Origin of the sequence: Streptomyces sp. 11-1-2, assembly GCF_003595545.1 — a bacterium.
Classification (GTDB): Bacteria; Actinomycetota; Actinomycetes; order Streptomycetales; family Streptomycetaceae; genus Streptomyces; species Streptomyces hygroscopicus_B.
In genome coordinates this window covers 1,726,130-1,783,800 of sequence record NZ_CP022545.1, presented here as the reverse complement: position 1 = coordinate 1,783,800, position 57,671 = coordinate 1,726,130, and the positions used below count along the sequence as shown (strand labels likewise).

Genomic DNA, 57,671 nt, shown 5'->3' with positions numbered 1-57,671 from the left:
CGGCCGGGTGCTGCTCAGCGTGTATGTCGTGGCCGGGCTGATCTGCGGTCTCGCCGCGTGGTTCCTCATCGGACGGATCGGCTCGGTCAGCCCGCAGGCCGGCGAGAACCTCAACCTCCAGTCCATCACCGCCGTCGTCATCGGCGGCACCAGCCTCTTCGGCGGCCGTGGCCACGTCCTCGGCACCCTCCTCGGGTCCCTCATCGTGGGCGTGTTCAGCAGTGGGCTCGCCCTGTCCGGAGTGGACGCCCTGTGGCAGGTCTTCACCGTCGGTGTCCTGGTGATCGTGGCCGTCGCCGCCGACCAGTGGATCCGGAAGGTGGCGGCATGAAGCCCGGGAACACCAGCACCGATGTGCTCGCCCTGGAGGCGCGCGGCCTGGTCAAGCGCTACGGACACGTCACCGCCCTCGGCGGGGCCGATGTCGAGCTGCGCGCCGGCGAGGTCCTCGCCGTCATCGGCGACAACGGCGCCGGCAAGTCGACGCTCATCAAGTGCCTCTCCGGGGCGGAGGTCCCCGATGCCGGAGAGATCCGCCTCTTCGGGGAGCGGGCGCGGTTCCGCAACCCGCTGGACGCGCGGGATCATGGACTGGAGACCGTCTACCAGAATCTGGCCGTGGCTCCCTCCCGGGACATCCCCGCCAACCTCTTCCTGGGTCGTGAGCGCCGCAGGTCCGGCCCGCTCGGCAGCGTCTTCCGCCTGCTGGACAAGAAGGGGATGCGGGAGGAGACCCGGAAACTGCTCACCTCCCTCGGGCTGCTGACCATCCAGAATTTCTCCCAGCCGGTGGAAACGCTCTCCGGCGGGCAGCGCCAGGGCGTCGCGGTCGCACGCGCCGCCTGCTTCGGCAGCCGGGTGATCATCATGGACGAGCCGACGGCGGCGCTCGGAGTGCGGGAGTCGCAGCGGGTGCTCGACCTCATCCGCGAAATCCGCGACCGGGGTGTGCCGGTCATCCTGATCAGCCACGACATGCCCCATGTCTTCGACGTCGCCGACCGCATCCATGTTCAGCGGCTGGGCCGGCGTGTCGCCCTGGTGCGCACCTCCGACATCTCGATGCCCGACGCCGTCGCGCTGATGACCGGAGCGCTGGACCCGGCGGAGCTCGACGGCAGATCCCCCGCGGGCAACCCATGACCGCGCACAGCGACCACACCCTTACGTATCGGGAGCACGCATGAACGTCATCCGGCCCGCCGTGCGCCGTGTCTCCGGCACCCCCCTCACCGGCACCTTCGCCGCCCCCGAGGAGGCCGGGCCCGACGAGGTGACGCTGTGGTGGCTCGGCCAGGCCGGATTCGCCCTGCGCCACCACGGCAGGCTGATCCTGATCGACCCGTACCTCTCGGACACCCTCGCCGAGAAGCACCGCGGCACGCTCTTCCCGCACCGCCGGATGCACCCCGTCCCGGTGGCGCCGGAGGCCATCCGCGGGGTCGACGCGGTGCTGTGCACCCACGGACACACGGACCACATGGACCCGGGCACCATCCGCGCCCTGCTCCCGCACAACGATCCGCGCTTCGTCGTCCCGCGCGCCGAGCGGGAACGGGCCCTGGAGCGTGGCGTTCCGGCGAGCCGCCTGACCGGCACCACCGCGGGCGAGCGCGTGGAACTGGGGGACGGCATCACCGTCGAACCGGTCCCCGCCGCCCATGAACGGCTCGAACAGGACGAGAGGGGAGACCACCGCTTCCTCGGATACGTGCTCACGGTCGGCGCTGTCCGCGTCTACCACTCCGGCGACTGCGTCCCCTACGACGGACAGGCCGAACTGCTCCGCACACTCCGCGCCGATGTGGCGCTGCTGCCCGTCAACGGGCGCGACCGCCACCGCACCGACAACGGCGTCCCCGGCAACTTCACCGTCCGGGAAGCGGCCGAGCTGTGCGAGGCGGCCGGGATCCCGCAGCTGCTCTGCCACCACTTCGGTCTGTTCGACTTCAACACCGTCGACCCCGAGGACGCCCGCGACGAACTGCGGCGCCGTGTCACGCGCCACGCCACGCCACTGTCCTGGACCGTGCCGCGGGTGGGCGACGCCTACGTTCTCACCCCGGGCGACACCACCGCGAAAGAGGACCGATGAACCCCAGCGAACTCCTCGGCGAACTGCGCCGCGTCCGGGTCGTCCCGGTCGTCACCCTGCCCCACGTACGCCACGCCGACCCGCTCGGCGAGACACTGCTCGGAGCGGGGCTGCCGGTCGCCGAGATCACCTTCCGCAGCCCGGCCGCCCGGGACGGGATCGCCACGCTGCGCGCCCGCCACCCCGGGCTGCTGGTCGGCGCCGGTACGGTCCTGGACCGCGCGACCGCGGACCACGCCATCGACGCGGGAGCCCAGTTCGTGGTCGCGCCCGGCTTCAGCCCGGACGTCGTGGACCACTGCCTGGAGCGGGAGATCCCCGTCGTCCCCGGCATCAACAGCCCCACCGGCATCGAGGCAGCCCTGGCCAGGGGACTGCCCCTGGTGAAGTACTTCCCGGCCGAGGCGTCGGGCGGACTGCGGCTGCTGGACGCCATGGCGGCTCCGTACGACGGGATGGCGTTCATGCCCACGGGCGGCCTGACACCGGACAACCTCCCCGACTATCTGAGCCGACCGCACGTGGCCGCCTGCGGCGGCACCTGGATCGCCAGTACGGCGCTGCTGGCCGAGGGCGACTACGAGGCCATCGGGCGCAACGCCCGCCGCGCGGTCGAGATCGCGGCCGAGGCCACCCCTTAAAGCCACACTCCGCCGCGCCCCCTCGAAGCGCGCGGAATGGAACACCCACCCACCACACCCCAAAGGGACAGCATGACCACCACCTATGAACCCGCTCCCGGCACGGCGCTTGAGGGCAAGGTCGCCATCATCACCGGTGGCGCCTCCGGCATCGGCGAGGCCGTCGGCCGGATCTTCGCGGCCAACCGGGCCAAGGTCCTCCTGGTCGACACCGACGGCAAACGACTCCAGCAGGTCGTCACCTCCATCCAGTCCCAGGGCGGCAGCTGCGTGGGCGTCGAAGCCGACGTCACCGAGGAAGACCAGGTCCAGAGCTTCTTCCGGACCGCCGTGGACGAGTGGGGGCAGGTCGATCTGCTCGTCAACAGCGCGGGCCGCGACTCTCTTTCACCCCCGGTGACCGAGGTGACGCTGGAGGAGTGGAACAAGACCATCGGCCCCAATCTGACCGCGGTCTTCCTGTGCTGCCGCGAGGCGTTCCGCATCATGGAGCAGCAGCCCACCGGCGGGCGCATCATCAATATGGGGTCGTCCTCGGCCCGGTTGGCCTCCGGCCCCGGCCACAGCCCCTACCGCGCCTCCAAGCACGGGATGATGGGATTCAGCAAGAACATTCTCCTTGAGGGCAAGGAGAAGAACATCGGTGTGACGGTGATCAACCCGTCCCACGTCAAGACCCCGATGACCGAGATCATCGACAAGGGCCTGTACGACGGCGACATCCCCGCCTACCTCGACGGCTGGCTGGACGACAAGGAACTCGCCGAGGGCATCCACGCCAGCTGCATCGACGTCGACAACGTCGCCGAGGTCTCCCTCTACGTGGCCACGCGCACGCCCGACGTCACCATCCCCCAGATCGCGCTCTACCCGACGCACAAGGCACACCGCTACGGCATGGAAGTCTGAGGCGGACGAGCGATGAAAGCAGCAGTACTGCAATCGAAGGGCGTCCTCACCCTCACCGACGTCCCTGCCCCCGCTCCCGTGGGCGACCGTTCCGTCCTCGTCCGCGTCGGCGGTGTCGGCGTGTGCGGCTCGGACGTGCTGAGATACGGCCGCGAGAAGGCGTATCACTATCCGCTCGTCCTGGGCCACGAGTTCTCCGCCGTGGTCGAGGAGGCGCCGGAGGGAAGCCGCTTCCGTCCCGGGGACCGCGCCGCGGTCTTCCCCCTTCTGCCCGACCCGGCCGACCCGATGACCCAGATCGGCGAGTACGCCGTAAGCACCGGCTACGACTACTACGGGTCGCGGCGCGATGGTGCGATGGCGGAGTTCCTCCAGGTGCCCGAGGCCAATCTGGTGCCGGTGGCGCGGGATGTGCCGCTGGTCCACGCCGCCATGGTGGAGCCCGCCGCGGTCGCCCTGCACGCCATGCTGAAGTTCCAGCTGCCCGCCCATGCCACCGCGCTGGTGATCGGCGCCGGACCCATCGGCGCGCTGGCCGCCCAATGGCTTCGCATCCTGGGCGCCAGCGAGGTGTACGTGGCCGATGTCGACGAGCGCAAGCGCGCGGTCATGGCCGGTCTCGGCTTCCCGGTCATCGACGCGTCCGCGGGTGACACGGTGGACGCGGTCCGTGAGCTGACCGGCGGCCGGGGCGTGGACTGCGCGGTGGAGGCGAGCGGTCTGTCCGCCACCCTCATCCAGGCCATCACCGCGGCGGCCCCGCTCGGCCAGGTCATGCTGCTCGGCGACCTGTCCGGCGATCTGACCCTGCCCCGCGCCCTGGTCTCCTCCATCCTCCGCCGTGAGCTGCGTGTCTACGGCACCTGGAACTCCAGGATCACCCCGGCCGGACGCAGCGAATGGGACATGGTGGTCCACCATCTGGGCCGCGATCTGAAGGTGGCGCCACTCATCAGCCACACCCCGAGCCTGGAGGAGGCACCGGCGATGTTCGCCGACATGCTGGAGCGCCGCACCTGGTACAACAAGGTCGTCTTCGCGGTCGCCGACCAGGCCCAGGCCGAGCTCATCCGGCCCGGTGTCGTGGGAGGTGTCGCATGAAGGCCGCCGTTCTGCGCCGACCCGGGGAGCTGGCGGTCGAGGACGTGCCCGAGCCCACCGTCGTCGGCGACGACCTGTTGGTGCGGGTCCGGGCGGCCTCCATCTGCGGCACCGACCTGCGCATCTTCAAGCACGGCCACTTCAAGATCCCGGACGGGCAGCGCCGGGTGCTGGGCCACGAGGTGGCGGGGGACGTGGTGGCGGCCGGGCCGCGGGTGTCCGCGTTCCACCCGGGCATGCGGGTCACCGTCACCCCGAACGTGGGCTGTGGCCGCTGCGACATGTGCCGCCACGGCTACAACAACATGTGCCCTGACTACGAGGCGTTCGGCATCAGCATCGACGGCGGCTTCCAGGAGCTGCTTCGGGTGCCCGGCTTCGCCGTCCAGCGCGGCAACGTCTTCGAGATCCCCGATGGTGTCTCGTACGCGGAGGCGGCCCTGGTGGAACCGTTCTCCTGCTGCTACAGCGGGCAGCGCGGGCTCCGGGTGGGCCCCGAGGACGTCGTGGTCATCACCGGCGCGGGTCCCATCGGCGCGTTCCATGTGCTGCTCGGCAAGCTCGCCGGGGCCCGCAAGGTGATCATCTCCAACCGCAGCCGCCCCCGGCTGGACCTCGCCGCCCGGCTCGGCGCCGATGTGTGCGTCGGGGTCCGCGAACAGGACCTGGCCGAGGTCGTCCGCGAGCACACCGACGGCCGGGGCGCGGACGTGGTCATCACGGCCGTGTCCGATCCCCAGGTGCAGGCGCAGGCGGCGGAGTTGCTCGCCCCGCACGGCCGGCTCAACTACTTCGCCGGCCTCGGCGCCGCGCGGACCATCCCGCTCGACACCAACGCCGTGCACTACAAGGGCCTCACCCTGACCGGGACGACCGGCTCGACCAACGGCGACTACGGCCGTTGTCTGCGGCTGGTCGGCGAGCGCCGCGTCGATCTGTCACCGCTGATCAGTGAGGTGTTCCCCCTGGAGAAGATCCACGACGCCTTCGGCTACGCGGCCTCCGGGGCCGGAATGAAGGCCATGGTCGCGTTCGACGGCGACCCCCACGCCACCACGACACGCCCCGTGGCTCCGGGGGAAGGCAGGTGACTCCATGACCCACCGCTACGTCATGGCCCTCGACGCCGGTACCACCAGCATCCGGGCCATCCTCTTCGACAAGGCGGGCGACATCGCCGCGGTCGCCAGCCAGGAGTTCCCCCAGATCTATCCGCAGCCCGGCTGGGTCGAGCACAACCCGCTCGACATCTGGAACACCCAGGTCACCGTCGCCAAGCAGGTGCTGGCCCAGGCCGAATGCGGCGCCGAGGACATCGCCGCGATCGGCGTCACCAACCAGCGCGAGACGGTGGTGATCTGGGACCGTGCCACCGGAGAGCCCATCCACCACGCGATCGTGTGGCAGGACCGCCGCACCGCCGCGCTGTGCGAGGAGCTCAAGGCCCGCGGCCTGGAGGAGCACGTCAAGCGGACCACCGGGCTGATCATCGACGCCTACTTCTCCGGCACCAAGGTGAAGTGGATCCTCGACAACGTCCCCGGCGCACGGCAGCGCGCCGACCGCGGCGAGCTCGCCTTCGGCACCGTCGACAGCTGGCTGATCTGGAACCTCACCGGCGGCGCCGCGCACGTCACCGACTACACCAACGCCTCGCGCACCATGCTGTTCGACATCACCCGTCTCGACTGGGACCAGCGGCTGCTCGACGAGCTCGACATCCCCCGCGCGATCCTGCCCGAGGTGCGCCCCACCAGCGAGGTCTACGGCCACACCGATGAGTCGGTGCTGCTCGGCGCCCGGATCCCGGTCGCCTCGGCCGTCGGCGACCAGCAGGGCGCGCTGTTCGGCCAGGCGTGCTTCGAGGTGGGCACGGTGAAGGCCACGTACGGCACCGGGGCCTCACTGGTCCTCAACACCGGCGAGGGCCCCGTCTTCAGCGACAGCGGCATGCTGACCACCATCGCCTGGGGCGTCGACGGCGGTGTGGAGTACGCACTGGAAGGTCTGATCTTCGTGGCCGCCGCCTCCATCCAGTGGCTGCGCGACGAGCTGCAGATCGTCTACGACGCCGAGGACACCGAGTACGCCGCCCGGGACGTTCCCGACACCAACGGCGTCTATGTCGTACCGGCCTTCGTCGGGCTCGCCGCCCCGTACTGGGACCAGTACGCCCGCGGCGCCATCCTCGGCCTGACCCGCGGCGCCAGCCGCAAGCACGTCATCCGCGCCACGCTGGAGTCCATCGCCTACCAGATCCGCGACGTCATCACCTGCATGGAGGCCGACTCGGGCATCTCCACCCGGGAGATCAAGGTCGATGGCGGAGCCACCGCCAACAACTTCCTCATGCAGTTCCAGGCCGACATCCTCGACGTCCCCGTACTGCGCCCCACCGTCATCGAGTCCTCGGCCCGCGGCGCGGCCTTTCTCGCCGGCCTGGCCACCGGGTTCTGGACGGACCGGGCCGAGCTGACCGACACCTTCCGGCTCGAGCGCCGCTTCGACTGCGCGATGGACCGCGCCCGGGCCGACCGGCTCTACGCGGGCTGGCAGAAGGCGGTGGGCTGCGCCCGGGACTGGGAGGAGCACTGACCCGGCCGCCCATCCGGCCCGTACCACCGCACGGCTCCGCAGAAGGAGAAACCCACATGCCGCGGACGTATCCCGCCGCCCGCCCGACGATGTACTTCATCGGCGTCACCACCACCAAGTCGTCCATCATGAAGGTCTTTCCGGCCTGGGCGCGCGAGCTGAACCTCGACGCCGTCATCGAGGGCATCGACCTTCCGCTGGACGACACCCCCGGCCACTACCGGGAGGTCGTCGACTTCATCAAGCACGACCCGCACTCGCTGGGCGCGCTGGTCACCACCCACAAGCTCAACCTCTACAAGGCCGCCCACGGCCTGTTCGACGGCGTCGGCCACGAAACCGAGCTGCTGGACGAGGTCAGCAGCATCTCCAAGCGCGGTGACCAGCTGTGGGGCCATGCCATGGACCCCCTCACCAGCGGCCTTGCCCTGGAGGCCATCGTGCCCGACGGCTACTGGTCCCGCACCGGGGGCGAACTGCTGCTGCTCGGGGCGGGCGGCTCCGCCCTCGCCCTCACCCTGTACCTGCACAACCGCGCGGCCGCCGGTGGCGACGTCCCCTCCCGCATCGTGGTCACGGGCCGCCGCGAGGCCCGGCTGCGCGAGATGCGCACCGTCCACGAACGCCTCGGCTTCACCATCCCCATCGACTACCAGCTCGCCCCCGAGCCGCGCGACAACGACGCCCAGCTGCGGACACTCGCTCCCGGCTCCGTCGTGGTCAACGCGACCGGACTCGGCAAGGACCGGCCCGGATCCCCGCTCACCGACGCCGCCCAGTTCCCCCAGGACGGTATCGCCTGGGACTTCAACTACCGCGGCGACCTGGTCTTCCTGGACCAGGCACGGGCCCAGCAGGGCGCCCGCGAGCTGAACGTGGTCGACGGCTGGCTGTACTTCATCCACGGCTGGACCCGCGTCATGGCCGAGGTCTTCCACCTCGACATCCCCACCCACGGCCCCACCTTCGAGCGGCTGTCCCGCATCGCCCGCGACGTCACCAAGGAGAACGCATGAGCGCCACCGCCCCCCGCCCGGCCGTCGTCACCGACTTCAGCCTCGTCACCGGACTCTCCCAGAGCAAGAAGCCGCTCCAGCGCCGCATCTCCGCCATGGCCGGGATGTACGCCGACCAGGAGGCCGCGCGGCGCCTGGCCGAAGAGGACGTCCTGGTCTACGAGTTCTTCGACATGGGCGTCCCCCAGAGCCCGGGCGAGGTGGCCTACGGCACCAGCATCACCTACCCGGGCAAGGTCGGCGACGAGTACTTCATGACCAAGGGCCACTTCCACTCCGTGCTCGACACCGCCGAGATCTACTACTGCCTGCGCGGCCGGGGCCTGATGATGATGGAGAACCCCGAGGGCGATGTGCAGTGGGAGGAGTTCACCCCCGGCAAGGGCGTCTACGTCCCCGGCCGGTATGCCCACCGCTCCATCAACACCTCGCCCGACGAGCCGCTGATCACCTTCTTCGCCTTCCCCGGCCACGCCGGACACGACTACGGCACCATCGAGTCCAAGGGCTTCCGCAAGATCGTGGTGGAGCGCGACGGCGCCCCGGCGGTCGTGGACAACCCGAAGTGGGCCCAGTGACGGCCCGGATCGCCGTGACGCCCCGCTCGCTGTCCCAGGGCGGTCACCCCGCGCTGGCCGCCCTGGAGGCGGCGGGCTACGACGTGGTCTTCCCCACCCCCGGGCGCCAGCCCACCCGGGAGGAACAGCTGCGGTTCCTGCCCGCGTGCGTCGGCTATCTCGCCGGGGTCGAGCCCATCACCCGCGAGGTGCTGGCCGCGGCCCCCGTACTCAAGGTCATCAGCCGCAACGGGGTCGGAGTCGACTCCGTCGACCTGACCGCCGCCGCCGAGCAGGGGGTGGCCGTCGAGACCGCCGCCGGAGCCAACGCCCAGGGCGTCGCCGAACTCGCCATCGCCCTCCTGCTCGCCGGGCTGCGCCGCATCCCACCGCAGGACGCGGCCCTCAAGGCCGGGAGATGGCAGCGGATCGAGGGCCGGGAAGTGGTGGGACGCACCCTCGGCGTCGTGGGGTGCGGGCAGATCGGCCGCCGGGTCGTCCGGCTCGGACTCGGGCTCGGCATGTCCGTACGCGCCTTCGACGCGTTCCCCGACCCGGAGTTCACCCCCGCCGGGGACTTCTCGTACACCACGCTGGAGGACCTGCTCGCCCGCTCGGACGCGGTGACCCTGCACTGTCCGCCCGCGGAGCGGCCACTGATCGACAAGGGCGCCATCGCGGCCATGCGGCCCGGTGCCCATCTGGTCAACACCGCCCGCTCGAGCCTGGTCGACGACGGCGCGGTCCTCGAGGCCCTCGCCGGGGGCAGGCTCATCGGGTACGCCACCGATGTGTACGACCAGGAGCCGCCCGCGCCCCAGGAGCTGCTGCGTCATCCGCAGGTGATCACCACACCCCATATCGGGGGGTACACCGGGGAGAGTGTGGAGCGCGCCACCCGCGCGGCCGTGGAGAATCTGCTACGGGTACTTAACCCCCCTTCCTGAGACCACGGAGCGAGTCATGGCTGTCCCGGCGGATGAGGCCGGCAATGTGCTGCACCTCATCACCAGCAAGCTGCCCTACCTACCGGGCGCGCTGCGCCAGATCGGCGAGTATCTGCTGGCCCACCCCCAGCAGGCGCAGTCGATGACCATTTCGCAGCTCGCCTCGGCCTGTGGAGTGGCCGAGTCGACGGTCTCCCGGTTCGTCCGCGAGCTGCGCATGGACAGCTATCACTCGCTCCGCCTCAGCCTCGCCGAGGCCACCTTCGCCACCCGGCGGGCCGGCGCGGGCCGGGACGAGGAGTTCGTCTACGAGGGCATCCTCCGCGGCGACGAGCCCCCTGCCATCGTGGGCAAGATCGAGCGCAGCAGCCGCCAGACGCTGGCACAGACCGCCAAGCAGGTCAGCGGCGACGCCATCAGCCGCGCCGTCGACCTGCTGCACGACGCGGACGCGGTGGTGTTCTGCTGCATGGGCTCCTCCAGCATCGCCGCGGAGGAGGGGGTCATGCGGTTCACCCGGGCGGGCAAGAAGTGTCTGCTCTACCGCGACCAGAGCGTGCAGGTCATGCTGGCCACCATCCTGACGCCGCGGGATGTGCTGATCGGCATCAGCGACTCCGGCAAGTCCACCGCGATCGTGGACGCCATGCGGCTCGCCCGGCAGACCGGAGCCACCTCGATCGGCATCACCTCGGCCCAGGACAGCCCGCTGGCGGAGCTCAGCGACGTACCGCTGTTCACCTCGAACGTCACGGGGGAGGGGCTGTACGGGGAGTCCGTCACCTCCAAATGGGGCCAGCTCCTGCTGATCGACATCCTCTACGCCACCTACGCGGCGCGCCACTTCGACGACACGCTCCAGCACCTCAAGGAGACCTACGAGGCGGGCATCCGCCACTCCCGTTCCCCCGGAAGCCCGCCGACGGAGAACTGACCCCCGGGGCCGGTCACCTGGACACGATGTGCAGGATCGCCGTGCCGTCCTCGCCGGCCGCCATCTGGATCACCACGGCGCCGGGCTGAGCGGCCGGCCGCATGGTGTCCACCCTGCCGCACGAGTTGCTGCGGCCGTGGTCGCGCAGCACGGTGATGCACCCCTGGCCCGGACCGCTCGCCCCGCCCTGGGACCGGCCATTGCCCGACTTCACCGTGTACTCGACCTTGTTCGGCCCGATCTCGGTCACCGTCAGCGTCGCCGGACCGGCCGGGCTCGTGAACCGGACCGTCACCGGACCGGACACCGCGATCTCGCAGTTGCCGTCCGCACAGGCGGCGACATCACGCCCGTCCGCCGCCGACACGGAGGGTTTCGCCGAGGCGCTGCGACCGCCGGACGGGCTTTTCGAGGGCGGCGCGGAACGGGACGCCGACGGCTGGTCATCGCGCGAGGGCGCCCCGTCGGTCTCGTCCGAGCCACCGCAGCCGGCCACGGCCACAGCGGTCAGTACCGCCAGCCCAAGACCCACTCCCGGCCGACGCGCTCGTAGCCTTCGCGCCCTGCGTACCGATGTCGTCGCGGCCATGATGTCCCCCGTGTTCCCGTCGATGCGTGCCAAGGTACCCGCCGCTCGCGCGATCGCTCCCGCAGGACGCCGATCCGGGTCGCGCGCCGCCTCGTCTGCCGTAGCCCACGGACCTGTCCGCCGGTCGCTCAGGTGGCCCGCAGCGTCGCGGTGGCGATTTCCAGGAAGTCGCGCAGCACCTTCTCCCGCCGGTCCGCGAGGACGGCCAGGCAGGTCTCGACCGACGGGGCGTCCGTGACGGGGAGGTGGACGAGGTCGGGGCGGGAGTAGGACCGCGCGACGCTCAGCGGGACGAGCGCGATGCCCTGCCCGGAGGCGATGAGCTCGAACTTCTCTTCGAGCGACGACGTCCGTCGCGTCGGCGCGTCGAGCATCCGCTCACCGTCGAGGTCGGCGTAGGTGAGCTCCTGACGGAAGGCCAGCGGATGCGTCGCGGGCATACAGGCCACCCTGGTCTCGTGACCGATGGGGATGATGCGCAAGTCCGAGTGGTCGAACGGCCGCCGCAGGTAGGCGACTTGGGCCCGGCCGTCCCGGAGCGGCGCGTCCTGCTCCCACCAGCGCACCGGGACGACGTCGGTCTCGACGTCCGGGTGGCGCGATGAGAACGCCCGGATCGCCTCCGACACATGCAGCCCGGAGCAGAAGGCCACCACGAGCCGCTGGACGCCCCGATCCACGTCGTGCACGCTCCGCACCGCCGACGCGACGGTCGCGAGGATCCGCTGTGCCTCCTCGTAGAGCCGCTTCCCGGCATCGGTCAGCTCCACGCTGCGGGTGGTCCGGACGAGCAGAGTGCACTCCATTTCCTGCTCGAAGGCCCTGATCTGGCGGCTGAGGACCGGCTGGGCTATGTAGAGCTGTTCCGCCGCCCGGCCGAAGTGCCGGTGCTCGGCCACCGCGACGAAGTAGCGGAGCTTGCGCAGATCGAGATCCATGCCCTGAAGGTATCAATCGCCGGGAAGGGTATTGGACGCCCGCAGGTGGCCGCCCCGAGACTCAAAGCATGATCGTCATCACCGCTCCCACCGGCCAGATCGGCGGCCGGCTCCTGGACATCCTGCTCAACGAGGCCCCCGATCGCGGCGAAGAGCTGCGGGTCATCGTGCGCGACCCCGCGAGGCTCCCCGACGCGGTCCGTGCCCGCGTCGACGTCGTCATCGGCTCGCACGGCGACGCCGAGGTCGTCGACCGGGCCTTCGCCGGCGCGGACGCCGTCTTCTGGCTGGTCCCGCCGGACCCGCGGGCACCGAGCCTGGACGCCGCGTACTCCGGGTTCACCCACGCCGCCGCGAAGGCGTTCACGGCCCGCGGAGTCGGACACGTCGTCGGCGTCTCGGCGCTGGGCCGCGGCACCCCCGTCGCCGGCCGCGCCGGCCATGTGACGGCGTCGCTGGCCATGGACGACCTCATCGCGGGCACCGGCGTGGCCTACCGGGCGCTCGCCTGCCCGTCCTTCATGGACAACCTGCTGCGGCAGCTCGCTTCGATCCGCGACGCCGGTGTGTACACCGACACCGCCGCCCCCGACCGCACAGCGCCGACGGCCGCCACCCGGGACATCGCCGCGGTCGCCGCCGGCCTGCTGCTCGACCGCTCGTGGACGGGGACGGGCGAGGTCCCGGTGCTGGGCCCCGAGGACCTTTCGGCGAACGACATGGCGCGCATCATGTCCGACGTGCTCGGCCGCCCGGTCCGCTACGAGCCCCAGTCGCTCGAGGACTTCCACGCCGGACTCGCCGGACGCGGTCTCGGGGACGCGCTCGTGGAGGGCTACGTCAACATGGCGTACTCCAAGAACAACGGCCTCGACGACGGCGTGCCGCGCACCCCTCGGATCACCAGCCCCACGACCTTCCGCGAGTGGTGCGAGCAGGTCCTCAAGCCGGAGGTTCAGGCATGAGCGCCAAGACCGCTCTCATCGTCGGGGCGTCCCGCACTCTCGGACTCGCCCTCGCCACCGAGTACGCGCACCGCGGCTGGAACGTCATCGGGACCGTCCGGGGCGATCGGCGCACCGGCCTCCACGACCTGGCCGAGGCGTCCGGCGGACGGGTCACCGTCGAGTCGCTGGACATGACGGCGCCGGAGCAGATCGCCGCGCTGCGCGAGCGTCTGGCGGAGCGCACGCTCGACCTGCTGTTCGTGAACGCCGGTATCACCCGGGGCAACATTCCGATCGGCGACGTGCCGACCGAGATGTTCGTCGAGGTCATGGTCACCAACGCGCTCAGCCCGATGCGCGTGGTCGAGTCCCTCCGCTCGCTGGTCGCGCCGACCGGGACCATCGGCGTCATGTCCTCGCGCCAGGGCAGCGTCGGCTTCAACACCAGGGGCGGTCAGGACGTCTACCGCGCCAGCAAGTCCGCCCTGAACCAGCTGATGCGCAGCTACGCCGCCCGCTACGCCGACGCCGCGCACACGCTGCTGCTCATGTGCCCCGGCCATGTCCGCACCGAACTCGGCGGACCGGAGGCGCCGCTGACCATCGACCAGTCCATCCCGGGCGTGGTGGACACGATCGACCGCCACAGCGGCGAACCGGGCCTGCGGTACCTCAACTACCAGGGCCAGACCGTGCCCTGGTAGTTGAGGCCGGGGCGGGTCAGTGGGCGAGCTGGCGGCTGATGATCAGCCGCTGGATCTGGTTGGTGCCCTCGAAGATCTGCATGATCTTCGCTTCGCGCATATAGCGCTCCACGGGGAAGTCGCGGGTGTATCCATAGCCGCCGAAGACCTGGACGGCGTCCGTGGTGACCTTCATGGCGGCGTCGGTCGCCGTCAGCTTGGCGACGCTCGCCTGGCGGGTGTACGGGCGTCCGCGGTCACGGCGGCGGGCGGCGTCCACGTAGGTGGCGCGCGCGGAGTCGACGGCGGCGGCCATATCGGCCAGCAGGAAGCCGAGCCCTTGGTGGTCGATGATTCTGCGGCCGAAGGTGGTGCGTTCGTGGGCGTAGGCGGTCGCGGCGTCCAGCGCGGCCTGGGCCAGCCCGGTGGCGCAGGCGGCGACGCCCAGCCGGCCGGAATCCAGGGCGCTGAAGGCGATCTGGAGTCCCTGGCCCTCGGCGCCGATGAGCCGGTCGGTGGCGAGCAGCGCGTCGTCCCAGAAGGCCGAGGTGGTGGGGATGGCGTGCAGGCCCATCTTGTCCTCGGGCCGGCCGAAGGTGAGGCCGTCGGTGTGTCCGGGCGCGAAGAAGCAGGAGATGCCGTCGCCGCCCGGACCGGTGCGGGCGAACAGGGCGTAGAAGTCCGCCTTGCCGCCGTGGGTGATCCACGCCTTGGCGCCGGTGATCCGATAGCCGTCGGGGGCCTTGTCGGCGCGGCAGGTCAGGGCCGCCGCGTCGGACCCGGCCTGCGGCTCGGACAGGCTGTAGCCACCGATGAGACGGCCGCTGAGGATGTCCTCCGCCCAGCGCCCGCGCTGGTCGGAGGTGCCGAACGTCAGGAGGGGGAAGGCAGCGAGGGTGTGGACGCTGGTCGCGATGGCGACGGCGGCCCAGCGGGCGGCCAGCTCTTCGAGGACCTGGAGGTAGACCTCATAGGGCTGGCCGCCTCCGCCGAACTCCTCCGGGTAGGGCAGACCCAGCAGCCCGGTCTCGCCCAGCAGGCGGAACAGCCCCTCGGGATAGCTCTCGGTGCGCTCGTGCTCCTCGACGCGGGGGGCCAGCTCCTTGTCGGCGATCTCGCGGACGAGGTCGAGCAGATCCTCCGCCTCGCGGGTGGGAAGCAGACGGTCGACAGGCATGAAGGGCGCTCCTGGGGTACGAACGGGGCGAGGTCTTCGACGTTCATGGGTCCGGGCCTAGGACAGCAACACCCTCCGGGCGAGCACAAGTAAGTTGCGGTTGATCGCCCAGAAGACGCAAACTGAAGCGGCGAGTGGCCGGGTGGACGAAAAGAATTTGCGCGGATGTGCGGTGTACGCGGGTCGCGGAACGGAGTGGCGATGCCCGAGTTCGACGACGTGGACCGCCAGTTGCTGCGCATGCTGCGCGAGGACGGACGGCGCACCTTTTCCGAGATGGCACCCGAGGTGGGGCTGTCGGTGGCCGCGGTCAAACGCCGCGTGGACCGGCTCAAGGACAGCGGGGTGATCAAGGGCTTCACCGTGCAGATCGACCACACCAAGCTCGGCTGGGGCATCGAGGCGTTCGTGGAGCTGTCCTACACCGGTACGACCCCGGTCGGGGAGATCGTCCGTACCGCCTACACGGTCCCCGAGGTGCAGGCCGTCTTCACCATCGCCGGCGACCCCGACGCCCTGGTGAACGTCCGGGTGCGGGATATCGAGCATCTGCAGCAGGTCATCGACGCCCTGCGCCGGGTCGGACAGGTCACCGGGACCAGGACGCTGATGGTGCTGGGGTCGTGGACACGCAATGACTGACCGCTGATCGCGCGCCAGGCCCTGTCCGGCGGATCTTCGCGGGCCCGCGACGCCTGGCACGGCGCCCCCAGCTACCGCTGGGAGGTGCCCCCTGCACCAGACGCCGCGGGCCCCGCGGCGGCAGCCGCTGATGTCACAGGCGCGAAGATCCACCGGACAGGGCCTAGTACTCCAGCAGCGTTTCGCTATCTGGCCTGGTCAGGGGTGTCGTCCGGAGTGTAGTGGGCTGGTGGTGTGTCAGGGGCGGTCTTGCCGGACCGCTCCTCCAACGAGTGGATCGGGGAAATGGCCGGGCTGTGATACGGACAGCCTCCCAACGTGATCGACGAACATGCGGACGCGGCCTGGGAACGAGAACTCGACGACCTCTTCCTCTGCATCGGCCACCGGTTTGGCCGTGCCGACCTGCGGCGCCGGATGCGGGACTATGTGCGGGGCCTGCTCGCCCCTGTCGGCCGCAAGAACGGCTGGCAACTGGCCGAGTTCGCCGGGCATCGCACCCCCGATGGCCTCCAGCGGTTGCTGAATGGAGCAACCTGGAACGCCGCCGACGTCCGCGACGACCTGCAGTCATATGTCGCCAGGCACCTCGGCGATGACGGCGGGGTGCTCGTCATCGATGACACCGGCTTCATCAAGAAGGGCACCACCTCGGCCGGAGTGCAGCGCCAATACTCCGGCACCGCCGGCCGCACCGAGAACTGCCAGATCGGTGTCTTCGCCGCCTACGCCACCAGCACCGGACGGGCGTTGGTGGACCGGGAGCTGTACTTGCCCAGGTCGTGGACGGACGACCGCGAGCGCTGCCGGGCGGCGAAAGTCCCCGACGAACGCGGCTTCGCCACCAAGGGAGAGCTGGCCAAGCGCCTCGTACTGCGTGCCCTGGCCTCCGATCTCCCCCTCGCCTGGGTGGCCGCGGACGCCGCCCATGGGCAAGAGGGACGCTTCCGCCGTCTGCTGGAGCAGTCCGGTCTCGGCTATGTGCTCGCAGTGCCCAAGTCCCAGCAGGTCTTCGGCCCGCGCATCGACCACCTCTTCGCTCAGGCTCCCGTGGAGGCATGGGAGCCGATCTCGTGCGGCGACGGGGCCAAGGGGCCGCGGCTCTACCACTGGGCGGCACTGGAATTGCCCACGGTGGCCGAGTTCGACTACCAGGGCGATGTTCCCGTCCGTCGGCGGTGGGCACTGGCCCGCCGCAATCCCAGCAAGCCCGAGGAGATCGCGTATTTCCTCGCCTACGCCCCACGGGAGGCCGCGGTGGCCGACCTGGTGCGGATCGCCGGGATGCGCCGGCAGATCGAGGAGTGCTTCCAGGCCGCGAAGAACGAGTGCGGCCTGGACCAGTACGAGGTCCGCCGTTACATCGGCTGGTACCGGCACATCACCCTGGCCATGCTTGCCCATGCCTACCTCGCGGTCATGGCGGCCGACGCGGGAGCAAAGGGGGGTGCAGAAACGCTTCCGGCCCCCTGGCTCCGCTCACCGTGGCAGAAGTCCGGCGGCTCCTGGCGCCTCGCCTCACCGGGAACCGCCGACCCGACCGGTCGCTTCGCGCGCACATGCTGAACTGGTCACGCTGGCGCCGCAGGCGCCAGCTCGTCGCCCGCCACTGCCACTACCGGCGACGACTCCACTCGTTGGAGGGGCACTCCGGCAAGACCGCCCCTGACACACCACCAGCCCACTACACTCCGGACGACACCCCTGACCAGGCCAGATAGCGAAACGCTGCTGCAGTACTAGGCCCTGTCCGGTGGATCTTCGGGCCTGTGACATCAGCGGCTGCCGCCGCGGGGCCCGCGGCGTCTGGTGCAGGGGGCACCTCCCAGCGGTAGCTGGAGGAGCATCGCAAGGCGGAGGGTCGTCCTCGTACCGGGTCGTACTCGGACGATCCCGACAACGCGGCCGGGGGCACCTCCCAGCGGTAGCTGGGGGCGCCGTGCCAGGCGTGGCGGGCCCGCGAAGATCCGCCGGACAGGGCCTAGGATGCGGTGGATGGCGGCAGACGCGGGGGACGACGACAAGGCGCTGGAGCGGATCATCGCGGTCCGGGCGCGGGAGTACCGGCAGGCGGCCGGGGCGTCGGTCGGTGGGATGGCCCAGCGGGTGGGCATATCGAAGGCCATGCTGTCCAAGATCGAGAACGCCCAGACGGCCTGCAGCCTCACCACCCTCTCCCGGCTCGCGCGCGGCCTGGGCGTGCCGGTCACCGCGCTCTTCCGCGGGATGGACGACGAGCGCGAGGCGGTCTTCGTCCCGGCCGGCCACGGCGCCCGCATTGCGCGCCGCGGCACCCGGATCGGCCATGAGTACGCCCTGCTCGGCGCCCTGCGCGGCAGCAATCAGCGGATGGAGGCGCTGGAGGTCACCCTCACCGAGTCCAGCGAGGTCTTCCCGCTCTTCCAGCACGGCGGCACCGAGCTGATCTACATGCTCGAGGGCGTCATGGTCTACGGCCACGGCAAGTCCAGCTACACGCTCGGGGCCGGTGACGCCCTCCAGTTCGACGGCGAGGCACCGCACGGCCCGGAGAAGCTGATCACCCTGCCCATACGGTTCCTGACCGTGACGGCCTTCGGCGACACCCCGCACCACTGACCCATCCCATCCCATCCCGTCCCCTCCCCGGCCCGCTACCGCCTCCGGCGGGAGGGCGCCGGGCGCTCGGTGGGGGCGGGGTCGATACAGCGCGACTGGGCGTGTTCGTAGACCATCGTGCTCTGCACATCCGCCACCTCGCGGCGCTCGGTGAGGCGGTCGATGACGAACGCGTACAGCCCATTGGTGTCCGGCACCGCCACATGGATGAGGAAGTCATGGGCGCCGGAGGTGACGAACAGACCGATGGTCTCCGGTAGCTGGGCGGCCCATTCGCGGAAGCCCTCGATGACCGGCCGGGACGGCGGGCGGATCCGCACCGAGATCAGTGCCTGGACCGGGCGGCCGACCGCCTCCAGGTCGACGGCGGCGTGATAGCCGCTGATGATGCCGCGCTCCCGCAGCGCCCGGACCCGCTCCAGGGAGGTCGACGGCGAGACCCCCGTCCGCTGGGCCAGCTCGCGATTGGTCTGGCGTGCATCGTTCTGCAGCTCCCGCAGAAGAGCGCGGTCGAGTGCATCAAGTTCCACGAATGCGCTCCTTTGCCTGAGGAAATTCGGCGGGCCGTGCCGCGGCTCGGATGGATGGGTACCGTCCACCACATCCACCACATTAGCCATCGACAAGGAGTGCCGCTCGTGTCCGTTCCCCAGCTGACCGACGAGGATGTCCGCACCGATCAGTCCACCCGGCAGGCGAAGCTGAAGTGGGTGATCGTCGTGGCCGAGGAACTGCCGGCGGGCCGGGCGGTGAACGCCGCCGCCTGCATGGCCGCAGCCGTCGGCCGGGCGATGCCGGAGCTGCTGGGGCCGGACGGCAGGGACGGGTCCGGCGCCGGCCACCCGGGGCTGCCGTGGGCCGGCTGCTCGATCCTGGTCGCCGGCCCGGACACGCTGCGCGAGCTGCGCGCGAAGGCCGCCGGGAAGGACGACCTGTTCCTCGTCGACATGCCCGGGCAGGCCCAGACGTCACGGGTCTACGACGAGTACCTCGACAGCCTGGCCGGTACCAAGACGGAGGACCTCGACTATCTCGCGCTCAGCCTCGTCGGCCCGCGGAACAGGGTGAGCAAGCTCATCGGGAAGCTGCCCCTGCTGCGCTGACATCCGCGCCGCCGCTCGCGGCCGGGTCGCCCAGGGCGTACGGGGAGAGGATGTCGGCGATGGCCCGGTTGCGCGGCGTCGCGACGCCCAGCTCGGCGCCGAGGTCGGCCACCGCCCCGCTGAGCCAGCCGAGTTCGAGCCGGTTGCCGCGCAGCAGGTCGTTGTGCATGGAGGACGTCATCGCGGCGGGCAGCGTGTCGCAGAAGGCGAGCCGGTCGTCGGCGAAACCGGGGTCCAGGGCCACTCCCTTGGCCCGTCCCACGGCGACCACCTCGTGCATCACCTCATGCAGCAGGGTCCGCGACCCGGGATCCCCGCGGACCACCCCGATCGGCTGCCGCACCGCCGACGTCGTCCCGGAAAGGCCCACCAGGAAGACGAACTTCTCCCAGATGGTGCGCTCGATGTCCGCGCTGATCTCGGCGTCGATACCGGCCGCCACGGCGCGGTCGAGGAAAGCGCGGGCGCGCGGGGACTCCGTACGGTCGTACTCGCCGAACACCAGCCGCCGCAGTGTGCCGTTGTGCACCACCACCCCGGGCTCCTCGATGAACGCCGAGATATAGCCGACCCCGCCGAGGACGGACCCGGCCGGCAGATGGCGGCGCAGCACCGTGTCCTTCTGGACCCCGTTCTGGAACGACACGACGGCGGCGCCGCCTTCGGCGAGGGGCGCCAGCTGCCGGGCGACGTCCTCGGTGTCCCACAGCTTCACCGCCACCATGACGAGGTCCGGGGCCTCCAGGTCGGAGACGGCCGGCACCACCGCCTCGGACGGCACCCGCAGATCGCCCAGCGGGCTGCGCACCGTCAGCCCCTTCTCCCGGATCGCCGCGAGATGGCGGCCCCGGGCCACGAAGGTGACATCGTCACCCGCCGCGGCGAGCCGCGCGCCGAAGTATCCGCCGACGCCACCCGCGCCGATGACCGCGATCCGCATGATGTGTCCTCACCCTCAGCCGCTTGGTAACCCTTCGGACGGTTACTATATGCGGATGGATTCCTCGACGGAGCCGGTCCCACGGCCGCGGGTGACCGCCCGGCTGCGGGCACTGCGCTTCGACGCAGGCAGCCTCGCCCTGAATCTCGTCGCGACCCTGGGGCGGCGCACCAGCGCCCCGGTCGAGCGCCTCGGCACCCTCGACCGGCTGCGGGAGTGGTGCGACGGCGTCGGGCTGCGGCCGCACGACGAGGCCGTCACCGATGAGCTCCTCACCGAGCTGTGGACGCTGCGCGAGGCGGCGTACGACGTGGTGGCGGCGGTGGTTTACGGCCGGCCCCCGTCGGCCGTGTCCGTGGCGCTGCTCAACGACCGGGCGCGCCCCGCCCCGCCGCAGCCGCTGCTGATAGCCGCCGGCACCGGCGTCGGGGTCGACGGCGCCGATCGCCCCCTGTCCGGGCGGGAGCTGCAGTCGGTCGTCGTCCGCGACCTCATCGCGGTGCTCGGAGACCCGGAGCGGCGCGCGGCGCTCCGGGTGTGCGACGCCTCGCTGTGCACGATGGTCTACCTCGACCACACGCCGAGCGGACGGCGCCGGTGGTGCTCCATGCGGCTGTGCGGCAACAGCGCCAAGGCCGCGAAACACCGCGAGCGGCGGGCAGCCGCCACCCCGGCCGGCTCCTGACGCCCCCGGCGCTCCCAGGGCCGTTGTTTCCGGTGCGCCGCCCGGGGCACCCGAGGTGGCCGGAGGAGTGCCGATGGCCGATGAGAGCGACACCGACCCCCCGCCGAAGCGACGGCGCCCGGGCCGGGCCGCCGCTTCCGGGGGAGTGGCGGCCGCCGTCGCGCTGACCGTGGCGACCGGGGCGATGGACGCGATCAGCTTTCTGGCGCTGGGCGGGGTCTTCACCAGCGTCATGACCGCCAACCTCTCCCTGCTCGGCATGTCGACCGCCTTCCTGGACGCGACGCTGGCCCGGGACACCGCGGTCGCCATAGCCGGATACATCGTGGGTGCGCTGCTCAGCGGCCGGATCGTCCGCGGCCCCCGGCCCGCCTGGCGCGCCCGCTGCGCGCTCACGGTGGAACTGCTCGCGCTCGGCGGGCTCTGGGCGGTGTGGGCCGCCGCCGGAGGCCACCCCTCCGGCGGTCGGCAGCTGGGGCTGCTCGCGGTGGCCGCGCTCGCGATGGGCGGGCAGAGCGGTCTGGTGCGGGCCGTCGGGCCGCCCGGCTTCTCCACCACCTATCTCACCGGCGTCCTGACCGGGCTGCTGGTCGACGTGGCACGCAGCGGCACCGTGGGGAGGCTCAGCATGGCGCTGCTGGGAGCCCTTTTGGTGGGCGCCGCGGCCGGAGGGCTGCTGGTGGCGCATGCCGCGCGGGCCGCGCCCGCCCTGCCGACCGGGCTGGTCGCCCTCGTTCTGCTGGCCTCCGTGACCTCGCTGGCCCGGGACGCGCACGGCCGTCTGTGGCCCCACGCCGAGTAGGGCGCCCCAAGTCTGGTGACGCCCGGGGCGGTTGACCGGCGATTCGCTCTTCCAGCGGGGCGTCATCCGATGCCAGACTCGGTCCGTGACCGACTTTGACATGCTTGTGATTGGGTCCGGACCGGGCGGCCAGAAAGCTGCCATCGCAGCCGCCAAACTCGGTCGCCGGGTGGCCGTCGTCGACCGGAAGGAGATGGTGGGCGGGGTCTCCCTCCACACCGGAACCGTTCCGTCGAAGACCCTGCGCGAGGCGGTGCTCTATCTCACCGGACTGACCCAGCGGGATCTGTACGGCCAGAGCTACCGGCTCAAGGACGACATCACCATCGCCGACCTGACGGCCCGGACCCAGCATGTGGTCGGCCGTGAGATGGACGTCGTCCGCAACCAGCTGTCCCGCAACCGGGTCGCGCTGTTCCCGGGCACCGGGCGGTTCGTGGACGACCACACCGTCGCCGTCACGGACGCGGCCGGTCAGGAACAGCTGCTGACCGCGCGGCATATCGTGATCGCCACCGGCACCCGCCCGGCCCGCCCCGCGAGCGTGGAGTTCGACGAGCAGACGATCATGGACTCCGACAGCGTCCTCAACATGGAGCGGGTGCCGCGCTCCATGGTCATCGTGGGCGCCGGGGTGATCGGCATCGAGTACGCCTCCATGTTCGCCGCCCTGGGCAGCAAGGTCACCGTGGTCGAGCAGCGCGAGGGGATGCTGGACTTCTGCGACGTCGAGATCGTCGAGGCGCTGAAGTACCGGCTGCGCGACCTGGCCGTCACCTTCCGCTTCGGCGAGACCGTGGCGGCCGTCGAGCGCCATGCGCGGGGCGCCCTGGCCGTCCTGGAGAGCGGGAAGAAGATCCCCGCCGACGCGGTGATGTACTCCGCCGGGCGCCAGGGGCTCACCGACGGGCTGGACCTCGACAAGGCGGGGCTCACCGCCGACCGGCGGGGCCGGATAGCGGTGGACGAGCACTACCGCACCGCCGTACCGCACATCTACGCCGTCGGCGATGTGATCGGCTTCCCGGCCCTGGCCGCGACCTCCATGGAACAGGGGCGCAGCGCGGCGTACCACGCCTGCGAGGAGCCGGTGAACCCGATACACCATCTGCAGCCGATCGGGATCTACAGCATCCCGGAGATCAGCTTCATCGGCCGCACCGAGGACCAGCTCACGGACGAGAAGGTGCCCTTCGAGGTCGGGGTGTCGCGCTATCGCGAGCTGGCCCGGGGCCAGATCGTCGGCGATGCGCACGGCATGCTGAAACTGCTGGTCTCCCCCGAGGACCGGCGGCTGCTCGGGGTGCACTGCTTCGGCACCGGCGCCACCGAGCTGATCCATATCGGCCAGGCCGTGATGGGCTGCGGCGGCACCGTCGACTATCTGGTGGACGCGGTGTTCAACTATCCGACCTTCGCCGAGTCCTACAAGGTCGCCGCGCTCGACGCCACGAACAAGATGCGCGAGGTCGACCACCTGCGGGACTGAGCCCCGGCCCGCCTCCCCGCCCGCCTCGAATGTCCCTTTTTGGGATACTGGGAGGCAGATCGGGAGGAGGGTTCAGATGACCCGCGCAGTCGGTATTGACCTGGGTACGACGAACTCGGTCGTATCCGTCCTGGAGGGCGGCGAGCCGACCGTCATCACCAACACCGAGGGGACCCGGACCACCCCCTCGGTGGTGGCCTTCGCCAAGAACGGCGAAGTGCTGGTGGGCGAGGTCGCCAAGCGCCAGGCGGTGACGAACGTGGAGCGCACCGCGCGATCGGTCAAGCGCCACGTGGGCGAGGACCGGTGGCGGTTCCCGGCCACGGGCGACGTCGACGGCAAGCGCTACACCGCGCAGGAGATCTCCGCGCGGGTGCTGCAGAAGCTCAAGCGCGACGCCGAGGGGTATCTCGGCGAGGACGTCACGGACGCCGTGATCACCGTCCCCGCGTACTTCAACGACTCCCAGCGCACCGCCACCAAGGAGGCGGGCGAGATCGCCGGGCTGACGGTGCTGCGGATCATCAACGAGCCGACGGCCGCCGCCCTGGCGTACGGGCTGGACAAGGAGAACGACCAGACCATCCTGGTCTTCGACCTCGGCGGCGGCACCTTCGACGTCTCGCTGCTGGAGATCGGCGAGGGGGTGGTGGAGGTCAAGGCCACCAACGGCGACACCCACCTCGGCGGCGACGACTGGGACCAGCGGATCGTGGACCATCTGGTCACCCGCTTCAAAGGCGGCTACGGCGTCGATCTGGCCAACGACAAGATGGCGGTCCAGCGGCTGCGCGAGGCGTCCGAGAAGGCCAAGATCGAGCTCTCCGCGGCCAGCGAGACCACGATCAACCTGCCGTACATCACCGCGTCCGACGCGGGCCCGCTGCATCTGGACGAGAAGCTCACCCGCTCCCAGTTCCAGCAGCTGACCGAGGACCTCCTGGAGCGCTGCAAGGCCCCCTTCCACCAGGCGATCAAGGACGCCGGGATCAAGACCTCCGATATCGACCATGTGATCCTGGTCGGCGGCTCCACCCGGATGCCCGCCGTGACCGGCCTGGTCAAGGAGCTGACCGGTAAGGAGCCGCACAAGGGCGTCAACCCCGACGAGGTCGTGGCGATCGGCGCCTCCCTGCAGGCCGGTGTCCTCAAGGGTGAGGTCAAGGACGTCCTGCTGCTGGATGTCACCCCGCTGTCCCTCGGCATCGAGACCAAGGGCGGCATCATGACCAAGCTGATCGAGCGGAACACCACGATCCCGACCAAGCGCTCGGAGGTCTTCACCACGGCTGAGGACAACCAGCCGTCGGTGCAGATCCAGGTCTTCCAGGGCGAGCGCGAGATGGCCGCGTACAACAAGAAGCTCGGGATGTTCGAGCTGACCGGTCTTCCGCCGGCCCCGCGCGGGGTGCCGCAGATCGAGGTCGCCTTCGACATCGACGCCAACGGCATCATGCACGTCTCCGCCAAGGACCTCGGCACCGGCCGGGAGCAGCGGATGACCGTCACCGGCGGCTCCGCGCTGCCGAAGGACGACATCGACCGCATGATGCGGGAGGCCGAGAGCTACGCGGAGGAGGACCACAAGCGCCGCGAGGCCGCCGAGACCCGCAACCAGGCCGAGGCGCTCGTCTACCAGACCGAGAAGCTGCTGCGGGACCAGGCCGACAAGGTGCCGCAGGACGTCCGGCAGGAGGCCGAGTCGGCGGTCGCGGAGCTGAAGGGGACGCTCGAGGGCGAGGACACCAACGCGATCCGCGAGGCCACCGAGCGGACCGCCGCCGTCGGGCAGCGGATCGGCACCGCCATCTACGCCCAGGCCCAGCAGTCCGCTCCGTCCGACGGCGGAGCGAGCGGCTCGGCGCCCGGCTCCTCCGGTGACGGCGGGGGCCAGGCCCACGGGCCCGACGAGGAGGTCGTGGACGCGGAGATCGTCGACGACGAGAAGACCGGGGACGGGACGGCCGGGGGCGAGCGGCCCCAGGGCGGCGGCTGACCGTTACCGCTTTCTGGGGCCCGGCCTCACTGCGGCCTGAGCGTCACTGCTTCCTGGCCGTCACCGCCCCCTGACCGTCACTGCTTCCTGGCCGTCACCGCCCCCCGACCGTCACTGCTTCCTGGGCGGCTCGCCCCGTGGCGCCGAGACCTCCACCAGCTCCGAGCGTCCCTTGGCGTTGAGGTGCAGGATGGGAATGGCCTTGTTGCGCGGATTGCCGTTGTTCTGGAACGAGATGAAACCGCTCGCCCCCGCCACCTGCTGACGCCCGTCCATCTGGTGGAACATCCGAGCCACCGCGTCCCCCGACACCTCGCCCTGCCAGCCCGCCGCCATCTGGATGCCATGGGCGGCGGCGAGCACCGCGTCATGCCCCATGATGGCCTGGCCGTCGTAGCGCGGATCGCCCGGGAACCACTTGTCCAGCGATCCGCCCGGCTGGAAGTGGCGGGCCGATGGGCCGGAGACATGGAGGGGGTCCTGCTGCCACATGTCGGGGTGCGCCAGGCCCGTGTAGAGCACCCGCACCCCGCTTTCTGCGGCGTGCGCGAGCTCCTTGGCGGTGAGATTGGAGGTGTCGTCACCGGTGATGACGGTGAACTTCCGCTCCTGGCAGGGCCGGTTGGCGAGCGAGTCCAGGAACCGGGTGAGGTGTTTGCCGCGGCCCGCGAAGTAGACCACCTCCGGCTTCTGGTCGCACAGCTGCCCCGGCATATAGCGCAGCTCGTTCTCCCAGGCGCTGCGCACCGAGGAGTCATAGGTCATCCGGTCCGCCACCAGCCGATGGCCCTTGGTGTCCTGGAAGACCTCGGTGAAGGCGTCACCCAGCGTCTTGGCGTAGTAGTTGCTCCGCGCGGCGTCCTGGACGACCACCGCCGTACGGACCTTCTGCTTCTTCAGATAGGCGGAGGCGGCGTACGCCTCGTCCACATTGGTCGGCGAGACCCGGACGAACCCCTTTATGCCCTCTATGTTGGTGGCCGTCATGGTGCTGGCCACCAGGGCGAGCCCGCGGTCCGACAGCCGCCTCAGCGCGCTCAGGCTCCGCTCGGTGCTGGGGCCGAGCCCGGTGACCGCGACCAGCTTGTCGCGGTCGGGGGCCATCCGGCCGATCAGCTCGTCGACGGTGTGCTCCCAGTGGGCCGCGTTGCTCCCCACATTGGCGATCAGCAGCTTGATCTTGGGGGAGGAGGAGAGATCGCCGAGGTTGTGCCGGTACTGCGCCAGATACGCGCCCTCGAGCTCATGGCGGACCGACTCCTCGGAGTTGCTGTCGTCGTCGGTCAGGGTGAAGGAGGTCATATAGGCGACGCTGACGTACGGCTCCTTGCCCGCGTTCTCCTCCACCCGGCGGTTCTCCGCCTTGATCTTCTTCTCCACGGACTTCAGATGGTCCGCGAAGACATAGGAGCCGTCGGTGACACCGACGCACTCGTGGTCGTCGCCCTTCTTGACGACGCCCTCGCCGCACCGCGCCCCCTTCTCCTCGATCCAGTTCACGGTGAGGGGGACCGCCACGGCGAGCAGCGCGACGGCGATCACGCCGATCACCACCCGGCGCACGATGTGCAGCGGCCATTCCAGTCTCGGCACCGGTCTCACCCCTCGCTCGTGGACGTCAGCGGATGGCGCCAGTGGCGGTACCGCTCCGCCTCGTTGAACAGGGCCACGATGTCGTTCCTCCGCAGTCGTGAGAGCTGGTTGAACCCGTCGGCGATCATGTCGTTGAGCCGCATTCCGGGGTCGGCCAGCGGATCGCTCCACACCCAGCGCACCGTGATCAGCTCCCGGATCACCGAGGCGGTGGTGACCGCCTCCGGGGGCTCCTCCGGGGCGAGGCCGGCGAGCAGCTCCAGCGGCCCGCCGCCCTGGCCCAGCCGGTTGGGCGCGGCCGTGATCGTGTTGAACTCGCTGATCCACTGCGCCGCGGGCACCGCCGGGAAGCGCGCCACCAGATACCCGGTCACCTCGTCGATCCGCTCCGCCGCCAGCCGGTGGTACATCTCCTGGACGGTGCGGCCCTCGGACCTGAAGTGCTCGGCCAGCAGCTCGTGCACCGCGTCCCAGTCGTCCGGACGCGCGGCCAGCCGCCACAGCAGCAGCCGCCGCGGCCAGGGGTGGAGGGCCGGGGTCACGGTGCCCGGGCTGTGCAGCAGCCAGCGACCGCGGACCTCGCCGAACAGCGCGTCGCCCGAGCCCAGCAGCCGGGTGCCGATGGACAGATCGCGCGCCGCGGCGCACTCCTCCAGCGCCGCCCGCTGCATGGGGTCGAAACCGCGCAGCAGATGGTCCAGGGCGGCCTCCACCAGCGTCCGGGTGTCCTCGCCCTCCCGTGGCGTACGGTCCGGCAGGGTGCGCAGCCAGCGGTCCTGCTCGGCGCCGTCCTCGGTGGGCACGGTCGAATGCCGGAACAGCTCAAGGACCTGGCTGACCGCCCGGGGGAGCCCCGCGGTCAGCCGGTGGATGAAGGGCGCGAGCCGGGTGAACGGCGCGAGGTCGGGGTGGTGGCGCAGCTCCAGCTCGACCCGGATGCGCACCTCGTCCAGATTGAGATCGCGCAGCCGCAGCGGATACCACCAGGTGTCATCGCTGTCCCGGCCCGGCCGGTGCTCCGTCCAGTCGGTGAGGGAGGCCCGGTCCGGGCCGCGCAGCCGCCAGGGCCACTGATCGCCGGTGGCCGGGCCCCAGCGGGGCAGCCACCGGTTGGAGCTGGCCACGACGGTGAGCGGATCGCAGTCGGTGCCCGCCACCACGGCGTCGTCATGGCGGGTCCGGATCAGCAGATCGAGGAAGCGACGGCCGTACTCCGTATGGGAGTTGTCGAGCAGCAGCAGATAGGAGCGGGGCATGAACGAGTGGCGCACATTGCCGCGCATGTCCGCCAGCAGGGCCGAGAACAACACCCGGTCCAGCCGCTCCTGATCGTCCTCGTCCCCGTCATGGCGCCACAGGTTGAGCTCGACCAGCGCCTCCCACGGATCCCGGCTCTGCAGCAGCGGATGGCCGCCGTACCAGGCGGCGCTGCTGGTGAACTTGCGGCCCGGCAGCCGCCTCCGGCCGCGCCGCAGCGCGTCCCGCAGCAGCGCGAGCGCCGCCGTGGAGGCGCCGTCGGGGGCGCCCACGGCGCCTCCGGCCACCTCGAAGAAGGCGGCGAGATAATCGCCGTAGCGCGCCTCCGCCCGCTCCTGGAACGCGTCCAGCTCCCGCCGGATGTTGCGCCGCCCCTCCGCCAGGCTCGTCATCCGCAACTGGTGGTCCGAGGCGAGCAGACCGAGAGTGAGCCGCGGGAAGTGGGAGCGGCGGTAGCGCGGAAGCTTGCGCTCGAGCTGGCGGGCGATCAGCGCCAGCGCGTACCGCGGCAGCAGCGACTGCTCACCGCCGAGATTGATATACGCGAACGGTGTCTCGGGCCCGAACTTCTCCATCAGCGCGCCGTGGGCCTCGCTGGCCCCACTGCCGCGCGGCCCCAGCAGCATGATCACCGGCCGCTCGTCCGTGGGACCCAGCCTGAGACATTCTCCGACCAGACTGATGATCCCGCTGCGGCCTCTTAAGCCCACACCCATTCCGGATTCCGCCACGTGCCCCCGTCCCCCCGTCGGCCCCCCGTCGGCAACTCGTGGGGTCTTTACCCACGTTCGCCCCTTCTATAGCCGACCGTTCCCAACGTACCCCGGGTAGGGCCGATGCCGACATCCCCTTTACCGGTCATGCGCCGCCGCCCGCTCAGCGGCGGAAGATCTCCAGCCGGGTGGGCGCCGGCCGGCCCGGTGCGGGCAGGGTGAGGCCGCGGCGCCCCGGGGTGATCGACCCCAGCACGCTGGAATGGCGGGCGCCGGTGCAGCTCGGCGCCGTACCGGCCAGTCCATGGGCGGTCAGAAAGGCGAGGACGGCGAAGGCGTACGCCTCCTTCGCCGCGGCCGGAAGGCCGAGTTCATCGGAGGTCCGCAGCGCGATGGTGCCCAGCGCCCGGCGCAACGCCCCCATCAGGGTGGGGTTGCGGGTGCCGCCGCCCGAGGCGATCACCTCGGTGGCGTGCACCGACCGCACCGCGTCAACGACGGTACGGGCCGTCAGCTCGGTGACGGTGGCGACCACGTCATCGTCCGGCACCGGGCCCGCGGCGGCCAGAGCCGCCCGCAGATAGGAGCCGTGGAACAGCTCCTTGCCGGTCGTCTTGGGCGCGGGCAGCGCATAGTACGGCTCGGCCAGCAGCCGCTCCAGCAGGGGCTCGTGGACGGTGCCGCGCGCCGCCATGGCGCCGTCCGCGTCATGGTCCAGCCGGCCGCCCGTCAGATCACCCACCGCCGCGTCGATGAGCGCGTTCGCCGGGCCGGTGTCGAAGGCCAGCGGATCGCCGGCGCTGGACACCACCGTGATGTTGGCGATCCCGCCCAGGTTCAGGGCGGCGCACACACCGGGCCGCCCGCGCAGCCACAGGGCGTCCACCAGGCTGACCAGGGGAGCGCCCTGGCCGCCCGCGGCCACGTCACGGGTGCGCAGATCGGAGACGACCGGGCAGCCGGTGGCCTCGGCGATCCAGGCGGGCTGGCCGAGCTGCAGCGTCCCGTGCACCCGCCCGCCCTCGGCCCAGTGGTACACCGTCTGGCCATGGGAGCCGATGAGGTCCGCACGCCCCTCGCACAGCTCCCGGTCGGCGCGGGCCGCGAGCGAGGCGAACGCCTGGCCGATGCGGGTGTCGAGCGCGCACACCTCCTTCATGGTGGTGGCCGCCGGGGGCAGCGCGGCGCTCAGCGCCGACCGCAGCGCCTCCGGATACGCCTCGCCGACCAGCCCCAGCGGCGCCAGCACCACGGTGTCGCCGTCGAGCACCAGATCGGCTGCCGCGGCGTCGACCGCGTCATGGGACGTGCCCGACATCAGGCCGATCACGCGCATGGTGTCTCCTCCTCGGTCTCGGCCGCCTTCCCCGCCCGCGCCACCTCGGGCAGCGCGCCGCGGTGGTCCTCCCCGCGCAGGGTGAACAGCGCGAGCACGCTGATGGCGCAGGTCACCGTCACGTAGTAGGCCGGGATGTCGACCTCGCCGGTGTGCTTGATCACCTCGGTGATGATGAGCCCCGCGCATCCGGAGAACACCGCGTTGGACAGCGCGTACGCCAGCCCGAGGCCCGTGTAGCGGACCCGGGTCGGGAACATCTCGGCGAGCATGGCCGGACCCGGCCCCGCCATCAGGCCCACCACCGCGCCCGCGACGAAGACCGCCGCTCCCTGGACCCACGCCGAACTGCCCGGCTCCTGCAACACATTGAGCAGCGGGAATGCCAGCACCGCCACCAGCGCGGCCCCGGTCAGCATCACCGGCCGCCGCCCGATCCGGTCGCTGAGCAGGCCCGCCGGGAGGATGGAGAGCGCGAAGCCCGCGTTGGCCACCACGGTGGCGACCAGCGCCTGCTGGAAGGTGGCGTTCAAGGTGGCCTGGAGATACGAGGGCATGACGACCAGGAAGGTGTAACCGGCCGCCGCCCAGCCCATGATGCGCGCGGCCCCCATGACGATGGCCCCGGCCATCTCACGCGGGTCCGCCACCCGCTCCGGTGGGGCGGACGGTGCCCCGGGGCCCGGCGCGGTGCCGGTCTCCCCGTCCGCCGCCGCGCGGAAGAACGGGGTCTCCTCCAGCCTCAGCCGCAGCCACAGGGCGACCAGCCCGATCGGCAGGGTCGCCAGGAACGGCAACCGCCACCCCCAGTCGCCCAGCGACTCCTCGCTCATCACCGTGGCCAGCAGCGCCGCCACACCGGCCCCGGCAAGCAGCCCCAGCGCCACGGTGAACGACTGCCACGCCCCGTAGAGCCCGCGCCGGCCCGGTGGCGCGAACTCCGTCATGATCGACACCGCACCGCCGAACTCCCCGCCCGCGGACAGCCCCTGGAGGATCCGCAACAGGGTGAGCAGCCAGGGCGCGGCCGCGCCCAGCGTGTCGTAGGTGGGCAGCACCCCGATGAGCGTCGTGGCGCCGGTCATCAGCAGCAGCACCAGGATCAGCGTGGGCCGGCGGCCGATCCGGTCGCCGATCCTGCCGAAGACGGCGGCGCCGATGGGGCGGAAGAAGAACGCGATCCCGAAGGAGGCATAGGTCTTGACCAAGCCCTCGAGTTCGTTGCCGCCGTGCGGGGTGAAGAAGTTCGCCGCGATGATCGTCGCGAAGAAGCCGTAGACACCGAATTCGTACCACTCGATGAAATTGCCGACCGAACCGGCCACCAGCGCACGGCGCGGGGCCCGCCCGGCGGCACGCTCTCTGGGATCCGCTGGGGACGTCGTCACATTCGGGCCCTTTCGCCGTCACCGCCAAGGGGAACGTGATGTGCGTACCCGTTGGGGGCGGCGGCTACCGGTGCGAGCGCGGCTCCAGCGGCGCGCGAGGTCCTGGCGGAACGCCTGCCCTCATGGCGTGCGTCATCACGTGCGTCATCGTCACCGGAGCGGCCGACGGCCGGGCGCATCAGCCGCGCAGCACCGCGTTGCACTCCCGCTGCAGCGCGATGTCCTGCCACATCGGGTGCTGGGGCGCCGCGTTGGAGCACACCACCGCGCCCCACGCCCCCACCCGCGCCGACTCCTCGACGGCGCGGCGGCAGAACGCGGCCCCCACCGGGCCCTCCTCGAAGGTCCCGTGCAGCGGGGTGTAGCCGATCCAGCCCTCGCCGAAGACCAGCGGGACCCCGCTCCCGGCCGCCCAGTCCGCGGCCGCCTCGATCCAGGTGGTCAGCCGCTGCTCCATCGCCAGACGGTGCATGGCATAGCGGTCGTACAGCCAGGCGTCCCAGCGGTCGGGGTCGCACCAGTCGTGGACGTAGATCTCCCGGGGGCCGACCGTGGTGGCCTCCAGCCGCCAGCGATCGCCGGGCGGAGGAGTCCAGTCGGCCAGATCGGGGGCGCCGGGTCGCAGCAGCTCCCGGCGGACCGGCTCCTGGGCGAAGGGGCGGCCCCGGTCGCGTATGGCGAAGGTGGCCAGGAGCTCGTCCAGCACCCCGTAGACGTAGGGGTGGAAGACCGCCACATCCACCTCGCGGGGGACCCCGCGCAGCGAACCGACGGGCACCTTGGCGTAGTTGACCGTGACGGGCCGGTTGGGGTGGCGCTCCTTGAAGCGGGCGATGCCCCGCTCCAGCCGCGGGCGCAGGGCGACGACCTTGTCCTGGCCCTCCAGCCCCTCGGTGAGCCGGCTGCCCTGGACCTCGTTGTGCAGCTCGGTGAAGGCGATCCGGTCGTCCAGGCCGTGGATCACCAGGAAGTCGATCAGATCGGCCAGCGCGTCCGCGAGCGCCTCGGGGCGCCGCTCGGGATCGACGGCCATCAGCGCGTCGAACCAGGCGCGGTCCTCGCCGAACGACGGGCTCTGCTGGTACTCCCAGCTCGAGAGGATGACGAAGCAGTCATGGCGCAGGGCCGCCTCGAACAGCTCGCGCAGCCAGGCCCGTCCGTCGATCTCGCCCCCGCCGCCCACGTCGTACCAGCGCATCCGCTGCCCGTACGCGCCGCCCAGGCCCGACGGCCGCAGCTTGCCCGTGTCGAGCCGGGAGCCGAAGAGCAGGAACGGCATGGCGCAGATGCGCACGGTGTTGTAGCCGCGCGTCACGGCCTCCTCGAAGGCGCGGTCGAGGTCGGCGAAGGGCTCGCCCGGGCCGGTGCGGGTGTACCAGCTGAAGTCCCACAGCGAGATGGTCAGTTTGTCCGGCAGATGCGGCGACAGCGTCACAGGGGGCTCCCCGCGGTCGGCGGCTCGGCGATGAGAGACCGGTTCATCGTCCGGGGGTGCCAAACGGGCTGTCAAGATGTATTCATAAATAATGGCCAGCGCTGGCGCGGTGGGATTTCCGCTCCGTTCCTCCAGCCTTCGCCGAGGCCGTCAGCGCCTGCCGACCTCGCCCCCGAGGTCCGTACTACGGTCGCGTCCGGCTCCTCAGGCGATCCAGCCGTAGCCGGGCCGCGGCCTGCGCGAGGCCGGGGGCGTGCCCACGCTCTCCAGGTCCCGCTCGGCGGCGTGCACCAGCTGCTGCCCCAGGTCGCTGAGCGCCCGCGCGGCGGCGAGCTCATCGCCGATCACGGGCACGTCCTCGTCGTCCGGGTTGCACCGGGCCAGTCCCCGGCCGGTGAGCGCCGCGGACCCGGTGTCCAGCTCGACGCGCGCCGTGGTCCGCCCCTCGTCCTCGGAGAGGTAGAGATGGACCCTCCACTCCACTGTGTGCGACATGGCCTGCTCCTCATCTTCTGGCGGCCGCCTCTGATGGCTTCTGCCTCTGATGGCTTCTGGTGGCTGTGGCCGCTTTCTGGCGGCCTGTGGCCGTTTCTGGTGGCGGCGCACCCCCGTGGAGGCGGCCGGAGCCCCGCTCAGCGGCGGTTCCGGCCGGACCACGCGGGTTCCACCACCTTCCACTCTGCCTCCCATCGCGCGTATCGCCTGCGGTCCAGGGCCCGCCGGACCCGGGCCCGCCCCGTGAACGCGGCCCCGGCCACCGCCGCGGCGGTGACACAGCCGGTGAACCAGCCCATGGTCCGCGCGGTCGCCGGGGAGGAGGGCGCCTGCGCCAGAGTGCCCTCGCGGTTCACCCAGACCCGCACCTCGCCCCCCGAGCCGCCGCCCGACACCGTGGCGGTGCCCGTATGGCGCTCACCGTCATCGGCGACCCAGCGCACCCGCGCCTGCCGCGGCTCCCGCACATCGGAGTGGTCCGGTCCGGGCGGGGCCTCGGCGAGCCGCGCGGTGATCTGGTGCCGCGCCGAGGTCTCGGCGGCCACGACGCGCATCTGGGAGGCGTGCGCCGCGTACCCCGCGCTGATCGAGGCGGCCGGCAGCCCGACCGCGAGGATCAGCACGAACAGCACGGTGCACCAGGACTGGATCCGGTCCGTCCGGCGGCGCAGCGGATTGGGACCCCTGGCCGGACGCCCGGGCAGGGGCGGACGCGGCCCGAATACGCGTCGCGGTCCGTGGGTGTTCATGGTCTGGCCTCCAGCGAGTGCTGACACCGGCGCGCGCTCGCACCGGTGTCGGGGTCAGGAGCGCGGGGCGGGCTGATAGGCGCCGGGCACCATCCGTGCGCTGATCGCCGTGCGGTTGTAGGCGTTGATCACGACGGCGGCCCAGATCACCGCCGTCACCTGCGGTTCGTCGAACACCTCGCGGGCCGCCGCGTAGACCTCGTCCGGCACCTGGCCGTCCTGGACCGAGGTCACCGCCTCGGCCAGGGCGAGCGCGGCCCGCTCCCGCTCGGTGAAGAACGGGGTCTCCCGCCAGGCGCCGAGGGTGTGGATCCGCTGCTCGGTCTCGCCCTGGGCGCGGGCGTCCTTGGTGTGCATGTCCAGGCAGAAGGCGCAGCCGTTGAGCTGCGAGGCGCGGATGCGCACCAGCTCCAGCAGTTCGGGCTCGACCCCCGCCGCCTGCGCCGCCCGCACGGCCGCCCGGTGCAGCTCGCCCATCGCGGCGGAGACCTCGGGGGCGAGGCCCTTCAGATCCAGCCGGGCGGTGGTGCGGGCCGGGGTGGTCGTCGTCATCGGTGAACTCCGTTCGTCGAAACCAGGGGATCGGAAGCGCCGTCGAGCCAGGACTGCCAGGAGCCGGCGCGCAGCGCCGGGCCCGCCCGCAGCGGACGGCCCAGCCAGGCGGTCACCGGACGGATTCCGTGCACCGCGTTGACCAGCCACACCTCACGGCCGTCCAGCTCCTGCACGGTGCGGTTGTGGTGCTCGGTGCGGACGCCCAGCTCGGCCGCCCGGTCCTGGATCAGGGCCGAGGTCACGCCCGCCAGCAGCGGAAGCCCCGGGGGCGGCAGACACAGGACGTCGTCCTCCCACCACAGAACGCTCGCCGTCGTCCCCTCCAGCACCAGCCCGGAGGGGGTGGTGAGCATCAGCTCCTGCGCGCCCCGGGCGGCGGCCCGCTCGCGCAGATGGGCCAGCAGGGGGAGGTCGGGGCCCTTACGGCGGGGATACGACCGCGGATCGAACTCCTCGGTCAGGCAAACAGTCACATTGGCCGTCCGCGGCGGCGCCGGGCGTATCCGCAGGAACAGCCGGGCCGGCTCCGGACCGGCCAGCTCCACCCGTGGGAACCAGCGCTCGGTACGGGGCAGGGCGGCGATCGCCTCGCGCCAGAAGCTCTCGATCCGGGCGGGGGAGTCACCGGACGCCTCGACACACGCGGCGACGAACCGGCGGCGGTGGTGGTCGAGCCCGCGCACCCGTCCGTCGTCGACCAGCCAGGAATCGGCGGCCAGCAGTGCCGCGTCCGGCACCGCCCGGGAGGGCATCAGCCCGCCGTCCTCGCGCCACATCAGCGTCCACTGCTTCTGGTCCGACGCGTCGGCGTGACCGATGTTCTGTGCAGCGACCATGTCCGCTTCCACGTCTCCGTCCCGATGTTGTCCGAAGCTTCCGGTGTTTCCGATGTCCGATGCGTGCTGCCCCGTGTTCCCCGTGCGTGGCCCGGTGTCCGGTGCGCGGTGCCCGGCCGGATTCCTAGCCGCGCTCGCTGGAATGCCGGTCAATAGCCGCGCGCCGGGCCGCCCCGGGGGCCGTAAGGAGCGCGCTCCAGCCACTCCCCGCAGCGGGGGACCACCGGGGCCAGAGTCGCCGCCGCGCGCTGGGCGGCCCGCTTCCACGGCCGGGGCCGCAGATGGTCCAGGGCCGCCCCGGCGGCCTCGCTGTTGTGCAGGGCCGCGCTCCGGCGGGCGGCGGCGTACCCGGCCACCGCCGCGGGTCCCCGCGACGGCTCGGAGCATGCCGCCGACACGGCCTCGGCCGCCGCGACGGCGTCCGCGATCCCGCTGTTCATCCCGCGGGCCCCGAAGGGCGGGAACAGATGCGCGGCCTCACCCGCCAGCAGCACTCGGCCCGACGGATCGGCGAACGACGCGGCCACCTTGCGCACGAAGTGGTACCGCGACACCCACAGCACCCGGTGCGCGCAGTCCTCGCCCACCAGCCGGGGCAGCCAGCGGCGCACCGCCTTCTCGGTGCCGAAGGACTCCGGCGGATCGTCCGCGCGGCACTGCAGATCGATCTGGAAGCCTCCGGTGAACGGCACCCGCAGTACGGTGCGGCCGCCGGTGCCGGGGTGCTCGTAGTGGAAGACCCGCTCGACCGGCAGGTCCCCGCCGGCCGGCTCCGCCACGTCCACGACCACGTGATATCCCTCGGACCGGGTGCCCTCCAGCGGGATGTCCAGCGCCCCGCGCACCCCCGAACGGGCCCCGTCGGCGGCGATCACATGGCCGGCCGTCCAGCTTCCGCCGTCCTTCGCGGTCACCGTCACCTCGTCGCCGTCCGAGCGCACCCCGTGCACCTCGGCGTCGAAGCGGAACTCCACGCCCGCCTCCGTGCACGCCTCGAAGAGGAACCGCTCGGTGTCCACCTGACGCAGGCTGGTGAACGCGGGCAGTGCCGCGGCCCCGTCTCCTGAAGCCCCGTCTCCGGAAATCTCGTCTTCGTAGCCCCCGTCTCCGGCGGCCCGAGGAAAGGTCCGTGCGAACACCTCACGGCCGCGGTAGAGGGTGCGCCGGGTGTGCCAGGTCGTCCCGTACGCCGCGATCCGCGCGCCCAGCCCCGGGCGGGCCCGCTCCAGCAGCCGAAGCGACCGGCGGTGGACGAACAGCGCGCGGCTGCCGGGCCGTACCCGGTCCCGTGCCCCGGCCTCCAGCACCGTGACCGGCAGCCCGGCGGCCCGCAGGGTGAGCGCCGCCGTCATCCCGACCGGCCCGGCGCCCACCACCAGAACCGGCCCGCTCTCCTTCCGCGCCGCCATGTCAGCCACCGACCGGGGCGGTGGACAGGGTGGGCAGCTCACCCGCGGCGAGCAGCCGGGCGATCTCCAGCCGCTTGATCTTCCAGGTGCCGGTGCGCGGCAGATCCTCGAAGCGGCACTGCACCGGCTCGGCCAGCGCCGGAAGATCCCCGGTCGCCTCCCGCCAGCGGGCGGGGTCCAGCGGCTGGTCACCCCGGGTGCACACCACCGGCACCGGCTCCCGCTCCGGACCGTGGACGATGACCACCTCCCGGAGGTCGGCGATCCGCGACAGCAGTTCGTCCTCCACCTCCAGATTGCTGTCCACGGTGGAGATCTGGTCCACCTCACGGTCCAGCAGATACAGCGCGCCCCACCGGTCGCGGTAGCCCATGTCGCCCATCCGCCACCAGCCCCGGTCCACCTGCCGGGCGTAACTCTCCGGCGCGCCGAGATAGGTGAGGATCCGGCCGCGGGTGCGGGCCTCGATGGCCCCCGTCGCCCCCGGCGGGCAGGTGCGGCCCCGCTCGTCCACCACCCGGATCCGGGTGAAGCCGGGGATGCCGGTGCCCACCCGCCGCGCCCGCACCCGGTCCGCGCCCCGCCGGGTGTACCAGCAGAAGGCGATGGGCCCGGTCTCGCTCTGCCCGTACAACTGCATCAGCCGGGGATCGCGGCGCCGGGAGGCGGCGAGCAGCCGCCGTACCGTACGGGGGTGGATGGCGTCGAAGGTGGAGCCGTACGCCCGGACGTTGGACAGCGGCCCGTCCGGCGCGTCGGCCAGGTCCTCCCACAGCACATAGGTGTTGGGATGCGTTTCGACGATGCCGGGGCGGTGTGCCGCCAGCAGCGGGCCGGCGTGGGCCGGGTCGGGATCGACGAGCAGCAGCAGCGGGCTGCCGAAGTGCAGCAGCACACCCAGCAGATGGTAGAAGCGCGAGTGCGCGAACGACATGTGGAGCGCGGCCGGTTCACGGCGGGTGGCCCGGCCCAGCGCCTGCTGGGGTACCAGCCGGTTCCACATGGTGTGCGGGCAGTGCACGGCCAGCTTCGGTATGCCGGTGGTCCCCGAGCTGTGGGTGATCAGCGAGGGCTCACCGGGATGGAGCCGGATGGCCGGGCGGCGCGGCACTCCGGCGAGCGCGGCCAGCGCGGTGGTGTTCCCGGGCGCCTCGTCCACCGTCAGCACGCCCCGGGCCAGAGTGGTGTCCACCGTGCTCAGCGTGGACTCCAGCGTCGCCCGGTCGGTGATCAGCCAGGGGGCGTGCAGCCGGTCCAGCAGCACCGCGGCCACCTGTCCGTCCAGCGAGGGCGACAGCAGCGCCGGGACCGCGCCGATCCGGGAGACGGCACAGGTCAGCAGCACGATGTCGACGTTGTCGCCCTTGAGGATCGCCACATGCTCGCTCGGGCGGACCCCCGCCGACCACAGCCGGGCGGCCAGGTCGTCGACCAGATCGGCCAGATCGGTGTACCCGAGGTCGGTTCCGGCGTCGGGGGCGACGTCCAGTGGCCGGTCCAGGGTCACCCTGACCCTGCCGTGGCGGGCCGCGGCCTCCTGGAACATCAGCCCCAGATAGAACCCGCGCTCGGGGAGCAGCCGCTGCAACATATCGAGGTCCTCATCGTTCGAAGTCGGTCGGGAGGCCGTGCGCTCGGGCGCGGTCGTTGGGCCCGCGGCGCGTCACCAGCGGCCCGTGCGGACGACATGGCGCCGCAGCTTTCCCGTCGGGGTGCGCGGCAACGAGGTCACCAGGCGCACGGTGCGCGGCGCCTTGTAGGCGGCGAGCCGCCGCCGGGCCAGCGCGATCAGCTCGGCTGTCAGCGTCTCCTCGTCGGCCGCCCGGCCGCCCGAGCCGGCCGAGCCGGCCGCCGGTACGACACCCGGGTCGGCCGCCGGTACGACATAGGCGCGCAGCCGGGTCGCGCCCCGCTCGTCGGGGACGGCCGCCACCGCCACCTCCCGCACCGCCGGGTGCTGCCGCAGCACCTCCTCGACCTCCAGCGGCGACACGGTGATCCCGCCGACCATCTCCAGGTCGTCGACCCGGCCCAGATGGCGATAGGTCCCGTCGCGCTCGCGCCGGGCCCGGTCCCGGGTGGCGAGCCAACCGCCGTCCCCCGGGCGGCCGGTGGCCACCGTCGGACCCCGCACCCACAGCTCGCCCTCGGCGGTGCCGTCGGCGCCGTCCGCCACCACGGCGCCCTCGTGGTCCCGTAACTCCAGCTCGAAGCGCGGCACCGGACGGCCGAGGGTGCCGGGCACGTTGTCCCACACCGTGTTGGCGCAGAAGGCGTGGCCCGCCTCGGTGGAGCCGATCTGCTCCAGCACCGGCGCGCCGAGCAGCTCACCGACCCGCTCACCGAGGGCGGGCGGCAGCCCCTCGCCCGCGCTGACCGCCGCGCGGACGGAGGCGAAGCAGGCCGTGTGACCGGTGCCGCGCTCGTCCACCAGGGCGGCGTACGAGGACGGCACCGAGTACAGCAGGGTCACCCGGTGCCGGGCCACGAGGTCGTCGATGAGGGACGGTCCGGGGCGGTCCGCGGTGAGCACGGCGGCCGACCCCGAGAAGAGGGGGAAGGCGAAGGCGTTCCCGAAGCCGTAGGCGTAGAACAGCTTGGACACCGAGAACGACACGTCCGCGGGGCCGATGTCCAGCACCTCCTGCCCGACCAGATCGTGATAGGCGGCCACATCGCCATGGCTGTGGGTCACCGCCTTGGGGCGGCCGGTGGTCCCGGAGGTGTACTGGATGTACAGCGGGGTGGCGGCCGTCACCGGTTCCGCCGCCGGGGCCGGGGCCGCCGCGCCCAGGGTGGCGGGCGGGCCGGTCAGGGCCGAGAGCTGGTCGGCGCCGAGCCAGGGGACGCCCTCGAAGTGGTCCTGGAGATCGGGGCCCGAGACGGCCAGCGCGGCGCGCGAGTCCTCGGCCATGAAGCGGTGGTCGTCGGCGGTGAGCGCGGGATTGACCAGTACCGCCGTCGCGCCCAGCCGGGCGGCGGCCAGAAAGGTGGTCACCCACATGATGCCGTCGGGTAACGCGAGCAGCACCCGGTCACCGGCCGCCACCCCCCGGCCCACCAGCACGGTGGCGGCGCGCTCGGCGCGGTCGTGGACCTCGCCGTGGGTCCAGACCTGGTGGCCTTCGAAGAAGGCGGCCCGGCCGGACCAGCCGCGGCGGTCCGCGAGCGCCGCGAGATGCGCGGCCATATTGGCGGAGACCGTGGGGCCGGTGGGCATGGACGGGGCGGACACCGAAACGGTGGATACCGATAGGGCGGTCATGGCGGTCACCGGCCGGGCTCCTTCGCCGCGGGGGCCGGTGGCGCCGCGGCGGCGGCCACGAGCAGGTCGTCCATCTCCCCGGCTGGCTCCCCGGCGGGGACGGGCTCCACGGCCTTGTAGGCACGCATGGTGGCAGCGGTCTTCAGCAGCATTTCCTCGTACTCCTCGGCCGGATCGGAATCGAGCACGATGGCGCCGCCCGCGCCGATGTGCATCCGGCCGCCGGTGAACACGGCCGTGCGGATGACGATGTTGAGGTCGGCCGCGCCGTTGCAGCTGAGGTAGCCGAGCGCCCCGGAGTAGACACCGCGGGCCTCGGTCTCCAGCGAGTCGATGATCTCCAGCGTGCGCAGCTTGGGGGCGCCGGTCATGGAGCCGCCCGGGAAGCAGGCCCGGACGCAGTCGACGGCGGTCGTCTCCTGGCGCAGCCGGCCACGCACGGTGGAGACCAGTTGGTGGACGGTGGCGTAGGTCTCGGTGTTCATCAGGCGTGGCACATACACGCTGCCCGGTGCGCACACCCGCCCCAGATCGTTGCGGAGCAGGTCCACGATCATCAGGTTCTCGGCGCGGGCCTTGGGGCTGGAGGCGAGGGCGGCGAGCGCCCGCGCGTCCTGCTCCGGGTCCTGACCGCGCGGGGCGGTGCCCTTGATCGGCTTGGCCTCGGCGGTGCCGTCGGAGGTGATGCGCAGAAAGCGCTCGGGGGAGGCGCAGGCCACATCGGTGCCGCCGAACCGCAGATAGGCGGCGTACGGGGCCGGATTGAACCGCCGCAGGGCCCGGTAGAAGGCGTAACTGTCGCTGGGGGCGGGCAGCCAGGCGGCGTTGGTCAGGCAGATCTCATAGCTCACCCCGGCGCGCAGCTCCCGCAGACACGCCTCGATCGAGGCCAGATACCGCTCCCGGTCCCGCACCAGCCAGGGCTCCACGGCGGCCGTGGTGGCGAGGGCGGGCGGCTGCGGGGCGGGGCCGGTGAGCGTCGGCACCCCGCTGAGCACGGTCACGGTGGTGTCCAGCCAGTCCTTCGCCTCCCGGTGGCCGTCGGGGGTGTCCTCGGCGAGGCAGCAGATGTAGGTGACGCCCTCCTGGTGGTCGACCGCGACGAACCGGTCGGCGAAGAGCCAGCAGGCGTCCGGAGTGGCGGACCGGTGGCGGCCGGGGGAGCCGCAGTCGGCCTTGAGCTCGTAGCCGAAGTAGCCCACATAGCCGCCGGTGAAGTCGAAGGGGAGACCGGGGGCGGTCACCCGGCGGCGGGCCAGCTCCCGTTTGAGGTAGTCGAAGACGCTGCCCTCGATCCGGGCGGCGGGCCGTCCCGCCCGCTCGACCTCGCAGACGCCCGTGTCGGTGTCGTAGCGGACGAACTCGGCGAGCGGGCCCGTGCCGTCCCCGAGGAAGGAGAAGCGCGCCTCGCCGGACTCGGCGCGCGAGCTGTCGAGCCAGAACGCGTGCGGCGCCTTCGCGTACAGCCGGGTGAAGGCCGCCTCGGTGTCGGTGGCATCGGCCAGCCACCGGGCGTGCAGCCGGTAGGCGGGGCCTTCCGGGGGCGTCTGCGCCGGGGCGCCCGGGTCGGGGCCGAGCCGCGCCGGCTCCGCTCGGGGGTCCGCTTCCGGGGCCTGAGGGGAGCCCGGCGCGGCGGAAGACCCCGGGGCCGGTTCGGCCGCCGTACGGGCGCGGCGCGGCTCCTCGGCGGAGGCGGGGGCGACGGTCGAGGTCACCGACTCCCCGTTGGCGTGTTCGACGGTCAGATCGCGGAAGTTGCTGAGCATGCGGTGGCCGTATCCGGTCAGCACCGACTCCGGGTGGAACTGGACGCCCCACAGCGGACGGGCCCGGTGCCGCACCCCCATCAGCACACCGTCCTCGGACCAGGCGATGCCCTGCAGCCCCAGCGGCAGCGGCTCGGCCACGCACAGCGAGTGATAGCGAACGGCCGTGAAGTCCTGCGGCAGACCGCGGAACAGCCCGCGCCCGCCGTGTTTGATCCGGGACAGATGCCCGTGCTTCGGTTCGGGCGCGGGCACCACCCGCGCCTGGGCGCCGAGCGCGATTCCCTGGTGCCCCAGGCACACTCCCAGCACCGGAATGGTCGACCGCTCGATCAGCCGGGCGGTGGCGCCGAAGTCCCGTGGATCGGCCGGATGCCCGGGGCCGGGGGAGAGCACGATGTTGTCGAACGCGGTCAGATCGATGTCCGCGCATTCCGGCGCGTCATGGAGAAGCACCTCCGGTTCCTCGCCGTTGACCTCGGTCAGCAGATGAAAGAGGTTGTACGTGTACGAGTCGTGATGATCGACGAGGAGTGTCCTCAGCGATTCCATCCGGATTTGCCTCCTTGCGATGAGAAAACCGGCCGGGGATCACCCGCCCCGGTCGTCGGGCCGCGGCGCGTCGCCCACCTACCGGCGAGCGCGCGGGCCGTCGGCCGCCATCCGCCTGTGACGTCCTCGTATCGACTGAAGCGGCGGGTAGAGCCACTTCTTCAGAATCCGCTGCAGCCGTGGCATGACCAGCCAGGTCACCATCGCGGTCACACCAAGACACAGAGCCAGGGTCCGCAGCAGGAAATTGGTGTCCTTGATGAACGGGATCACCAGCACATTGAAGATGAGGACCGGAGGGAACACCGCACTCAGATTCACCAGCCACAGCTTCCATTTGGGCGGTGGCGGCAGCGGCCGTACCGGCCCCTTGAACCAGTTCTCCAGCCCCGAGGTGCGCTGTGTTCCCTTTTCCTGGACGAAGGGCCCGGTCCGGGATGCCAATCGCGCACGTTCCAGCGAGGAATCCCATGCCCGTGCCGGGCCTTCCGCCTCGAACCGGTAGAGGACATGCCACTCGGAGGAGGCCGAACCGGATCCCATGACCCCGCCTCCGAGATATCCCGGAAGCTTTGCCGCGGCATTGAGCATCTCGATCGCCCAGGCATAGAACTCGCTTTCGCGGCCGGGGTCCACCCGGTATGCGGCAGTCACCGTGACCGGCTCACCGTCCACTCCAGCCGCAACTCCTTTCCGCACCATGACGTTTGCCTTCTCCGCCGCGCCGACCTGCGAGAACCGTCAACTTCCCGTCAGGTCCACCCGGCGAGATGACACGAAGTGTTCCACACCGTGCGATCGGGAACAGTGGAATGCTCAACAACGTACATAAAAACTCGAAAAGGCCGCCGTGACCTGGGCGTTATCTGCGATCCGGCGTTCTCGCGGCACCGCGACAGGGTCGCTGAAAAAGAATCTGCGCGCGGATTGAACATGACGAAGCGCCGGGCCGTATGAAACGTAATGCGGCCCGGCGCTCCTCGTTGCTTTCGATCAATCGCTCAGCCGAGCACCTTCTCCAGCGCCGCCAGCGCCCCCGCCAGCTCCTCACGGGTGATGGTCAGCGGCGGTGCCAGCCGGATCGTCGACCCATGGGTGTCCTTGACCAGGATCCCCTCGGCCATCAGCCGCTCGCTCACCTCGCGCCCGGTGCCGAGGGCGGGGTCCACATCGACACCCGCCCACAGCCCGCGGCAGCGGTAGCCCACAACGCCCTTGCCGGTCAGCCTGGCCAGCCCGGCCTCGAGCACCTCGCCCAACTCCGTCGCGCGGCGCTGGAATTCGCCGGTGCGCAGCAGGTCGACCACGGCCGAGCCGACCGCCGCGGCCAGCGGATTGCCGCCGAAGGTGGAGCCGTGCTCGCCGGGGCCCAGCACTCCGAGCACCGCACGGTCGGCCACGACCGCCGACACCGGCACGATGCCGCCGCCCAGCGCCTTGCCGAGCAGCAGCACATCCGGCAGCACCGACTCGTGCTCGACGGCCAGGGTGGTGCCGGTGCGGCCCAGGCCGGACTGGATCTCATCGGCGATGAACAGCGTCCCGGTGCGCCGGGTCAGCTCGCGCACCCCCCGCAGATAGCCGTCGTCGGGGATGACGACGCCCGCCTCGCCCTGGATGGGCTCGATGAGGACCGCCGCCGTGGTCTCGTCGACGGCGGCCTCCAGCGCCGCGAGGTCGTTGTACGGCACGACCCGGAAGCCCGGGGCGAACGGGCCGAAGCCGTCGCGGGCGACGGGGTCGCTGGAGAAGCCGACGATCGTCGTCGTACGGCCGTGGAAGTTGTCGGCCGCCACCACGATGGTCGCCTGGTCCGGGGCGACGCCCTTGACCTCGTACGCCCACTTGCGGGCGACCTTGATGCCGCTCTCCACCGCCTCCGCGCCGGTGTTCATCGGCAGCACCATGGAGAGCCCGGTGAGCTCGGCCACCCCCTCGGCGAACCCGGCCAGCCGGTCGTTGTGGAAGGCCCGCGAGGTCAGCGTGAGCTGGTCGAGCTGGCGGTGGGCCGCCTCGATGAGCGCCGGATGGCGGTGGCCGAAGTTGAGCGCCGAGTAGCCGGCCAGCATGTCCAGATAGCGGCGTCCCTCGACGTCCCAGACCCAGGTGCCCTCGGCGCGGGCGACGACCACGGGCAGCGGATGGTAGTTGTGCGCGAGCGAGGACTCCTCGGCGCGGATCAGCTCCCGCGAGGAGCGGGCGGCGCGGGCACCGTCCGCCGCGGCGGCGGTGGAACCGGAGGCGGTGGGGATGGTGGCGGTCATCAGCGGATCTCCTGTGTGCAGCACTTGATGCCCCCGCCGGCCTTGTGCAGTTCCGACAGGTCGACGGGGACGGGGACGTAACCGCGGTCGGTGAGCTGGTCGATGAGGCCGGTGGCCCGGGGGGCGACGAAGACATGGCGGCCGTCGGAGACGGAATTGAGCCCGAAGGCCATGGCGTCGTCGCGGGTGGCGATCAGCGCGTCGGGGTAGAGCCGCTCCAGCACCTCACGGCTGCCGGGCGAGAACGCCTCCGGGTAGTAGGCGATGTTCTGGTCGTCGAGGACGAACAGCGCGGTGTCCAGGTGGTAGAAGTACGGGTCCACCAGCAGCAGGCTGATGGTCGGCACCCCGAAGAACTCCTGCACCTCCTGGTGGGCCGCCCGGGTGGTGCGAAAGCCCGTGCCCGCCAGGACGAAGGGCCCGGCCGGCACCAGGTCGCCCTCGCCCTCGCACACCGACTCCGGCGGATGGACGTCGAAACCGTTGGCCTTGAACCACCGTTCGTAGGCGAGCTGTTCCGGCCGGCGCTGCGGTGCGTGGAATCGCGAGCCGAAGACCCGGCCCTCCAGGACGAGGGCCGAGTTCGCCGCGAACACCATGTCCGGCAGCCCCGCCACCGGCTCGATGAATTCGACCCGATGGCCGTGGTCGCGGTAGGCGCGGATCAGCGTCTCCCATTGCGCCCGGGCGAGGTCGGTATCGACCTCGGTGTCCTCACGCATCCAGGGATTGATGGCATACCGCACATCGAAATATCTGGGGGCACAGGTCAAGAAGCGCCTGGGGCGCGGCACGCGCGTAAGGGACACGGAGGATTCCTCTCGCTTCCGCGGGCGACCGGGGGGGATGAATCAACGGTAGAAAACGGAGGAGAGGGGAGACAAGAATGGAAAACTGCGTGTAGGCGCACCGATGCTGCGTGCTGAGGCTGTCTCGCGGCGGTTCATTGCGTCGCGGTGGCGGGTGGCGCCGAACCGGCCTCCGGACTGCCCGTGAGCAGGTGGGACAGCACCATGTAGCTGATCGTCTGGCGGACGAACGGTTCGGCCCGGATGCGCTCCAGCACCTCCTCGAAGTGCTCCACATCGGTGGCCATGACATGCAGCAGGGCGTCCGCGCCGCCGGTCACCGTCATGGCCGCGATGATCTCCGGATAGTTGCGCACGACCTCCGCGAGGCGCCGGGGTGGTGCGGCGCTGTCGCAGTACACCTCGACATACGCCTCGGTCCGCCAGCCGAGGGCGGCCGGGCGCACAGTGGTGGTGAAGCCGGTGATCACATCGGTCTCCCGCATCCGGTCGACACGGCGTTTGACCGCCGAGGCCGAGAGCCCGATCGCGGCGCCGATCTCCGTGAAGCTGGTCCTGGCATTGGCGACCAGTGCCGCGACGATCTTGCGGTCCAGATCGTCGAACAGTGGGGGCGGATATGTCATCTTTTGTCGTCCTTTACGGTTTCTGCCCCATGCGTGAAGGGCTCTTCCGTGCTTTCAAACCGCCCCCCACTCATTGAATGCCTGAGGCGCCTTTTTCTGTACGCTCTTTCAGAAAGATTCCACCAGAGGGGGGCGTGAACCGGGGCGCGAGCCCCTTCTTTCCAGGGGTCGCGCGGCACGGGCTCCGGGGGTACAAGAGTGGTGCGCCGGACCGGCCGAATCCACCTCGGTGATGCGATACCACCTACCGGCCCATGTCTCCCCGGGCGTACCGTCATCTATTCCACCCGTCCTTTCCGAAAGATGAGCGACTCCCGAACGGAGACGACTCACCATCCAACGGGGAAAGGCTTCGAGTACGCCCAACGCCGCGCCGTACGCGCCGAATTCGCCGATGAACCGATTCCGGCCCACCGACGGTGCCACCGCGCTTTCGGCGACGTGCCATACCGACGGGTCCGTACTCCGGTGGGAGCGAAAGGGACCACCGTCATGACTCTTTCCAGATCCGGCAGGGTGTCGTGAGCCCGCGCCACCACCCATCCCACCCATCCCGCCCGGCTCCGGGCGGCGCCGGGAACGCCCGGGACGCCGTCGTCACCGGCCTCGGCTTCTGCCTTCCGGGCGGCGCCGAACCCGTCTTCACCGCGGCCCAGGTGTGGGACATCGCCTCCCAGGGCCGCACCGTCCTCGACCGGCTGAACAGCCACTACGGCTCGGTCCACCTGAGCGCCGGGCAGTTCGCGGAGCGACTCCCCGACATCCCCGAGTTCTTCTCCCGCCACTACACCAACGCCCACCGGTACGGCCTGGTCTCTCTCGTCGAGGCGTGCGCCGACGCCGAACTCGACCTGGCCGCCGGTGATCTGTCCGAGGCGGCCCTGCTCGTCGGCCGCGGCAGCGTGGACGCCAATGTGGACAGCTATCTCACCCTGCTCGGCATCGACCCCGACTCCACCACCGCCTTCGACGCCCTGGAGATGTTCGTCGCGGCCGAACAGGCCGTGTCCCCCTCCGATGTGGCCGTCGTCCAGGGCGCGCTGACCCGGACCGTCGGCCCCTGCTTCACCGTGTCCTGCGGCTGCGCCTCCGCCGCCGTGCAGATCGGCAACGCCCGCCGCCTCATCGCGACCGGCGAGACCGACCTCGCGGTGGTGACCGGCGTCGACGTCTTCAACGTCGGCCTGATCCAGAAGGGGCAGCGGCTGCTGCGCGGCGCACAGCACGCCTACGACGGGATGGACGCCGCCGGAATGCCCGATCTGCTGCCGTCTTTCGACTCCCTGATGCGCCCCTACGACCGGCGCGCCGACTGCATCAACCACGGCGAGGGATCCGCCACCGTGATCCTGGAAAGCAGGCAGCACGCCGCTCGCCGCGGCGCCCACCTCTACGGCCAGGTGCTCGCCGCCGCCATGACCCGCGACGGCCTGGCCAACCCGCTCGCCGCCGACGAGACCGGTGCGCAGCTCGCCAGGGCCGTCCGCCTCTGCCTGGGCGACCGATGGCGGATCGAGCAGGTGCCGTACATCAACGGCGCCAGCGACGGCGGCGCCGCCGTCACCGCCCTTGAGGCCAACACCATCCGCGAGCTCTACGGCCCCGACTCCACCGTGCTGATGTCCTCCCAGGAGGGATGCTTCGGCCACCACGGAGCGGCCTCCGGCTGCGTCGGCCTCGCCCTGACCCTGATGATGACGGAGTTCGGCGAGGTGTGCCCCACGGCCAACTGCGAACAGCCCGTGGACGGGCTCCCCTTCGACCCTGTCCCCGGCACCCGTACCCGGCCCCTCGACTTCGACCACGCGCTCAGCTTCAACTACCAGATCGGTGGCGTGAAGCACGCGATGCTGCTGGGCGGCCCGGACACCACCTGAGTCCGTACACCCCGCGGCGATCTCCACCCCACGGCCCCCGCGGCCCCCACCCCGGGTCGAGCACCACCCACGGAGACCCCGATGAGTCAGCACACACCCGCCTCCAGCCGTTCCCCCGGCCGCATCGCCATCGTCGGCATGGGCTGCCGGCTTCCCGGTGACACCGACTCGCCCGCCGCCCTGTGGCGGCTGCTGGCCGACGGACGCGACGCCGTCGCCGAACCGCCCGCCGAGCGCGCCGCGCTCTGGGCGGCCGACCCCACGACGACCGCCCGGCCCGAGTCCGCGCCGCCCGTCCGCGGCGGATATCTGCGCGACGTGTCCGGTTTCGATGCCGACTTCTTCGGCGTCTCCGGGCGCGAGGCCGACATCCTCGACCCCCAGCACCGGTTACTGCTCGAAGTGGCCTGGGAGGCCCTGGAACACGCCGGGATGCCACCCGACCGGCTCGGCTCCACCGCCACCGGCGTCTTCGCCGGGCTCAGCTACAACGACTACATGAACCGGCTCGACCGGCACCCCCGCGAGCTGGAGGGCTCCGCCCTGGCCAACGGGCACTGCGTCGCCACCGGCCGGATCTCCTACCTCCTCGGTTTCCACGGCCCCTCCATGGCCCTGGACACCGCGTGCTCGTCCTCCCTGGTCGCCGTCCACCTGGCGGTCCAGGCGCTGCGCGCCGGGGAATGCGATCTGGCCCTGGCCGGCGGGGTCACCCTGATGTTCGAGCCGCGGATCACCCGCTCGTTCGACCGGATGGGCATGCTCTCGCACACCGGCCACTGCCACGCCTTCGACGCCGCCGCCGACGGTTTCGTCCGCGGCGAGGGCTGCGGCATCGTCGTCCTCAAACGCCTCACCGACGCCGTGCGCGACGGGGACCGGATCCTGGCCGTGCTGCGCGGCTCGGCCGTCAACCAGGACGGCCACTCCGACGGGCTCGCCGCACCCTCGGCCACCGCCCAGCGCGCCCTGTACGAGGAGGCGCTCGGCCGCGCCGGGGTCGACCCCGGCGATGTCGGGATGGTCGAGGCCCACGGCACCGGCACCCCCGTCGGCGACCCGGTCGAATTCGCCAGCCTCGCCCAGGTCTACGGAACCGGCCGCGACCGCTGCGCCCTCGCCTCGGTCAAGACCAACCTGGGCCATCTGGAGCCCGCCGCCGGGGTCACCGGCCTGATCAAGGCCGTGCTGTGCCTGGGCCGTGGACTCATCCCGCCCAATCTGCACTTCACCCGGTGGAACCCCACCATCGACGCCGACGGCACCCGCCTCTTCATCCCCCGCGAGCTCATCCCCTGGCCGGTGCGCACCGGCCCGCGGCTGGCCGCCGTGTCCTCCTTCGGCTTCTCCGGGACCAACGCCCATGTGGTGCTGGAACAACCCCCCGCCGCCCCCGCACCCGCCTCCCGCCCCGCACCGCGGCGGCCCCGGCCCGCCACCCGCGCCGTTCCGCAGGTGTTCCTCGTCCCCGCCGGGTCCCCGGCCGCGCTGCCATCCGCCGCGCGGCGGATGGCGGACTGGCTGGAGGGCGACGGCGCGGACGCCCCGCTGCGCGACATCGCCCACACCCTGGCGCTGCGCCGCGGCGCCGGCCGCGGACGGCTCGGCGTCACCACCGCCTCCCGCGCCGAACTCATCGGCGCCCTGAGGGCGTTCGCCACCGGTCAGGCCCACCCCGCCGTGGTCACCGGCGCCGTGGGCGCCGAGGTCTCCCGCCGGCCGATCTGGGTGTTCTCCGGACAGGGCTCCCAGTGGCCCGGCATGGGACGGCGGCTGCTGGAGAGCGAACCGGCCTTCGCCGAGGCGCTCGCCGAGGCTGATGCCCTCATCGCCGCCGAGTCCGGATTCTCGGTGCTCGACATCGTCCGCTCCGGCGCTCCGGTGACCGGCTGCGACCGGGTGCAGCCCGTGCTGTTCGCCCTGCAGACCGCGCTCGCCGCCACCTGGCGCGCCCACGGCGTGCAGCCCGCCGGGGTCATCGGCCACTCCATGGGCGAGGTCGCCGCCGCAGTGGTGGCCGGAGCGCTCTCCCCGGCCGACGGGGCCAAGGTGATCTGCCGCCGCTCCGCCCTGCTCACCCGCGTCGCCGGGAACGGCACCATGGCCACGGTGGACCTCGGCGCCGACGAGGTACAGGCCGAACTCGACACCGGCGGCGCCGCGGCAGCGGTCACCGTCGCGGTCATGGCCGCGCCCGGCTCCACCGTGGTGGCCGGGGACACCGCCCACGTCGAACGGCTCGTCGCCGGCTGGCAGGCCCGCTCCGTGCCCGCCGCGCTGATCGCCGTGGACGTCGCCTCGCACTCACCCCAGGTGGACCCGCTCCTGGCCGATCTGCGCACCGCCCTGGCCGACCTCACCCCCCGCCGCCCGGACGTGCCCTTCTACACCACCGTCCTCGACGATCCGCACACCCCGCCCGCCTTCGACGCCGAGTACTGGTGTGCCAATCTGCGCCACCCGGTCCGGTTCTCCGCGGCCGTCGCCGCCGCCGCGGCCGACCGCCACCTGGTGTACGTCGAAATATCCCCCCACCCGGTCATCACCCACCCCGTCCTGCGCGGTCTTGCCGGTCTGGTGGAGGACCCCGTCGTCCTGCCCACCCTCCGCCGCGACGAGGACGAGCCGGCCACGTTCCGGACCCAGCTGGCCGCGCTGCACTGCGCGGGCGTCCCCGTCGACTGGTCCGTGCTGTACGCGGACGCCGCCCTCGCCGACGTACCGCCCATCACCTTCGACCGCACCCGCCACTGGGCCGACGCCCCGCTCGCCGCGCCCTCCGACGCCTCGCTCGACGCAAGCCCGGCCGGTGCGCTGCCCGGCGCGCATCTGGAGATGCCCGGCGAACCCGTGCGCCACTCCTGGCGCGCCCGCACCGGCACCGCGGCCCTGCCCTGGCTCGACGACCACCGGGTGCACGACGCGCCCGTGCTGCCCGGCGCGGCCTCCTACGCCCTCGCACTCACCGCCGCCTGCGAGGTGTTCGGCGCCGAGCCCGAGGAGGTCGAGGTCACCGATCTGCACTTCCGCGAACTGCTGCGGCTCGCCGACCACACCGAGCTCTCCACCACGGTGACCATCGCCGCCGTCGACCGCGCCGAATGCGAGATCTTCGGACGCGGCGAGGACGGCGCCTGGGTGCGGCAGGCCACCGCGGTGCTCCGCAGACTCGCCGCACCGGCGCACTCGCGCGCCGCGTCCGTCCGGACCCTCGCCCTGCGCCATCCGCTGCCCGTCGAGGCCGACGCCCTCTACGCCAATCTGCGGGCCCGGGGCGTGGCACACGGACCGGCTTTCCAGGGCATCACCGAAGTGTCCGCCGCCCGCCACGGCAACAGCTTCTGGGCCCGAGTACGGATCCCCGAGGCCGCCCGCGCCCCCGGACACGGTCTGCGCATCCACCCCGTCCTCGTCGACCTGTGCGCCCAACTCCTTCTCGCCGGGCTGCTCGACGAGGACGACCGGCGGCTGCTGCTGCCCGCGCGGATGCAGAGCGTACGTGTCCTCGGCGACCCCGAGACCGCCGTGTACTGCCACGCCCGGCTCGCCGAGACCACCCCCGGGGCCACCGTCGGGCACGTCCGCCTGCTCGACGCGGTCGGCCGGCCGGTCCTGGCCGTCGACGGGCTGCGGATCGTCCACAGCGCCGCCGCGGACCGCATGGCCGAGGTCGACCAGTGGTTCCTCGAGGTCGGCTGGCGGCGCGCCACCCGGCCCGCGGTCACCCGGCCCCCGGGACGGTGGCTGATCGTCGGGGAGGCGGACGGCACCGCCCGCCCGGTGGCCGCCGCCCTGCGCGACGCCGGCGCCACCGCCCGGGTGTGGGAGACGCCCCTGGCCGACGAGGGGCTCGACGCCTTCCGTGACGCCCTCACCAGCCGGCTCACCCGCCCCGGAGACCGGCCGCGCGCCGTGGTGCTCCTGTGCGGCCCGCGCCCCGCCGATGGCGGTGCGCGGGATGGACTGCGCCGCACCCGCCGGCTGCTCGCCGCCGCCCAGGCGCTCACCGCCCGCTTCCCCGAACCGCCCCGCCTCTACGCCGCCACCTGCGGCGCCCGCACCGTGACCCCCGGTGACCTGGCCGACCCCGGACAGAGCCCGCTGCGCGGACTCGTGCGGGTGCTCGCCCTGGAACACCCCGAGCTGCGGGCCACCTTGGTGGACACCGACCCGGCCGCCCCCGACGAGCTCGCGGAAACCCTCGCCGCCGAACTCCTCGCCGACGGCCACGAGGAGGAGATCGCACTGCGCGACAGCGCCCGCTACACCGCCGAGCTCGACTACGCGCCCCTCACCGACACCGAACGCACCACCGCATCCGCCCGCACCGTGCGCTGCGGCACCGACGGCTTCCGGCTGCGCGCCGGCCGCCTCGGCGACCTCGGCAGCCTGGAGCTCACCACCGCGCCCCGCCGCCGGCCCGGGCCCGGTGAGGTGGAGCTGCGGGTGCTCGCCGCGGGCCTGAACTTCCGCGATGTCCTCACCGCCATGGGTCTGCTCCCCGGCGACGAGAACATCCGCTACCGGCTCGGCTTCGAATGCGCGGGTGAGGTGAGCGCGGTCGGCCCCGGTGTCGACCATCTCCGCGCCGGTGACCGGGTGGTGGCGGCCGATGTGCACGGTGGCGCCTTCGGATCGTTCACCGTCGTCCCCGCCGACCGCACCGCATCTCTCCCCGAGGGCCTCGCCCCGGACACCGCCGCCGGGCTGCCGATCGCGTTCCTCACCGCCTGGTACGCGCTGCGCCACGTCGGCCAGGTGACCGCGGGGGAGCGGGTGCTGATCCACTCGGCCACCGGCGGCACCGGGCTCGCGGCCATCGCGGTCGCCCGGCTGCTGGGCGCCGAGGTGCTGGCCACGGCGGGCAGCGAGGAGAAACGGCGCTTCCTGCGGGCCATGGGCATCGCCCATGTGATGGACTCCCGGTCGCTGGACTTCCGTGACGAGGTCAAGGAGGCCACCGGAGGCGAGGGCGTCGACGTCGTGCTCAACTCCCTCGCCGGATCGGCCATCCGGGCCGGGCTGGAGTGTCTGCGCCCCTTCGGCCGCTTCATCGAACTCGGCGTCCGCGACATCCTCTCCGACGCCCCGCTCGGACTCTCCCCGCTGCGCCACAACATCACCTTCTCCACCGTGGACCTGAGAGAGCTGCAACTGGCCCGCCCGCAGGTGTACGCCGCGATGCTGCGCGAGGTGCTCGCCGCGATCACCGAGGGCCGTCTGAGGCCACTGCGCTGCACCACCTATCCGCTGGCGGAGGTCACCGACGCGTTCCGGCTGATGGCCGGCGCCCGCCACATCGGCAAACTGGTGCTGACCATCCCGCAGGAGGGCCAGGTCGACGCCGTCCTGCCCGATGGACCGCTGACGGTACGCGAGGGCGGTACGTACATCGTCACCGGCGGCCTTGGCGGTCTCGGGCTCGCCACCGCGTGCTGGCTGGCCCGGCAGGGCGCGGGCCACCTGGTGCTGAGCGGGCGTACCGCACCGGTCGGCGCCGCCGCGCGGACGCTCGCCGAACTCTCCGCCGCCGGCACCAGGATCACCGTCGTCACCGGCGACATCAGCCACCCGGGCACGGCCGACCGGCTCGTGGCCGCCGCCACCGCCCCCGACGGGGCCTCGCTGAACGGTGTCGTCCACAGCGCGATGATCCTCGACGACGCGGCCGTGGCCAACATCCGAGAGGACCAGTTGGGCCGCGTATGGGCGCCGAAGGTCACCGGGGCGTGGCGGCTGCACCAGGCCACCGAGGGACACCGGCTCGACTGGTTCGCGGTGTACTCCTCGATGGCGTCGCTGCTCGGCAACGCCGGACAGGGCGCCTACGCGGCCGCCAACGCCTGGCTGGACGGCTTCGCCGCATGGCGCTCGGCACACAGCCTGCCCACCCTCGCGGTCAACTGGGGCCCGTGGGGCGAGACCGGAGTGGCCACCGGCTTCGCCGACCTCGGCTATCAGACGATCCCCACCGAGCAGGGGCTCGGCGCGCTCGGCGCCCTGCTGGCCCACCGGCGGGTGCAGACCGGTGTGATCCCCGGCGAACCGGCCACCTGGATCCCCGCCGCCGGCCGCCGGTCCGCCCTGTTCGCCCCGCTCCTCCCCGGGGAGGACACTCCGGTGGCCGCCCGGGAGAGCACCGACGACATCCGAGCCCGGCTGGCCGCACTCCCCGCGGGGCCGGCCCGCCGCACCGCGCTGGAGTCCTATCTGACCGACCACATCCGTGCCGTGCTGCGGCTCAGCGGCGCCACCCTCGATCCGCAGACCCCCCTGAGGTCACTGGGGTTCGACTCACTGCTCGCGATGGAGCTGCGGGTGCGCCTGGAGACGGGGCTGAACATCAAGCTCGCGGGCAACTTCGTCTGGCGGCATCCGACCCTGGAGGCCCTGGCCGCGGGACTCGCCCAGCAACTGGGGCTCGATCCGGCGGACCGGCCGGAGGAGCGGCTGGGCGCCCCGGGCTGACGGGCCGCGGGACCTACGGCGCCACCGGCGGGTGTCACGAACCGGCGTCCGGGCGATCCGCGCCAGGACGGTTCGGGGCAGGACGATCCGGGGCGGGGCGGGCCCAGGCGCTCACGCCCAGCTTGCCGGTGGTGCCCAGGTCGACGTGGTCGGGCACGGTCTGCGCGTCCCTTCCGTCGCCGTTCGGCGCGATCCGCAGATAGCGCCCGTCGGCGGCGGGGCGCGTCGTGTCCGTCACCAGATTCCGCCACAGCAGACGCGTCACCGCCCGCTCACCGGGCTTCAGCCGCACCGGCCCGGTGGCCGTCTCGAAGCCGTCGACGGTGGCGATGCCCGACGCCCCATGGCCGACCGTGACCTCCAGCGGCTCCAGGTCCGCGTCGAGGACCTGGACGGAGGGGTGGCCGTTCACCGTATAGACGCGTCTGCCGCAGTTCACCAGCTCGATCTGCTGCTCCCGCAGCCCCATCGCCGCGTTGGCCTCCGCGGCCCGCAGCAGCACCCCCGAGTCGGGGCAGACCGCAGGGGCGGTGGGCGCGGCGGTGTCCGGGGAGACGGTGAGGCCCGACGGGCGGGAGGTGGCCTCGTCGGGCACCGCGGCGACTCCCGAGGAGGTCTGCGTACCGCATGCGCTGAGCAGACCGGCCGCCGCGAGGGAGCCGAGCAGCCGTCTTCGGCGGCGCCGGGCGGCGCTCCGGAAAAGGGGCGCCCGGGGTGTTTCGATCGCATCCGTGTCCATGCGGCTCATCCTGCCGCAACCCCGGGCGGGATGAGCCGCGTTGGACCCGGCGCCCCGGCTACAGCGTCACGACATCCGCCGTGGCCACCGGCTTTCCGCTGATGAACGACTGGTTGGCCGCGAGCCCGGTGACCAGCGCCAGCGCCCCGTCCTCCTCGGTGGCCCGGCGGCGTGAGGCGTCCGAGGCGTCCATGGCCGCCTTCCCGGTGGCCGCCGCCGGATCCACCGGGCCGTAGAGCACCTCCAGCATCCGCTCGTCCCCGCCGCCGTGTCCCGCGTGGTCGAACGCCGGCAGCTCCACCTCCCGCGGCGGCTCCCACAGCGGCCGCAGCACCAGCCGCGGACCGCCCGCGTTGGCCAGGGCCTGGTCGCCGTGGATGGTGCCGCGGCCGGAGGAGGTGCCCAGCAGCGACGGCTGCCACTTGCTCTCCTCGACCTCCAGCTCCAGCCGGCCCCGGGTGCCGTTGAACATCACCCGGTAGCCCTCCCAGGGGGAGTAGGCGGTCAGGTGGTACGTCATGGTGGCGCCGGTGTCGTAGCGGACCAGCAGCGCCATGTCGTCCTCGATGGTGACGCCGTCGCCGAACACATTGCGGTCGCGGTGGTAGCCGTCCACGCCCTCGGCGTCCAGATACAGGGAGCGCAGCGCGTCGTTCTCGGCGAGCTCCAGCGCGAACGGGTCGTCCTGCGCGGCGGCGGCTCCGTGCGCCCGCTCGTACTCGCGCCGGTAGCCGCTGCGCTCACCGGCCGCACGGCCGTAGAAGCCGAGCCGGCCGTAGCCGAACACCTCCTGCGGCCGGGCCCCCAGCCACCAGTTGACCAGGTCGAAGTGGTGACTGGACTTGTGCACCATCAGCCCGCCGCTGTGCTCCTTCTCGCGGTGCCAGCGGCGGAAGTAGTCGGCCCCGTGCCGGGTGTCCAGCAGCCATTCGAAGTGCACCGAGAGCACCTCGCCGATGGCGCCGCCGGACAACTGCCGGTGGACCTCCTCGTGCACCGGGTTGAAGCGGTAGTTGAAGGCGACCGCCAGATGGTTGCCGGTCTCCTCGACCGTCTCCAGGATGCGACGGCACTTGGCCGCGTCGGTGGTCATCGGCTTCTCGGTGACCACCCGGCAGCCGGCTCGCAGCGCGGGCACGACATACGCGTCGTGCAGCGCGTCCACGCAGGTCACCACCACCTCCTGGATATCGTCCGCGCGCAGCCGCCGCTCGAACTCCCCGGGGGTCCAGGCGGCGGCCTCCGGCTCGCCGGCCTCCTTCAGCAGTCGCTGGTGGTGGGCGATGCGCACCGGGTTCGGATCGCACAGTGCGGCGACCCTCAGCTGCGGGCGGCGGGCCAGCGCCTCGGTGAACATCTGGGCCCGGGAGCCGGTGCCCACCACCACGGCCCGGGACGGGGTGCTGCCGACGGTCATGCGTCCTCCAGCGGGAAGCAACGATTCAATCCGAAGTCGATCAACGCGTGCGCAGGATAGGACGATCGGCGGCCCGCCACCACGGGGTGGGGCACGCGATGCCGGGGAGCGGACGCGCGCGGGAGTGCGTCGGCGGACCCTGTGCAAGGATGAAATATGTGGACACGATCTCCAGGTCCCGGGAGGGCGACGGGCCATGATCGACATCGAGGACTCGCTGCGCGAGGTGATGGAGTGCGAGGGCGCGCTGGCGGCCTCGCTCGTCGACTATCTGAGCCGGATCACCCTGGGCGCCGTCCAGACCCCGCGCGGTCCGGACCTGGAGAAGGTGGCCTACGGGGACACGGATGTCATGCGGGCCAAGCTGTCCACTCTGGAGCTGCTCGGCTACGACCCGGGCCGTCTCGAGGACATCGTGGTCACGCTGGACACCGAGTACCACCTGATCCGTCCGCTCAGCCAGCGCACCCGCCAGGGTGTCTTTCTCTATCTGGTGGCCGACCGGGCGCGGGTGGATCTGGGCGCCGCGAGGGCGGCGATGCGGGCTGTGGCTCACCGGCTTGATGTGTGACCGTGGCAGAGGGGCCGATATGACCTGTGGCGCTCGACGAGGAGCGCCGCGGTGAGCGATGCGTGGCCGAGTTGCCACACACCGTGCCGATGTGTATCGGAGACCGGGACGGCCCCCGATCGTGTGCCGCCAGGCTTCACGGTCCGAGGGTGATAAATGGTAGGAAG

At 71.8% G+C, this 57,671-nt stretch carries 49 protein-coding genes (1 of these 49 cut by a window edge); 25 read left to right on the top strand and 24 right to left on the bottom strand.

The window, feature by feature from the left end; translation table 11 throughout:
• From CGL27_RS07035 to CGL27_RS06980, 12 genes are all read left to right on the top strand, one after another.
• A protein-coding gene (locus CGL27_RS07035) for an ABC transporter permease (protein ID WP_203348580.1) crosses the window boundary here: on the top strand, positions 1–331 show its end. The gene continues 707 nt to the left of window position 1, outside the view; the window shows 331 of its 1,038 coding nt (coding positions 708–1,038); the start codon falls outside the window, past its left edge; the stop codon is at positions 329–331.
• A complete protein-coding gene (locus tag CGL27_RS07030; protein WP_119985328.1) occupies positions 328–1,143 on the top strand; it encodes an ATP-binding cassette domain-containing protein in 816 nt (271 codons plus the stop codon). The genes CGL27_RS07035 and CGL27_RS07030 overlap by 4 nt, the downstream gene beginning before the upstream one ends.
• 40 nt (positions 1,144–1,183) lie before the next feature.
• Entirely contained in the window at positions 1,184–2,095 is a 912-nt protein-coding gene (locus CGL27_RS07025; protein ID WP_119985326.1) for an MBL fold metallo-hydrolase, read from the top strand.
• Positions 2,092–2,736, top strand: a complete 645-nt coding sequence (gene eda / locus CGL27_RS07020; protein WP_078645378.1) for a bifunctional 4-hydroxy-2-oxoglutarate aldolase/2-dehydro-3-deoxy-phosphogluconate aldolase — start codon at positions 2,092–2,094, stop codon at positions 2,734–2,736. Before CGL27_RS07025 ends, eda begins: the two co-directional genes overlap by 4 nt.
• A 72-nt stretch (positions 2,737–2,808) precedes the next feature.
• Positions 2,809–3,645, top strand: a complete 837-nt coding sequence (locus tag CGL27_RS07015) for an SDR family oxidoreductase (RefSeq protein ID WP_119985324.1) — start codon at positions 2,809–2,811, stop codon at positions 3,643–3,645.
• Between the two features lie 12 nt (positions 3,646–3,657).
• Positions 3,658–4,746: a galactitol-1-phosphate 5-dehydrogenase gene (locus CGL27_RS07010; protein WP_119985322.1), complete on the top strand. Its 1,089-nt coding sequence runs from the start codon at positions 3,658–3,660 to the stop codon at positions 4,744–4,746.
• Complete coding sequence (locus CGL27_RS07005) at positions 4,743–5,837, top strand: zinc-dependent dehydrogenase (RefSeq protein WP_078645383.1); 1,095 nt, start codon at positions 4,743–4,745, stop codon at positions 5,835–5,837. Before CGL27_RS07010 ends, CGL27_RS07005 begins: the two co-directional genes overlap by 4 nt.
• A gap of 4 nt (positions 5,838–5,841) precedes the next feature.
• On the top strand, positions 5,842–7,341 hold the full coding sequence (glpK, locus tag CGL27_RS07000; protein WP_078645385.1) for a glycerol kinase GlpK: 1,500 nt from the start codon (positions 5,842–5,844) through the stop codon (positions 7,339–7,341).
• A 56-nt stretch (positions 7,342–7,397) separates the two neighbouring features.
• Positions 7,398–8,357, top strand: a complete 960-nt coding sequence (locus CGL27_RS06995; RefSeq protein ID WP_119985320.1) for a shikimate dehydrogenase — start codon at positions 7,398–7,400, stop codon at positions 8,355–8,357.
• Positions 8,354–8,935: a glucose-6-phosphate isomerase gene (locus tag CGL27_RS06990; protein WP_078645388.1), complete on the top strand. Its 582-nt coding sequence runs from the start codon at positions 8,354–8,356 to the stop codon at positions 8,933–8,935. The genes CGL27_RS06995 and CGL27_RS06990 overlap by 4 nt, the downstream gene beginning before the upstream one ends.
• On the top strand, positions 8,923–9,861 hold the full coding sequence (locus tag CGL27_RS06985; protein WP_205587631.1) for a phosphoglycerate dehydrogenase: 939 nt from the start codon (positions 8,923–8,925) through the stop codon (positions 9,859–9,861). The genes CGL27_RS06990 and CGL27_RS06985 overlap by 13 nt, the downstream gene beginning before the upstream one ends.
• A 16-nt stretch (positions 9,862–9,877) precedes the next feature.
• A complete protein-coding gene (locus tag CGL27_RS06980; RefSeq protein ID WP_119985316.1) occupies positions 9,878–10,795 on the top strand; it encodes a MurR/RpiR family transcriptional regulator in 918 nt (305 codons plus the stop codon).
• A gap of 13 nt (positions 10,796–10,808) precedes the next feature.
• On the opposite strand, the gene CGL27_RS51570 is transcribed toward CGL27_RS06980, so the two are convergent.
• Positions 10,809–11,162 carry a hypothetical protein gene (locus CGL27_RS51570; protein ID WP_240450381.1) on the bottom strand — a complete coding sequence of 118 codons (354 nt, stop codon included), beginning with the start codon at positions 11,160–11,162 and terminating at the stop codon, positions 10,809–10,811.
• A 350-nt stretch (positions 11,163–11,512) separates the two neighbouring features.
• Entirely contained in the window at positions 11,513–12,322 is an 810-nt protein-coding gene (locus tag CGL27_RS06970) for a LysR family transcriptional regulator (protein WP_119985314.1), read from the bottom strand.
• 68 nt (positions 12,323–12,390) lie between these two features.
• Here CGL27_RS06970 and CGL27_RS06965 point away from each other — a divergent pair, with 68 nt between their 5' ends.
• Complete coding sequence (locus CGL27_RS06965; RefSeq protein WP_119985313.1) at positions 12,391–13,287, top strand: NAD(P)H-binding protein; 897 nt, start codon at positions 12,391–12,393, stop codon at positions 13,285–13,287.
• Positions 13,284–13,973: an SDR family NAD(P)-dependent oxidoreductase gene (locus CGL27_RS06960; RefSeq protein WP_014058996.1), complete on the top strand. Its 690-nt coding sequence runs from the start codon at positions 13,284–13,286 to the stop codon at positions 13,971–13,973. Before CGL27_RS06965 ends, CGL27_RS06960 begins: the two co-directional genes overlap by 4 nt.
• Before the next feature lie 16 nt (positions 13,974–13,989).
• Here the strand turns inward: CGL27_RS06960 and CGL27_RS06955 are convergent, their stop codons facing one another.
• Positions 13,990–15,129 carry an acyl-CoA dehydrogenase family protein gene (locus CGL27_RS06955; protein ID WP_119985311.1) on the bottom strand — a complete coding sequence of 380 codons (1,140 nt, stop codon included), beginning with the start codon at positions 15,127–15,129 and terminating at the stop codon, positions 13,990–13,992.
• Between the two features lie 201 nt (positions 15,130–15,330).
• Between CGL27_RS06955 and CGL27_RS06950 the strand changes: the two genes are divergently transcribed.
• The 3 genes from CGL27_RS06950 to CGL27_RS06940 all read left to right on the top strand — a co-directional run bounded on the left by CGL27_RS06950 (position 15,331) and on the right by CGL27_RS06940 (position 18,369).
• Positions 15,331–15,771: an Lrp/AsnC family transcriptional regulator gene (locus tag CGL27_RS06950; protein WP_078645399.1), complete on the top strand. Its 441-nt coding sequence runs from the start codon at positions 15,331–15,333 to the stop codon at positions 15,769–15,771.
• Positions 15,772–16,149: 378 nt separating this feature from the next.
• A complete protein-coding gene (locus CGL27_RS06945; protein ID WP_119994274.1) occupies positions 16,150–17,337 on the top strand; it encodes an IS701 family transposase in 1,188 nt (395 codons plus the stop codon).
• A 429-nt stretch (positions 17,338–17,766) separates the two neighbouring features.
• Positions 17,767–18,369 carry an XRE family transcriptional regulator gene (locus tag CGL27_RS06940; RefSeq protein ID WP_119985309.1) on the top strand — a complete coding sequence of 201 codons (603 nt, stop codon included), beginning with the start codon at positions 17,767–17,769 and terminating at the stop codon, positions 18,367–18,369.
• A 35-nt stretch (positions 18,370–18,404) separates the two neighbouring features.
• Here the strand turns inward: CGL27_RS06940 and CGL27_RS06935 are convergent, their stop codons facing one another.
• Entirely contained in the window at positions 18,405–18,899 is a 495-nt protein-coding gene (locus tag CGL27_RS06935) for an Lrp/AsnC family transcriptional regulator (RefSeq protein ID WP_119985307.1), read from the bottom strand.
• A gap of 108 nt (positions 18,900–19,007) precedes the next feature.
• Between CGL27_RS06935 and CGL27_RS06930 the strand changes: the two genes are divergently transcribed.
• Complete coding sequence (locus tag CGL27_RS06930; protein ID WP_119985305.1) at positions 19,008–19,472, top strand: DUF2000 domain-containing protein; 465 nt, start codon at positions 19,008–19,010, stop codon at positions 19,470–19,472.
• Here the strand turns inward: CGL27_RS06930 and CGL27_RS06925 are convergent.
• A complete protein-coding gene (locus tag CGL27_RS06925) occupies positions 19,444–20,412 on the bottom strand; it encodes a ketopantoate reductase family protein (RefSeq protein ID WP_119985303.1) in 969 nt (322 codons plus the stop codon). The genes CGL27_RS06930 and CGL27_RS06925 overlap by 29 nt on opposite strands.
• A 55-nt stretch (positions 20,413–20,467) precedes the next feature.
• On the opposite strand from CGL27_RS06925, the gene CGL27_RS06920 reads away from it, so the two are divergent.
• The 4 genes from CGL27_RS06920 to dnaK all read left to right on the top strand — a co-directional run bounded on the left by CGL27_RS06920 (position 20,468) and on the right by dnaK (position 25,384).
• Positions 20,468–21,097: a CGNR zinc finger domain-containing protein gene (locus CGL27_RS06920; protein ID WP_119994273.1), complete on the top strand. Its 630-nt coding sequence runs from the start codon at positions 20,468–20,470 to the stop codon at positions 21,095–21,097.
• Positions 21,098–21,170: 73 nt separating this feature from the next.
• Positions 21,171–21,899 carry a YoaK family protein gene (locus CGL27_RS06915; protein ID WP_119985301.1) on the top strand — a complete coding sequence of 243 codons (729 nt, stop codon included), beginning with the start codon at positions 21,171–21,173 and terminating at the stop codon, positions 21,897–21,899.
• A gap of 85 nt (positions 21,900–21,984) precedes the next feature.
• Entirely contained in the window at positions 21,985–23,388 is a 1,404-nt protein-coding gene (gene sthA / locus CGL27_RS06910) for a Si-specific NAD(P)(+) transhydrogenase (protein WP_078638981.1), read from the top strand.
• A gap of 76 nt (positions 23,389–23,464) precedes the next feature.
• Entirely contained in the window at positions 23,465–25,384 is a 1,920-nt protein-coding gene (gene dnaK / locus CGL27_RS06905; protein ID WP_119985299.1) for a molecular chaperone DnaK, read from the top strand.
• A 111-nt stretch (positions 25,385–25,495) separates the two neighbouring features.
• Here the strand turns inward: dnaK and CGL27_RS06900 are convergent, their stop codons facing one another.
• The 17 genes from CGL27_RS06900 to CGL27_RS06820 all read right to left on the bottom strand — a co-directional run bounded on the left by CGL27_RS06900 (position 25,496) and on the right by CGL27_RS06820 (position 46,432).
• Positions 25,496–26,977 carry a branched-chain amino acid ABC transporter substrate-binding protein gene (locus CGL27_RS06900; RefSeq protein WP_119994272.1) on the bottom strand — a complete coding sequence of 494 codons (1,482 nt, stop codon included), beginning with the start codon at positions 26,975–26,977 and terminating at the stop codon, positions 25,496–25,498.
• Between the two features lie 5 nt (positions 26,978–26,982).
• The gene (locus CGL27_RS06895) at positions 26,983–28,860 is read right to left on the bottom strand and encodes a hypothetical protein (protein ID WP_240450952.1); all 1,878 of its coding nucleotides are present in this window, start codon (positions 28,858–28,860) and stop codon (positions 26,983–26,985) included.
• Between the two features lie 250 nt (positions 28,861–29,110).
• A complete protein-coding gene (locus CGL27_RS06890; RefSeq protein ID WP_119985294.1) occupies positions 29,111–30,283 on the bottom strand; it encodes an anhydro-N-acetylmuramic acid kinase in 1,173 nt (390 codons plus the stop codon).
• Entirely contained in the window at positions 30,274–31,671 is a 1,398-nt protein-coding gene (locus tag CGL27_RS06885; RefSeq protein ID WP_119985292.1) for an MFS transporter, read from the bottom strand. Before CGL27_RS06885 ends, CGL27_RS06890 begins: the two co-directional genes overlap by 10 nt.
• A 178-nt stretch (positions 31,672–31,849) precedes the next feature.
• Positions 31,850–33,106 carry a cellulase-like family protein gene (locus CGL27_RS06880; RefSeq protein ID WP_119985290.1) on the bottom strand — a complete coding sequence of 419 codons (1,257 nt, stop codon included), beginning with the start codon at positions 33,104–33,106 and terminating at the stop codon, positions 31,850–31,852.
• Positions 33,107–33,310: 204 nt separating this feature from the next.
• Positions 33,311–33,601: a DUF1876 domain-containing protein gene (locus tag CGL27_RS06875; protein WP_119985289.1), complete on the bottom strand. Its 291-nt coding sequence runs from the start codon at positions 33,599–33,601 to the stop codon at positions 33,311–33,313.
• Between the two features lie 137 nt (positions 33,602–33,738).
• Positions 33,739–34,350, bottom strand: a complete 612-nt coding sequence (locus tag CGL27_RS06870) for a hypothetical protein (protein ID WP_119985287.1) — start codon at positions 34,348–34,350, stop codon at positions 33,739–33,741.
• Between the two features lie 54 nt (positions 34,351–34,404).
• Positions 34,405–34,902 carry a carboxymuconolactone decarboxylase family protein gene (locus CGL27_RS06865; RefSeq protein ID WP_119985285.1) on the bottom strand — a complete coding sequence of 166 codons (498 nt, stop codon included), beginning with the start codon at positions 34,900–34,902 and terminating at the stop codon, positions 34,405–34,407.
• Positions 34,899–35,741, bottom strand: a complete 843-nt coding sequence (locus CGL27_RS06860) for an aminotransferase class IV (RefSeq protein ID WP_078638971.1) — start codon at positions 35,739–35,741, stop codon at positions 34,899–34,901. Before CGL27_RS06860 ends, CGL27_RS06865 begins: the two co-directional genes overlap by 4 nt.
• 149 nt (positions 35,742–35,890) lie before the next feature.
• A complete protein-coding gene (locus CGL27_RS06855; RefSeq protein WP_119985283.1) occupies positions 35,891–37,150 on the bottom strand; it encodes an FAD-dependent oxidoreductase in 1,260 nt (419 codons plus the stop codon).
• A gap of 1 nt (position 37,151) precedes the next feature.
• Positions 37,152–38,741 carry a class I adenylate-forming enzyme family protein gene (locus CGL27_RS06850; protein WP_119985281.1) on the bottom strand — a complete coding sequence of 530 codons (1,590 nt, stop codon included), beginning with the start codon at positions 38,739–38,741 and terminating at the stop codon, positions 37,152–37,154.
• 72 nt (positions 38,742–38,813) lie between these two features.
• Positions 38,814–40,370: an AMP-binding protein gene (locus CGL27_RS06845; RefSeq protein ID WP_119994271.1), complete on the bottom strand. Its 1,557-nt coding sequence runs from the start codon at positions 40,368–40,370 to the stop codon at positions 38,814–38,816.
• A gap of 50 nt (positions 40,371–40,420) precedes the next feature.
• The gene (pabB, locus tag CGL27_RS06840) at positions 40,421–42,733 is read right to left on the bottom strand and encodes an aminodeoxychorismate synthase component I (RefSeq protein ID WP_119985280.1); all 2,313 of its coding nucleotides are present in this window, start codon (positions 42,731–42,733) and stop codon (positions 40,421–40,423) included.
• Positions 42,734–42,811: 78 nt separating this feature from the next.
• Positions 42,812–43,408, bottom strand: a complete 597-nt coding sequence (locus CGL27_RS06835) for a hypothetical protein (protein ID WP_119985278.1) — start codon at positions 43,406–43,408, stop codon at positions 42,812–42,814.
• A 326-nt stretch (positions 43,409–43,734) separates the two neighbouring features.
• Positions 43,735–44,997 (bottom strand): ornithine--oxo-acid transaminase, encoded by a 1,263-nt coding sequence (rocD, locus tag CGL27_RS06830; RefSeq protein ID WP_119985276.1) that lies wholly within the window; start codon positions 44,995–44,997, stop codon positions 43,735–43,737.
• The gene (gene ddaH, locus CGL27_RS06825) at positions 44,997–45,806 is read right to left on the bottom strand and encodes a dimethylargininase (protein WP_078638965.1); all 810 of its coding nucleotides are present in this window, start codon (positions 45,804–45,806) and stop codon (positions 44,997–44,999) included. Before ddaH ends, rocD begins: the two co-directional genes overlap by 1 nt.
• Positions 45,807–45,940: 134 nt before the next feature.
• Complete coding sequence (locus tag CGL27_RS06820; protein WP_078638964.1) at positions 45,941–46,432, bottom strand: Lrp/AsnC family transcriptional regulator; 492 nt, start codon at positions 46,430–46,432, stop codon at positions 45,941–45,943.
• A gap of 521 nt (positions 46,433–46,953) precedes the next feature.
• Between CGL27_RS06820 and CGL27_RS06815 the strand changes: the two genes are divergently transcribed.
• Together CGL27_RS06815 and CGL27_RS06810 are read left to right on the top strand one after the other, a co-directional pair.
• Complete coding sequence (locus CGL27_RS06815) at positions 46,954–48,309, top strand: beta-ketoacyl synthase N-terminal-like domain-containing protein (protein WP_119985274.1); 1,356 nt, start codon at positions 46,954–46,956, stop codon at positions 48,307–48,309.
• Between the two features lie 81 nt (positions 48,310–48,390).
• Positions 48,391–54,777, top strand: coding sequence for a type I polyketide synthase (locus CGL27_RS06810; protein ID WP_119985272.1), 6,387 nt, complete (start codon positions 48,391–48,393; stop codon positions 54,775–54,777).
• Between the two features lie 34 nt (positions 54,778–54,811).
• Here the strand turns inward: CGL27_RS06810 and CGL27_RS06805 are convergent, their stop codons facing one another.
• Together CGL27_RS06805 and CGL27_RS06800 are read right to left on the bottom strand one after the other, a co-directional pair.
• Positions 54,812–55,516 carry a DUF4232 domain-containing protein gene (locus tag CGL27_RS06805; RefSeq protein WP_162952895.1) on the bottom strand — a complete coding sequence of 235 codons (705 nt, stop codon included), beginning with the start codon at positions 55,514–55,516 and terminating at the stop codon, positions 54,812–54,814.
• 58 nt (positions 55,517–55,574) lie between these two features.
• Entirely contained in the window at positions 55,575–56,933 is a 1,359-nt protein-coding gene (locus CGL27_RS06800) for a Gfo/Idh/MocA family oxidoreductase (RefSeq protein WP_119985268.1), read from the bottom strand.
• Positions 56,934–57,129: 196 nt separating this feature from the next.
• On the opposite strand from CGL27_RS06800, the gene CGL27_RS06795 reads away from it, so the two are divergent.
• Positions 57,130–57,504: a hypothetical protein gene (locus CGL27_RS06795; RefSeq protein WP_119985266.1), complete on the top strand. Its 375-nt coding sequence runs from the start codon at positions 57,130–57,132 to the stop codon at positions 57,502–57,504.
• Positions 57,505–57,671 lie beyond the last annotated feature (167 nt).

What these genes read in the sequence shown, in the direction of transcription:
- CGL27_RS07030 (WP_119985328.1), top strand. Translation starts at nt 328, where the DNA reads ATGAAGCCCGGGAACACCAGCACCGATGTGCTCGCCCTGGAGGCGCGC.
- CGL27_RS07025 (WP_119985326.1), top strand. Translation starts at nt 1,184, where the DNA reads ATGAACGTCATCCGGCCCGCCGTGCGCCGTGTCTCCGGCACCCCCCTC.
- eda (WP_078645378.1), top strand. Translation starts at nt 2,092, where the DNA reads ATGAACCCCAGCGAACTCCTCGGCGAACTGCGCCGCGTCCGGGTCGTC.
- CGL27_RS07015 (WP_119985324.1), top strand. Translation starts at nt 2,809, where the DNA reads ATGACCACCACCTATGAACCCGCTCCCGGCACGGCGCTTGAGGGCAAG.
- CGL27_RS07010 (WP_119985322.1), top strand. Translation starts at nt 3,658, where the DNA reads ATGAAAGCAGCAGTACTGCAATCGAAGGGCGTCCTCACCCTCACCGAC.
- CGL27_RS07005 (WP_078645383.1), top strand. Translation starts at nt 4,743, where the DNA reads ATGAAGGCCGCCGTTCTGCGCCGACCCGGGGAGCTGGCGGTCGAGGAC.
- glpK (WP_078645385.1), top strand. Translation starts at nt 5,842, where the DNA reads ATGACCCACCGCTACGTCATGGCCCTCGACGCCGGTACCACCAGCATC.
- CGL27_RS06995 (WP_119985320.1), top strand. Translation starts at nt 7,398, where the DNA reads ATGCCGCGGACGTATCCCGCCGCCCGCCCGACGATGTACTTCATCGGC.
- CGL27_RS06990 (WP_078645388.1), top strand. Translation starts at nt 8,354, where the DNA reads ATGAGCGCCACCGCCCCCCGCCCGGCCGTCGTCACCGACTTCAGCCTC.
- CGL27_RS06980 (WP_119985316.1), top strand. Translation starts at nt 9,878, where the DNA reads ATGGCTGTCCCGGCGGATGAGGCCGGCAATGTGCTGCACCTCATCACC.
- CGL27_RS06970 (WP_119985314.1), bottom strand. Translation starts at nt 12,322, where the DNA reads ATGGATCTCGATCTGCGCAAGCTCCGCTACTTCGTCGCGGTGGCCGAG.
- CGL27_RS06965 (WP_119985313.1), top strand. Translation starts at nt 12,391, where the DNA reads ATGATCGTCATCACCGCTCCCACCGGCCAGATCGGCGGCCGGCTCCTG.
- CGL27_RS06960 (WP_014058996.1), top strand. Translation starts at nt 13,284, where the DNA reads ATGAGCGCCAAGACCGCTCTCATCGTCGGGGCGTCCCGCACTCTCGGA.
- CGL27_RS06955 (WP_119985311.1), bottom strand. Translation starts at nt 15,129, where the DNA reads ATGCCTGTCGACCGTCTGCTTCCCACCCGCGAGGCGGAGGATCTGCTC.
- CGL27_RS06950 (WP_078645399.1), top strand. Translation starts at nt 15,331, where the DNA reads ATGCCCGAGTTCGACGACGTGGACCGCCAGTTGCTGCGCATGCTGCGC.
- CGL27_RS06940 (WP_119985309.1), top strand. Translation starts at nt 17,767, where the DNA reads ATGGCGGCAGACGCGGGGGACGACGACAAGGCGCTGGAGCGGATCATC.
- CGL27_RS06925 (WP_119985303.1), bottom strand. Translation starts at nt 20,412, where the DNA reads ATGCGGATCGCGGTCATCGGCGCGGGTGGCGTCGGCGGATACTTCGGC.
- CGL27_RS06920 (WP_119994273.1), top strand. Translation starts at nt 20,468, where the DNA reads ATGGATTCCTCGACGGAGCCGGTCCCACGGCCGCGGGTGACCGCCCGG.
- CGL27_RS06915 (WP_119985301.1), top strand. Translation starts at nt 21,171, where the DNA reads ATGGCCGATGAGAGCGACACCGACCCCCCGCCGAAGCGACGGCGCCCG.
- dnaK (WP_119985299.1), top strand. Translation starts at nt 23,465, where the DNA reads ATGACCCGCGCAGTCGGTATTGACCTGGGTACGACGAACTCGGTCGTA.
- CGL27_RS06895 (WP_240450952.1), bottom strand. Translation starts at nt 28,860, where the DNA reads ATGCTGCTGGGGCCGCGCGGCAGTGGGGCCAGCGAGGCCCACGGCGCG.
- CGL27_RS06890 (WP_119985294.1), bottom strand. Translation starts at nt 30,283, where the DNA reads ATGCGCGTGATCGGCCTGATGTCGGGCACGTCCCATGACGCGGTCGAC.
- CGL27_RS06875 (WP_119985289.1), bottom strand. Translation starts at nt 33,601, where the DNA reads ATGTCGCACACAGTGGAGTGGAGGGTCCATCTCTACCTCTCCGAGGAC.
- CGL27_RS06870 (WP_119985287.1), bottom strand. Translation starts at nt 34,350, where the DNA reads ATGAACACCCACGGACCGCGACGCGTATTCGGGCCGCGTCCGCCCCTG.
- CGL27_RS06865 (WP_119985285.1), bottom strand. Translation starts at nt 34,902, where the DNA reads ATGACGACGACCACCCCGGCCCGCACCACCGCCCGGCTGGATCTGAAG.
- CGL27_RS06860 (WP_078638971.1), bottom strand. Translation starts at nt 35,741, where the DNA reads ATGGTCGCTGCACAGAACATCGGTCACGCCGACGCGTCGGACCAGAAG.
- CGL27_RS06855 (WP_119985283.1), bottom strand. Translation starts at nt 37,150, where the DNA reads ATGGCGGCGCGGAAGGAGAGCGGGCCGGTTCTGGTGGTGGGCGCCGGG.
- CGL27_RS06850 (WP_119985281.1), bottom strand. Translation starts at nt 38,741, where the DNA reads ATGTTGCAGCGGCTGCTCCCCGAGCGCGGGTTCTATCTGGGGCTGATG.
- CGL27_RS06845 (WP_119994271.1), bottom strand. Translation starts at nt 40,370, where the DNA reads ATGCCCACCGGCCCCACGGTCTCCGCCAATATGGCCGCGCATCTCGCG.
- pabB (WP_119985280.1), bottom strand. Translation starts at nt 42,733, where the DNA reads ATGGAATCGCTGAGGACACTCCTCGTCGATCATCACGACTCGTACACG.
- rocD (WP_119985276.1), bottom strand. Translation starts at nt 44,997, where the DNA reads ATGACCGCCACCATCCCCACCGCCTCCGGTTCCACCGCCGCCGCGGCG.
- CGL27_RS06820 (WP_078638964.1), bottom strand. Translation starts at nt 46,432, where the DNA reads ATGACATATCCGCCCCCACTGTTCGACGATCTGGACCGCAAGATCGTC.
- CGL27_RS06810 (WP_119985272.1), top strand. Translation starts at nt 48,391, where the DNA reads ATGAGTCAGCACACACCCGCCTCCAGCCGTTCCCCCGGCCGCATCGCC.
- CGL27_RS06805 (WP_162952895.1), bottom strand. Translation starts at nt 55,516, where the DNA reads ATGGACACGGATGCGATCGAAACACCCCGGGCGCCCCTTTTCCGGAGC.
- CGL27_RS06800 (WP_119985268.1), bottom strand. Translation starts at nt 56,933, where the DNA reads ATGACCGTCGGCAGCACCCCGTCCCGGGCCGTGGTGGTGGGCACCGGC.
- CGL27_RS06795 (WP_119985266.1), top strand. Translation starts at nt 57,130, where the DNA reads ATGATCGACATCGAGGACTCGCTGCGCGAGGTGATGGAGTGCGAGGGC.